This is a genomic window from Ligilactobacillus murinus, from assembly GCF_003288115.1.
Classification (GTDB): domain Bacteria; phylum Bacillota; class Bacilli; order Lactobacillales; family Lactobacillaceae; genus Ligilactobacillus; species Ligilactobacillus murinus.
This window is the reverse complement of the sequence record NZ_CP023565.1, coordinates 1,630,001-1,687,334: the sequence shown is the minus strand read 5'-3', so window position 1 is coordinate 1,687,334 and position 57,334 is coordinate 1,630,001. Positions and strand designations below refer to the sequence as shown.

Below are 57,334 nucleotides of genomic sequence, written 5' to 3'. Positions count from 1 at the left end.
TTATGTGCTAGATAATAAACAGGAAGTTCAACAGTTGGGGATCACTGAATTAGCTACAGCAACTTATACTTCCAAATCAACAGTTTTACGTTTAGTCAGAAAATTAGGTTTTGCAGGTTTCTCGGAATTCAAATACTTTTTAAAGACGAGCACTAAAGAGGTCAAACCAGCCACAGAGATGTTTGCCGATCTACAGGTCTCAGATATCATTAAGACGATCAAAGGCTTAGAACATGTCGAATGGGACGATCTAACATTACGGCTCAAAGAGGCCCAAACGATCTATTGCTACGGCACAGGTTTTTCCCAACGGCGGATCTTAGATGAATTTGCTAAAAATCTGTTACAGCTAGGAAAACGGGCGATCACGATCCCTAATAAGACTGAACTTGATATGGCAATGGAGATGATAACTACACACGATGTTGTTTTATTGGCGTCACTTAGTGGAGAAACTGAAAGCATCAAAGAAAACATCTTCATGTGGACCTTGAAAAATGTCCCTCTTGTGAGTGTGACGCAAGCAAAGGAGAATACGTTTGCGAGTCATTCGGATTATGCTTTGCACTATCATGTGACGCCATTTTCCGTTATCAAAGAAAAAAAGGTCGAGTCATTAGTCACATTATCAGTTGTCGTTGATTATCTTTTTCGAAAGTTGACCGAAAAAATGAGTAAAGATAGGTGAGAAAAATGTTAAAACAAGTACTGGCAAGACCAGCTGTATACAAGAAGATCTTATTAGGCTACTGGATCGGTTCAAGTGTGATCTTATTTGGATATCTATCTTTGGTCGCGCTTGACCTTGGCAAAAGTTTGCCAGCGACTTTACAGACGATGCCTAGCTTAGCCTTAGTAACGATCATTGCAGGCCTCAACTTATTATTAGCAGCAGCCTTATGGAAGATCCAAGCGACAGATAGGCCACTATTTTTAAGTCTAGCTTTGGTACAACAACTCTTGAGTTTAAACTTTGTGGGAGCGTTATTGATCTATTTTTACCAACGTTTCAGTCAACAGAAGTTTCTCCAAAAGCCAACAACAGATCAAGGTGCGTTGCTACTTTCCTTTACGCTGGTCATATTGCTGACACTTTTTGTTCTCTTGATCAGGCTCAGATTGGAGTTTATAAACTAACACAGTGCAAAAATTGCGTTTAGTTGCGTAGAAATAGCGGTGTTCTATCTTTGAGATGAAGGTAGGACACCGCTATTTCCTAAGAGTTGTAATTCGGAACATGACTACAAACATAGTGCTATTTACTGAAAGTTAAGGGAGATTTATTTTAGGAGATTGTTTACACAAAAACGGATGTTGTGCTATAGTTTGCGCTGAAAACTGAAAGGTCACTGAGAGAAGCAGAATAAATGCGATCAGCAAAACAAAATATTAGTTTAAAAAAACTACAATGATCTCAAGCTACAATTGATGCTTGGTCAACCACCACTGACTAAAGTCAGTGGCTTGTGAGCCGAAAATCCTTACAGATTTCGAACCACAATTTGCGTAGATAGGGACAACTTATTTGACCAACCGAAATTGTAATCAAACAGCGGTCGTCTAATTACCAACGCCTTTTATGTCCCCAGGTTGCCATAGGGACAGATAAGCTAAGCTAGTTTAGCTATTCCCTTATCAAGAATATTTTTAGCTGCGTTCCAGTCACGAATATGGTGAATACCACAGTTAGGACAAGTCCATTTTCGGTCATCTAACGTTAGTTTGTCCGTCCCATTAGTGCCCATCACAAAGCCACAATCGCAACATGTTTGGGTGGTGTTTCTTGGATTGATTGTGATAAATTGACGCCCATAAAGCTTTGCTTTATAAGCCAACATGCCAAGAAATGTTCGCCAACCAACGTCAGAAATACTAAGTGCTAAAGCATGATTTTTAAGCATATTCTTGCTACGCAACTCTTCGGCTACTACTAAATCGTGGTTCTTGATTAATGCAGTAGAGATTTGTTGGAGAAAATTATGTCTTTGGTTCATTACTTTGGCATGAAGTTTGGCAACTAGCAAGCGTTGCTTTTGGTAATTTTTACTATCGCGTAAGGAACGATGTTCTTTTTTTGCACGTTGTTGCCGTCTAGATAAAATGCGCTGTTCTTTGGCTAATTTACCTTTAATAGTGCGATAATATCGTGGATTAGGAACTATGTTACCTCCACTGTCGGTTAAGAAGTTATCAGTATTAAGATCAATTCCAACATGCCCATGAGTAGCTTTGGCCACTTTAACAAAAGATTCATCTGAAGCTAACTGCATTGATAAGAAGAAGCGATCCGCTGAATCTTTAGTCAACGTCACAGTACCAATTCTAGTCTCGCATATTCTTTTCAAAAGCCGTGCTTGCGAACCGGCAACACGTAACAGTCCGATTTTAGGGACTTTGACATGGCTATTATCTAGAAAACAGACTGTACCGTTAGTTAGCAACGCAGTCTTTTGCCCTGGGTATTGACAATTGGTTTGATAACGCCAGCGATAATTCTTTCGATGAAACTTAGGAACACCAGCGGTGTGAACCTTCCGAAAAGCATTCCAAGCTTTCCGATAGTTCTGAATGGCATTAGCTTTCGTCAAACTATCAATTCGTTTATCTTCTAAGAATTGATAGTGATTAGACATTTGCTTAGCGTTTTGGCGCATAGTTAGTTGCTTAATACGATCCCGAACTATGTCAATCGGTAGCTTAACTCTGCGAAGCTGCATCAGTTCCTTATTGATTGCAACCATTTCGTTATAGATAAAGCGACTAGCGTCACTGTTGATTTTAATCAACTGCTTTTGTTGGTCACTAGGATAGCAGCGCATTTTTAGGCCATAATGATATTTCATTTTTGCCATTGATTTCATTTGATTTCACCTCCCTTATTGATATAATAACATTATATCATGATGTCAATGTATTAACAAAGGAGACCATATTATGACTAAAGAAAAAATCAAAGAGGCCATTTATACTCGTCGTTATATCTATAATTTCCATTACCATTTGATCTGGGTAACTAAATATCGCAATCAGACTTTTACAACCGAGGCCTTATCTAACGAAATGAAAGCTATCTTGTAGCAAGTTGCAGATAACAATGACATCGTAATCGAAAAGATGGAAGTCATGCCGGATCACATTCATATGCTGATCAGTTTTCCGCCAAGCAAAGCGCCGGCTAGTGCCATTAAGGCGCTCAAAGGACGTAGTGCCTATATTTTTTTACAAAATCATCCAGAAATACGACGTAGCCAATATTGGGGCGGTCATCTTTGGTCGCCAAGTTACTATATGAGTACATTGGGCAATATGAGCAAAGAAGTTGTAGAGAAATATATCAATGACCAAAAATATACAGAAACAAACAAAAAGCCCCATAAAGGGGCTCAATAGTGGCCTATCCATCCCATGACTAAAGTCACGGGATGGATAGGCGTCATTAAAAGTGATTAGGACCACTTTCATTAAATTTACATTGGTTTATTAGTGTGGTAAAATTTGAACAAAGTAGGTTTAATAGTTGTAGTAGTTGTCAGTTGAATTACAAAAAGGAGTTGCATCATGAGAAAAATATTAATTTGTTTGGTGACAGTATTATCTCTCGTTTTTGTATTTGGGCTTCATAACACTGCTTCGGCTAGTGTTTCGGCAAATGTTCCTGTGACTGGAGGAAGTTCTGCTGATCCATATAAATATTATGGTAATGGGCTTTATTGTAATCAATTAGGCTGTAAAGTCGATTGGTCTAGAACATGGTATTGTGGAGTAAATAATGCAGCAGCTGGCTATGCAACTGGTGGGAAAGCGGGTATTGAAAATTGTTAACTGTAAAAAAAGATGATGTACTTTTATTGTTAAAATCTTTCAAATATAGTTTAGAAGCAGATGGATTTTCCAATTCTGATCTTAATTTCATTGATATAGCCAGCGAGAAAATTAAGAATAACTATACTATTCGTACGGAAGTAAATGTTGTATATCAAAACTTTTTTACGTTAAATTTAATTGAAAAAAAGTCTCTATCTAAAGAAACAAAGGAACTTTTATATCAACTAAAAAAAATATCAAATTCAGGTAGTATTTGGACTAAAATCAACGACCTTATGACCACTAACACTTGGCTTGGAAGATAAAAAATCGATCCCCAAAAATTTGAGCATAAAAATTAGAAACTAGGAAAAACTCATACAAAAAAACGGGTTGAAGATCAACGTTTTAAACGCGATTTTCAGCCCGTTTTTTATATTAAAATGAGTATTGTTCGACTGGAGTTTCAAACCAGTCGTAACGTAAAAGTTGTTTGAGTTTTTTATTTACCGGGATCCAGATCCCACTCTTTAAGATGTCTTTCATTGTTTGGATGAAGAGCATATCATGGGCTGCGCTTTTAGGGCGTGCCACTTCGATAACTTCATCGTCTTCAGTTTTTAAAGTGATCTTGTTTGATTTTACGTCTACAACTTGTGCAGAGACAATATTAGTTTGTTTATCCATATAGATGTTCCTTTCTGGACGGGTATCTTAACTTGATACAGTCTCTACTATACGCTAGTTGTTTAAATTTGTTTATAAATATGCCTTAGATTTAGTTTAAGAATCACTTGCTTGAACTTGAGTGATCAATTTTTTGACTAACTGTTGGGTCGCTTGTTTTTGTAACTCTTTGACCAATTTCTCGCGTTCTGAGCTAGACATCGTTGGATTTTGTTGCAATTTCTGAGCTAATTCTTGTTGGATGACCTGGGAGATGTTTTGCTTGAGTTCGGTATCATGTTCTTTAAGTAATTTTTTTAGCTGTTTAGCTTGCTTAGTACTCAAAACAAACCAATTATCGGTCAATTTGAACTCATAAGTTTGATGTTTGAGACGATCATTATTGCCTAAGATACCAAAGAAAAGCTCAGAAAGGCCATTTTGGTAGACATAACGCTCTTTTGTCACGACTAATTGTGGAGTTTTGCCAGTTTGCGAGTATTTGGTAGTCGTATCAGTCGTTTTTGTTTGGCGCAATTTCTTCTCATCAGAAGAATTGTGATAGAGATAGACTCTTTCTGACTTAGTTCCAAGTGGTTGATACAATAAGACATCGAGTTGATCAGGAACCGAAGAAACGAGTTTTTGTTTTTGGGTGATCGTTTGAACTTTCATCCCAAAATTATAGGAATCATTCAAAACGATCGCACCAGTACAAAGCACCATGATCGCAAATGATAGTAAAGCATATAAAACGTGGTGTTTAAGGGTAGGCAGGACTGTAAAACAAAAGAAGCTGATCGTTGCTAAAACTAAAATAATGATACTCATCTACTTAGCCCCCTTTTTACTAGTGAGTGTGACTTTAGGTGCATTATTGCCCTTCTTTAAGAAGAAAGCAAAGCACAATGCGACGACTGCAAAGAGGATCGAGATAAAGAATGCAGCATGATAACCATTCAAAACAGCTCCTGTTGCAAGATCAGCATATTTGATCGGCGTTTGGACCAAAACATTGTGAGCAGGCATTGAGTTTTTGGTAACTGAACTCAAGACGGAGATCAAGATCGCGGTCCCGATCGAGCTTAAGACTTGGCGGAAAGTGTTGTTGACCGCTGTTCCGTGAGAGATCTTGTTGAAGGGCAAGACGTTCATCCCAGAAGTCGTGACCGGCATCATCGTCGCCGAGATCCCAAACATCCGGATCGCATAAAAGACGATGATCAACATGATCGAAGTCTCTTTAGTGATAAAAAGAAAGGGGATCGAGCCTAAAGTCAACATCGTCATCCCAGCAAGCGCCATAAATTTAGCCCCGTAACGGTCAAACAAGCGCCCTGTGATCGGTGACATGATTCCCATGGCCAAGGCACCAGGGAGTAAGATCAAGCCGGAATGGAAGGCGGATTCCCCGCGAATGTTTTGAATGTAAAGTGGGATCACCATTTCAGAACCAACCAAAGCTAAGTTAGCCACCCCACTTAAGATCGCAGCTAAGCTAAATTCACCATATTTAAAGACCGTGATATCTAAGAAAGGTTCGTCCATTTTTAATTGGCGTAAACAAAAGAGAGCAACAAAGACTGCCCCGACAGCTAGATAGACGAGGACATAAAGATCGCCCCAGCCATCATTACCAGCTTTAGAAAAACCATATAATAACGCCCCAAATCCGATCGTTGAGGTGATGATCGAAATAACGTCGATCTTTTGGTGGGTGTTAGGCACAACGCTTTTCATGAAGAAAAAGGCTAAGATGATAACGGCGACCACGATCGGAATGATCATGCCAAATAATTCACGCCAAGTCCAGTTATCGACGATCCAGCCGGAAAGTGTTGGCCCCAAAGCTGGTGCAAGCCCGATCACTAGCCCGACTGTCCCCATGGCAGCGCCCCGTTTTTCTGGAGGAAAGATCGAGAGCATGATCGTTTGAAGTAACGGCATTGAGACGCCGACCCCGATACCTTGGATCAACCGACCTGCGAGAAGGACGCCGAAATTTTGGGCGGTAAAAGAAACGACTGTCCCTAGTAAAAAGGTCAACATAGCCCAGAGATACATCGTTTTTGAGCTGAAACGATTGATCAACCAAGCTGAGATCGGGATCATTACCCCATTGACCATCATAAAACCAGTCGTTAACCATTGAACGGTTGCTGTTGAGATCGAAAAATCTTTCATGATCGCAGGAAAAGCAGTATTCATCAAGGTACTATTCAAAAAAGTACAAAAAGAACCGACCATTAGAACTAAGACCAATAGATCACGATTATAACCATTGCCATTGATGTCGGTCGGACGCGTAGCATTATTCAAGCAAGTTCACTCCTTTAGTATTTTAGATATTATTTTCAATTTATGTGCGTTGCCTACTATAAACCTTATTTACCAAGTTTGTCAAGATAGTTGACAAATCGCCCAAACAATATAAAATCTAAAGTGAGAAACTATTTGCGAGGGGGAAGAACCTTGAAAGAAGCGAAGCATAAGATGCACAAACCCCACTTTATCCATGATATTCGGATCGGGATCGGTGACATGTGCAAGATCACTGGAGTTACAGGGCGCCAATTGCGCTATTGGGAAGAGCGGGGTTATATCAAGTCGCTAGCCGATGAAAAGAATTCCGCGCGTAAGTATAGCTGGGAAATGCTGTATAAAGTTGGTTCGATCAAAGCTTTTATTGATGAGGGCTATACCTTAGCTAAAGCTGTTGAAAAATCTGAATTACGCGAAAAAGAAATGGCGATCATCCGTAAATTTATGGCTACCAATATGCATAGAGTGAAGATCACAGATGAAGAGCTACTCTACGGGCAAATTGACTTAGGAAAATGTGAAGGTAAAAAGATCTACGGTGTTGTTGATGAAGCTGGCAGTCATTTGGAATTTGGTGAAGAGTAATGTTTATCCATCATATTGCGATCATTTGTAGCGATCGTGCACAAGCAGTTGATTTTTATGTTGATAAATTGGGGTTTGAGATCATATCTGAACATGTCCGTCCCAAAAAAGACGATATTTTGTTGAATGTAGCTAAAGATGGGCTAGTCTTGGAGTTGTTCATCAAGCCCAATGCCCGAAAACGTGTCAGTGGTGCTACGGGTGAGGCACGGGGTTTACGGCATTTGGCCTTTAAATGTGACGATGTTGCAGCCAAAAGAGAGCAATTGTTGGCGTTAGGTATCAAATGTGAGCCGTTGCGGCGTGATGACTTCGATGGTAAGTTGATGACCTTTTTCTTTGACCCTGACGGCTTGCCCCTTGAATTACATGAATAGAAGGAGACATAATGGTAGAAAAATTAAAGCAATATCCAGTCACAGCGCTTACTGTAGTAGCAATGGTGCTGATAGCTTTGTTGTTAGGTGAGCTGGCTTGGTTTAGGAAATTAGCGGTGGTCTTATTGACTTGGTGGGTCGGAGTTGGCTTTGAAAGGCCCGTCAATGAGATGATCGCCCAAGAAAAATTAGGAAAGCTCGTAGGCAAGGGCTTTGTTTTGGTAGCGACAGTAGCTTTTGCAGCCGTAGTGACCTATGTTCAAATAAGATTTTAAAGCGTGTGAAACAGCACGGGTAGTTCCGTACAGATAACGAGAGATCCCCCATGATGCGTATTTTGCAACATGGGGGATCTCTCGTTATCAGCTAGGTGTGCTGTAAAACACGTTTCTACTACATAACTATCACATTACGACCTTTTAGACCCGCTTGAGCTAGCTTTTAGACCGTTTGCCTGTCAGTCCTGACCGTTTAGGCGTCTTTAGCGAAATTTAGCCTAAGATTTGCTAGAATTTAGTTAAAGAAAGGGGGATGCCAAAATGAAAAGTAAAGTTGAGATCGATCCGAAATTACCTGAAGAATGGGCCGAATTTCATGTGCATGAATTGACACCTAAGTTACAACAAGTCGTCCAACTACTTGAACACGATGAACAAATTTGGGGCTATGCCGATCAGATCGTTAAGCCGTTAGCTTTAGCTCAGATAATTTCCTTAAATAGCCAAGCTGGTAAGATCTATGCTATGACCGAGCACGGTAGCTATCAGGTAAAGAAGAAATTATATGAAGTGGCTGAACTTTTATCCCCAGATTTTGTTAAGATCAGTCGTAGTGAATTTGTTAACTTGAATTATTTAGATCATTTGGAATTGACCGCGCAAGGAACGATCGCTTTAAAACTAAAAAATGGTACTACGACCTTTGTAGCTAGGCGTTGTGTCAAAAATCTCAAAGAAAGGCTAGGGATATAAAATGAAAATATTTAAAAAGATAATTAGTGCTAGTTGTTCGGGGATCGCGATCGGAGTGATCTTATCTGTCATTTTTTCTAGTATTTTTGGACAAGGAGAGTATATGCCCTCAACACCAACATTTATGGAACTATTTTCGACCCCAGTTAAAGCGATGACAAGCTCGATCATTTTGTGGTCTCTAATGGGAAATGTTTTTTATTTTTCCGAATCGATCTTTGCACAAGAACGCTGGAGTTTGCTCAAGATGTCGCTACTCCATTATCTAGTGACATTGATCTGTTTTTTCCCGTTGGCTTATCTGGCAGGCTGGTTTCCCCATAATATTTTGTGGATCGCTGGCTTTTTACTGATATATACGGGGGTCTATCTTATTATCTATCTTATTACCTATCTTTCTACGTGGTTAGAGATAAAAAAGATCAATCAAAAAATTAAATAAGTGCCTAGTTCTAAGCGGTTTTATGACCGACTTAGGACTTTTTTATATCAAATTTAATTTATTTTACAATATTAGTTGACCTTACATATTATACGTCATATAATATTAGTGAAGTTAAGATATAACAGAGAAAAAAAGAAAGGTGGGAAAAACCGCATGGAAATCAAAGTAACAGCTGATCTATTAGATGGTTTGGTCTTAGCCTTGCTGGAAAGCCAAGATTACTATGGATATGCACTGACACAAGATATGCAACAAGCGATCTCGATCTCAGAGTCAACGATGTATCCGGTCTTACGTCGCTTACAAAAGGCAGAATATGTGACCACATACGACGCACCTTACCAAGGTCGCAATCGTCGCTATTACAAGATCACTGAGAGCGGGGAAAACCATTTACAGCGTATCAAAAAAATGTGGAATGATTATAAGGAAAGTTTAGATGCTGTCTTTGCTGCAGCAGATAAGCGCAAGCAAAATGTATACGATGAGGAGGGGCAACATGAATAGGGAAAAATATCTGGCTGAATTAGAAGAATACTTACAACCTTTAACGCCAGAAGAACGTGCTGATGCCATTATGTTTTATTCAGAATTTATCGATGATGCGGGGTTAGAAACACGCAGTCAGATCGAAGAACGATTAGGCACACCGCGACAATTGAGTCGGAAAGTCTTAGCTGATCATTCGATCAAGACGACCGATGAAGAGATCAAGTATCAACGGACTGCGACCCCACAGTCAAATGTGAAGATGATCTGGTTGATCTTACTAGCTTTATTAGCATCACCATTTCTCTTAGGTTTTGGGGGGATCATGATCGCAGTGTTGATCGGGATCTTGGCCTTGGTGGCAGGTTTAGTCTTTGGCGCTGGTGTGCTCTTATGTGCCGGTGTAGTCGTGATGGGGCTCTTGATCTATATCGGGATCGCAATGCTATTTAGCAGTTGGGCAGTCGGCCTCTTTTATCTAGGCTTAGGACTTTTAGCCTTAGGGGGGCTCTTGGTCGTTATCCCGCTAGCTTATTGGTCGATCCGCTTGATCCTTCAAGGGATCGCCAACTTCTCCAAGTATCTCTACGATAAATTGAGTAAGAAACGCAAAGAAAAAGGAGGCAGTGACCATGAAGAAGACATTTAAATTTGGTTGGTTGATCTTAGCTATCGGTGCCGTGATCGCAATTGTGGGCGCTGTGTTCCACGGTGTTAAAGCAGTCGAGTTCGATGGATTAAAGGTCCAAACCATCAAAAAAGATAGAGATATTCAAAAGACGTATGCTAAAAAAGAATTTGATCAGATCAAGATCGAAAGTGGCTCGGGTTATTTTGCGCCGATCGATCTTGATATCAGACAAGGCTCTGATTATAGCGTATCTTATAGTGGAAGTTCGCGTTATGAACCAAAGATCAGTTATCAAAATGGAACATTGAAGATCATTCGAGGACTTGATACGCATAACACGGTCAGTTTGGATCTTACGGATTATCGTACAAAGATCGATAGTAAATTAGTCATTACGATACCCGAAAATGTAAAATTGAGTACATTAAAAGTTGAAGGTATCTATGATAATATCAACTTGGAAAAACTAAATGTTGCAATGCTAGATCTTGATCTAGATCACACTAAAAAATTTGAATTAAATGAAGTGACGGCAGAAAGAACAGAGGTCGATACTGGTATCGATGCTGGTCAGATCATCAACTCTAAGCTCAACAATGGTGAATTAGAATTTACCGCAGCAGCTGATCTGGATCTAGTAGTTTCAGGCGGTGAATTGAATAACATCAAAGTCAAAACAGAAGGGCAGGGCAGAGTCTACTATAAAGATGGTCTGGTCGTAAATGGTGGTAGTACACAATTAGCTGATATCGAATACGGTTATGAGTATGCCGATGATGAAAGTGAGGTTGACGCTGATTCAAGTTCTGATCTTGATGCTGATACGATCACGGTCAAGGGTAAATATGAGATCAAAAATGTAGCTGGTGCGATCCGTGTTGGCAATGTAACAGTGCAAGGTTACCGTTTGACTAATAAACATGGTAAAAATACATTACACGACCAACAACAGACAAATGGTGGTACACTAGAAGAGAACACAGATCAAGCTGATGTCTTGACTTTAGATAACCAGACCGGTGAAAATACGGTAAAGTAAATCAATTAATGGAAAGGATGAAGTTGCGATGGCAAAAACAAAAAAAGAATTAACAAAATCAAGCGATAAAGTAGTTTCAGGTGTCTTTGGTGGTGTCGCAGAATACTTTGGTTGGGATAAAGCGATCACCCGGATCATTGGGGCGATCTTGATCATTTTCCCGGGAAATATTATCCTTGGTCTATTGATCTATTTTATTGCTGCTTTAGTTATGCCAGATGCACCAAGTAATGGTCGTAAAGGGTCACATCATTCAGAAGATGATAGTGTGATTGAAGGCGAATTTAAAGAAAAATAAAGTTAAGTAACAAAGCTTCGCTGGTCGGCTGGCTATAATGCCCTCTAAGTATACAGATGAAATAGAAAATTCATCTTATACTTGGAGGGTATTTTATATGTCTAGGAAATCAAGATACAGTGCAGAACAAAAATTAGCTATACTAAATGAACTAACCCGTTCTAATATTAGTGAGGTGGCTAAAAAGTATGCAGTGGGCAAGAAAACTATTAGAACTTGGGGGTATCTATATGAATATCAGGGCATTGATGGCTTACGATCTACTCACAATAATCATAGATATTCAAAGGAATTTAAATTATCTTTGGTCCAACAGTATCAAAAATCAGACGCGTCGCTTGAAATATTCGCGATCAAGCATGGGCTAAAGTCCAAAACACAACTATCAGATTGGATTATGCAGTATAATGAATCTAACTTAAAGGCCTATACGCCAAGAAAGCGAGATTCAAAAATGAGTGGACGAAAGACTGACTTTGAAGAACGACTTACTATCATTGAAGAGTTGATTAAGCATGATGTGAACTACAATTGGGCAGTTGAAAAATACCATATTAGTTACCAACAAGTTTATGGCTGGTATCAAAAGTATCGCAAAAGCGGTAATGACCCAGAATCACTTCGTGATCGCCGAGGCAAAGCTAAGCCAGAAGAGAAGTGGACGGAAGTTGACCGACTCAAGGCAGAGAATCGCTTATTAAGGGCTCAGCTAGAAAAGCAAGAGATGGAGATTGCATTCGCAAAAAAATTAACAGAAATACGCAATCGGGAGGTGGAAAAGGACTCCGGTACCAAGCCATCAAAGAACTAAATCAAGAAAATGGATGGTCAATTAGCCAGTTGTGTAAAATAGCTGATTCTTCGCGAGATGGTTATTACAAATGGCTCAATCGAAAGCCAAGTCAATATCATAATGAGCAAGCAGAGTTACTTGAAGCGATTGTAGAGTTAGAAGAAGAACATAATTGGACGCTGGGATATTTAGCGATGACTACACAGTTAAGCTTTGAAAACCGTTTAAGCTTTACCGCTGGATTAAAACGAATAACTAACTGCATGCGTAAGCATGGAATTAGAGCAAATATTAGGAAGAAGAAGCGCAATCGAATTCAACGCCATGAAGAATACATCAATGACAACTTATTGCAGGGACAATTCGACCGTGAAACTAAAAATGAAGTGTGGGTTACCGACACAACGGAAGTAGCCTACGGCGAACACACACTTCATAAAGTACGAGTACACGTTATTTTAGATTTATATGGTCGTTACGCTTTAAGCTACAATATTTCAGACACAGAAACTTCATCAGCAGTAATTGAAACCTTTAATCGTGCTTTTACGGTTGAACCTGATGCGCAACCAATGATCCATACTGACCGCGGGTCAGCTTACTGCTCAAGTATGTTCAACGACTACTTAGCCTCTAAAAATTGTATTCATAGTATGTCGCACCCCGGTCATCCTTGGGAAAACTCACCCATAGAGCGTTGGTGGAATGACTTCAAGCTAATCTGGATTAACAAACACCCTCGTCCTAAGACGCTAGCAGAGCTAGAACAACTCGTCAAAGGAGCCATTGAATACTTTAATACCAAACGCGCTTACACAAGCAAAAACGGCTTGACCGCGGAACAATTCCGCAACCAAGCCGCCTAAAATTTTTATCTATTTGATCTGTATACTTGACGGGACATAGTGCCGCTAGATCGGCGAGGCTTTTTTCTATTTTTGATTTTTTATTCAAAAAAATAGGTATAGTATTTTAGATGATTACTCGGTATCATAAAAAATAAAAAAATGACCGAGGTAATGAAAATGACATTTTATACCTTACAATATCTTCAAAATCAACGTGAAGTAAATCAATTGGTGATCTACAGCTTAGGTGCGCTCGGATTATTGATCTTACTCTTTGCGGTTTTGATGTATTCACGCAATCGTTTTGATACTAAATATCGTGATATAAGTATTATTATGTTGCTGGTGATGTTTTTTCTATTTGGCTTGAGTTACAGTAATTATGAACAGCATCGTACCCAAACATTATCGACTTCACAAGTCCAACCATTTTTACGTTCAGTTGCGCGCGATGAAGGTGTTAGTACAAAAGATGTGGCAGTCAATAGTCGCAGCCTTGTAGATGGGATCATCGTAAAAGTCAAAGATAAGTACTATCGGGTCGAATTAAGTGTCGATCGTAATAGTTATAAGTTGGCCCGGACACATTTGATCAATAAAGATATTACGATCCAATAGGGGGATTTTAACGTGGAATTTTATGGACCGATAATTGGAAAATTTATTTTAGGGATGTTGTGTATCATCTTACAGATAAATATCGTTGGTAAACGCAATTTAGCCCCCGTGACAGCACTTGATCAAGTCCAAAATTACGTGCTTGGTGGGATCATCGGTGGGATCATTTATAACCAAGATATTACGGTATTACAGTTTTTGATGGTGCTCATCATTTGGACTTTAGTCGTGATGGTCTTACAATTTTTAAAAAATCACAATCGGTTTGCCAAGGTGATGATCGATGGACGCCCAGCGATCTTAGTCAAAAACGGTAAGCTTGATGTAGAAACTTGTTTAAAACGCGGGGTGACCGCCGATGAATTGATGTTTAGATTACGGGTCAATGGGATCTATGAGTTAGCACGAGTCAAACGGGCTGTTTTGGAACAAAATGGCCAATTGACGGTGCTTGAATACGGGGATGATGAAAGTATTCGTTATCCATTGATCAGTGATGGGATCATCAATTACGATATTTTAGAGATGATCTCACGAGATGAAGCCTGGCTTGATGAGCAATTACAAAAAAATGGCTTTAAGAGCAGTGCAGAGGTCTTTTTGGGTGAATATATCAGTGGTAAGTTACATTTTGTAGGTTATCCAAAGAAATAATTAGCAGTTTTTAGCTAATAGGTTTAGAATAGTCCTAGTGCTATACTAATAAAGTAAGTCTGTTGAAAGAAGGATGAATTATGTCATTAAATGAAATTAATTTTGCCTTAGGACCAGAAAAAATGTTGACGACGCTCTCAGATCGTTACGCTGATCGGAATTTTTTACTTTATCGTGCATTAGCCAATAAAGATGGTTATTTGCTCGTTGATATCTCTGGTGAACCTACAGTGTTTGAATCTGGTTTGAATTACCGCGTCTTAAAAGAGATCGGTGAAACAAACTGGGATGGTCTACTAGAGTTGCGGTATGTGACTTTAGATACTGATCAACAAAAAGTTTTCAATGCAGTCGTTGATGCTTGGAATAATAAAGAAACACGCCCTCTTGGCTTGAAGGCTTCAAAAGTCTTGATCTCTTTGAAAAAAGATTTCCAATTCCTCTTGCTCAATGTCTGGGAAGATGAACAAGACTATTTAGCTTGGAACAATTCACCTGAAAATAAATTAGCGCAATTTGGACACGACGGGAACCGTGCTCCAGTAGATAAACTCTATGTGCGTGTAAGATAAAATACACTGCGATCAGTGCCGTAGATATGATTAGGGACCCACTATGATACAAAAATATGTATCATAGTGGGTCCCTAATTGCATAGCCTGCATTTTGCGTACTGTGGAATTAGTCTTCGTTGATGTGTTCTTTTACCTGCTTGAAGATCATGATGATGTGGTTGTCGGCTAGCGTGTAGTAGACATGTTGTCCGTCACGTGTGCTAGAGACTAACCCTGTTTGGCGCAAGATCTTTAGTTGATGCGAGACAGCTGATTGTGTCATGCCGATCGCTTTTGTGATCTCATTTACTGTAAGTTGCTTTTCAAATAATAAGTACAAGATCTTATAGCGCGTCTCATTGCCAAATGCTTTAAAGATCTGCACACTGGCTTCTGTTTCCTCTTTTGAGGGGAGATTCAAATCATTATCCATCATAATATTCACCTTGTGTCTTGCTAGAGTTAATAGACTTCTTAACTATTATAGCAAAACTATTTTTAAATTGAGCGGTTGAATAAAAATTAAAATTCCGCTAGACTGGTACATACGAAGCCAAAATAGCTTAATAAATTTATCATTATGGAGGGGACTATGGAGATCTTAAAACCACACTTGAAAAACTATTTAGGTGCGATATTAGGTGCGGTCATTTCGATCATTGTGGCTGCAGGTGCATCTCTATTGCAACCGCGTATCCTACAATTTATCTTAGATAATTTATTAAAAAATGATCGTCAGGCAATGTTTAAAGAAGGGATGTTCTTGATCGCATTAGCAGTGATCGGAGTGATCGCCGGGATCTTGAATGCTTATTTTGCAGCTCGGGTCGCTCAAGGCGTTACTAGTGATCTACGACAACAAACTTATGAAAAGATCCAAACATTTTCTTTGAGTAATATCGAGAAATTTTCGGCTAGTACCTTAGTCGTTCGTTTGATCAACGATATGAATCAAGTGCTAAATGTCGTAATGACGACTTTTATGCAAGTTTTACGGATGCCGATCATGATCATTGGGGCTTTTGTGATGGGGATCGTCACCATTCCACGTTTCTGGTGGTTACAAGTGGCGATGTTTTTAGCGGTCCTGTTAGTGATCGGCTTGACATTTCCGCAGTTAGGTAAGATGTTTGATCGTTATCAAAAGAAATTAGATCGCAGTAATACGATCGCTAAAGAAGCGATGCAAGGGATCAGGGTAATCAAATCCTTTAACCAACAAACAAATGAAGAAAAACGTTTTGGTGAAGTGGCTGATGATATGAATGATCTAAATATCAAGATCGGATATGTATTTTCATGCTTATTGCCAGCCTTTTTCTTAGTCTGCAATGTGGGGATCACAGCCGTCGTTTATCTAGTTGGGATAAACGTGGAAAATAACCCGGGTGAACTGGCGGCGATCACCTCATATATCGGGTATCTAATGCAGATGTTATTCACATTAGCCTTTGGTGGCATGACGATGGCGATGTATGCGCGTGGTTTTGTTTCTTTAGGGCGAATAAAAGAAGTTTTAGATACAAAACCAGATTTAACATTTGATCCAAAGGCACCTGAAGTGGAACTTGATGGGGCTGTTGAATTTGACAATGTTTCATTTGCTTATCCTGGAGCTGAACATGAAACGCTCAAAAATATCAGTTTTAAAGTTGCTCCAGGTGAATCGATCGGGGTCATCGGGGCTACTGGCTCAGGAAAATCGACCTTAGCCCAGTTGATGACTCGTTTGTATGATCCAACTTCTGGAGTCGTTAAAGTTGGTGGGGTCGATCTACGTGAGGTAAATGAAGCTTCATTGCGTAAGGCAGTATCATTAGTCTTACAAAAAGCCTTACTCTTCTCAGGTAAGATCTCGGATAACTTGCGCCAAGGTGATCGTAATGCTACCACTAAAGATTTTAGATGGGCAGCGAAGATCTCTCAGGCAGCTGAGTTTGTGGAGCGCTATGATGATCAATATGAACATCAAGTTGAAGAGCGTTCGGCGAACTTTTCTGGGGGACAAAAGCAACGCCTATCGATCACACGTGGGGTCGTCGGCAAGCCAAAAGTTTTGATCTTGGATGATTCGACTTCGGCGCTAGATGCTAAGTCGGAAAAACGAGTCAAAGAAGCACTAGAAAAGGAATTGACGCAGACCACGACTTTTGTGATCGCCGAAAAGATCTTCTCGGTGATGGATGCTGATAAGATCATGGTCTTAGATCAAGGCCAGATCGTAGCTTGGGGATCGCATCAGGAATTATTAGCGACTTCACAGGTCTATCGTGAGATCTATGAAACACAACGTGCTAAAGATAAGATCGAGGAAGGAGAGCTGTAAAATGAAGGATTTTAAAATTGCCTGTGGCTACTTTTGGAAGTATTTAAAGCAATATTGGATAGCTGTGACAATTATGATCGTTTTGACTTTACTAGCGACTTTTTTCCAAGTGATCGCACCGATCTATATGGGAAATGCGGTCACAGCTTTGACTAAGTATGTTGCTCAATTAGCTGATCCAGCGACACGTGCGAGTGCCTCAATGATTGCTTTTTATACGGCATTGAAATTGATGGCTCTGTATTTCTTATTAAATGTGTTAGCCCAATTCATTGCTTGGATGATCATGTCTAAGTTTAATGCGGATGCAACAAATGGCATGCGCAAAAACTTATTTGCTAAATTACAACGCATGAAGATCCGTTATTTTGATACACATCAAGATGGGAAGATCTTATCGTTATTTACTTCAGATATCGATAATATCTTCAACGCTTTGAATAATGCAGTCTTTGAGATCGTTTCTCAGGGGGCGCTTTACATTGGGACTCTTATTGTGATGTTTTCGATCAATGTTAAATTAGCTTTGATCACGGTAGCCTCAACGCCATTTGTCTTGGTGATCGCTTTAGTTATCATGTCAAAGGCTCGGAAATATTTAGATGCCCAACAAGACGAGATCTCAAACTTAAACGGTTATGTCAATGAGCAGATCAACGGTGAACAGGTCATTTTGAGTAATGGGCTACAACAAGAATCGATCGCTGGTTTTAAAAAATACAACCAGCGTGTTAAAGATACGATGTTTAAAGGGCAATTTTATTCGGGTCTTTTGTTTCCTTTGATGCAAGGTCTGTCATTATTGAACTTAGCGATCGTGATCGTTGGGGGGATCTGGTTGATCGTGGCTGATTCGATGAATACAGCGACTGGTCTGGGCTTGATCGTGATGTTTGTGCAGTATTCGCAAACATATTTCCAACCATTGACACAATTGACTTCGATCTATTCGATGATCCAGTTGGCACTAACCGGTGCGAGACGTTTAGCTAAAGTCGAAGCGCAACCAGAAGAAGATCTAGTTTTAGATGGTAAAAAGCAAGAAGACTTACGTTCAAAAGTGGCTTTAAATGATGTGCATTTTAGCTATGATGAAGGAAAAGAGATCTTGCATGGGATCGATCTTTCAGTGAAAAAGGGTCAAATGCTAGCCTTAGTTGGGCCAACGGGTTCAGGTAAGACGACGACGATGAACCTCTTCAATCGCTTTTATGATGTTGATTCTGGGACGATAACTTTTGATGGGGTCGATGTGCGTGACCTCACACTCAAGTCTTTGCGTTCAAAAGTTGGGATCGTATTGCAAGATTCATTGCTCTTTACGGGGACGATCGCCGAAAACATCAAATATGGTAAGCCAGATGCTAGTGATGAAGAAATGATCTTTGCTGCTAAACAAGCCCAGATCCATGATTTTATCATGAGTCTACCGGAAGGCTATGCGACCAGAGTAAGTGATGAGCAGTCGATCTTTTCAACGGGGCAAAAGCAATTGGTAAGTATTGCGCGGACGTTATTATCTGATCCGGATTTCTTGATCTTAGACGAAGCGACATCTAACGTTGATACCGTGACGGAAGAAAAGATCCAACAAGCGATGGATGCGGTTTTAGCTGGGCGCACGAGCTTTGTGATCGCTCACCGCTTAAAGACGATCATTAATGCCGATAAGATCGCGGTTTTACGTGACGGTAATGTGATCGAGCAGGGCAGTCATGCCGAGTTGATCGCCCAAAAGGGTTTTTATTACGATCTATATACAAACCAAATGGTACTGGATTAACGAAGGGTCCTCTCCATGAGATAAATAAGTTCTCGTGTAGGGGCTCTTTTTATTTCCAAGGAAATATAGTTGCGGGAAGATCTTGAATTTATTGCTATCGTTTCGATCAGCAAGGGCTAAAATATCATCTGATCAATTATTTTTTGGGTGAACTTCAGGTTCTTTGATACGCTAAATTGATATTTTGAGCGTATCGATTGTATTTTGGTTTACTTTCCGTCAGACTAGATGATATAAAATTGCGAGGTGAAAGCGATGATCCATTATCAAGACGTGGGGATGAAATATGGTGAAAACACGATCTTAGAGCATATCGATCTTGAGATAGATGCTGGGGAATTTTTTGTGCTAGTAGGTCCCAGTGGTAGTGGTAAAACAACGCTCTTACGGATGTTAAATCAACTGACGCTCCCCACGCAGGGCGATATTTATTTAAATAACAAAAAGATCAAAGAATATGATAAGCAAAAATTACGGCTAAATACGGGATATGTGTTGCAAGATAGTAGCTTATTTCCAAATTTGACGCTTGAAGATAACATCACGATCCAACTTGAACAACTCGGGGTGACCAAAGAAAAACGTCGTGCTCGAGCAGCTGAATTGTTAAAGGCCGTTGAACTTGACCCAGAAGTCTTTGCCAAACGTAAACCAGCTGAACTTTCGGGAGGTCAAAAGCAACGCGTGGCCATCGTCAGGGCTTTAGCCACTAAGCCAGACCTAGTTTTGATGGATGAATCATTTAGTGCCTTGGATCCCGTGTTAAGACGCCAGTCGCAGGATCTGATCTTAGACTTGCACCAAAAATTAAAGCCGACGATCGTTTTTGTGACTCACGATATGCAAGAAGCCTTACGCTTGGGTGATCGGATCGCTGTTATCCATGCGGGGCATTTACAACAAGTCGGCACACCTATGCAGATCATGCAACATCCCGCAAATGAATTTGTAAAAGATTTCTTTGATCCTGAATGTCCCCACTTTTGGAATTTGGAATATTTATTACAGACAGCGTATCCGACCAAGATCGCAGACACTAAAAATGCAGTCGAGCTCGAGAGTTTTGATGACTTATTGACCCAACTTCAAAAAACACCTGAGCTACGATTCACGTATCAAGCACAGACTTATCAACTCACGTATCAAGGACTCTTAGCTTATTTGGCAGAACAAGGGGGTCGGCGCTAATGGCAAAATTGATTGAAACGCTCAGTGTACAACGGACTGAGATCTTACAGGCACTGGGGCAACATTTGGCGATCTCACTTATTTCGTTAGTGATCGCTATTTTGATCGCGGTCCCTTTGGCGATCAGTTTACGCGATCGACCATTTTTAGGCGAGGCTGGTCTGCAGGTAGCTGGGATCATCCAAACGATCCCTAGTTTAGCGTTATTAGGCCTTTTGATCCCATTAGTCGGTATCGGCACCGTCCCAGCGGTGATCGCGTTGACGTTATATGCGATCATGCCGATCTATCAAAATACGTATGCAGGGTTGAAAAATGTCGATCCTAATTTAAAAGAAGCTGCTCAGGCATTTGGACTTTCACGTTTTAAACAACTACAGCGGCTCGAATTTCCGTTAGCTTTACCGTTGATCTTATCGGGGATCAGGATCGCTTTAGTCATGGTCATCGGTACGGCAACTTTAGCCGCTTTTATCGGTGCTGGTGGTTTAGGAAGTTATATCATGCTTGGGATCCAGCAAAATAACAATGATTATCTGTTGATCGGGGGCATCTTATCAGCGGCTTTGGCTTTCATTTGTAGTGGGCTTTTAAAATTTATCGGCAAAAATTCTCGCCGGATCTATGCAACTTTGGCGTTTTTGGCTCTTTTAGGAGCGGGCGTTGGTGGCGTGAAAGTATACGAGACTTTACAGCCTAAGCCCGTTAAAGTCGTGATCGCTGGTAAACTTGGTAGTGAACCAGAGATCTTGATGAATATGTATAAGGAATTGATCGAGCAAGCTGATCCTAAAGCTGAGGTGACGTTAAAACCTAATTTTGGGGGCACGACATTTTTGTTTAAAGCACTCCAAAAGGGACAAATTGATATCTATCCTGAATTTACTGGTACAGTCTTAGAAGCGTTAGTCGATCACGATAAAAAGACACCTAGTGATCCTAAAGAGACGTATACACTTGCGCAAAAGCAATTATCAAAACAGTATGATCTTCGCTATCTAAAACCGATGGCATATCAAAATGGTTATGATCTAGCGGTGACTAAGGAATTTTCGCAAAAATACAATGTGACTAAATTAAGTGATCTAGCACGGGTCAACGCTAAGGTCCATGCGGGTTTTGATCCCGATTTTTCCAATCAAGAAGATGGTTATCTAGGCTTAAAGCAAATCTATAATTTAGATTTTGGCAAGGTATCGGTCATGGAGCCAGCCTTACGCTACCAAGCGATCGCACAAAAGAAGGTCAATTTAGTCGATGGTTATACGACTGATCCGCAAGTGCGTCAATATGATCTAGTGGTGCTAAAAGACGATAAGAACTTTTTCCCACCGTATCAAGGGGCACCGTTGATGAATGAAAAGTTTGCGCAAGCTAACCCTAAGATCGTTCAGAGCTTAGAAAAATTAGCCGGCAAGATCACGACTGAAGAGATGCAAGAAATGAACTATGAAGTCAGCGTTAAGCATCAAAAAGCAAGTGTGGTCGCTCATAAATATTTAGTCGAACATGGACTGTTAAAATAAACGCAAAGAGGGTCCACCATGATGCCTTACATCGTGGTAGACCCTCTTATTAGTTATTTTTTACGCATAAAATATCCGCCAAGACCGATGATCAGTCCTAACAAACTAAAGCAGACCCAGCCAAATCCGAGGTCAAAGAATGGGAAATAGGTTTGAGCAAACTTGAGCAATGTTTGGACTAGCGCAGTTTCTTTTAGCCCAGCTGGTAAAGCATTCAACATGTCAAAGAAAGCCGGGATCAAGGTCAGCAATGTCGTAGTTTTGTAGACCAAAGCATAATTATGAAACAATGGTGAACAAACACCTAGTAAGATCAAAGTGATCGCTAGTGGATATAAAAACATTAAGACTGGTAATGACCAAGAAATGATCGCATCAAGTCCTAAGTTGGCGATCGCAAATGAGAGCAAGCAGTAGACCAGCAAGATCGCTTTATATGAAAAACGACTAAATAATTGATGGAAAGCTTGCGAACAGGCGATCGCAAGGCCCATTGAAGTCGATAAGCAAGTGACCGTCGTCAAAGTCGCTAACAAAGCATCACCGAAGACCCCCATATAGTGATGAGAGATCTGTGTCAAAGTGATCCCGCCGTTTTCTGCCAGACCAAAAGTCGAGACACTTTGCGCTCCTAACAAGATCAAAGCAATGTAGATGATCCCGATCGACAAGATCCCAAGTGAACCACCTTTAGCAGTTGCCAAAGCGATATCTTTTTTATCTTTTAGACCAAATTGGCGGACGGCGGTAACGACAGTGATCCCAAAAGCGATCGAAGCCAAAGCATCCATCGTGTTGTAGCCTTGGAGAAGCCCTGAAGTCAAGGCGCCTGTCAAATACTCTTTAGTGATCGGAGCACTCGCAGCTGAACTTAACGGGCTGCTAAAAGCCAATAAAAAGATCACAAATAACATTACTAAAAAGACAGGGTTGAGCACCTTACCGATCAAAGCAGTGATCTTACTTTCCCGACTAGACAGAAAGTAGACCAATAAAAAGAAGATCGCTGAATAGATCAGTAACCCTAACGATTGCTGATTTTGCGAGATATGTGGAGCAAAACCGATCGTAAAGGGCACAGTCGCTGTTCTAGGTGTTGCAAAAAATGGTCCGATCGTAGCGTAGATCAAGATCATAAAGAGTAATGCATAGCTGTGGCCGACTGGACGAGCCAGTTCATAGATACCACGTGATTGAGTGACACTGATCGCCAGTAGACCTAAAACTGGTAATAAAACCCCCGAAGCTAAAAAGCCTAGAGCTGCACTTAGCCAGTGGCTCCCAGCCATTTGGCCTAAATGAACTGGAAAGATCAGGTTTCCGGCTCCAAATAACATCCCAAAGATCAAGGAACCGATCATTAGATAATGTTTGAAAGTTAATTTCTTACTTTCCATAAAATCCCCCTATGTTATTTATAAAAAAGTCCTCTCAGGTCAGAGGGCCAGACAGGACACAATTAATATTTAACTTTTAAGCTACATTATTTTTGATTAAATGTCAAAGCAATTAAAATGATTGCATTAGCAAAATGAGCATGTTACACTTTAATTGAAAATATGAGCATATATTCATAAATTTAGAGGTGACAGACGTGGAGACGATTTTAGCAAACAAAAATAAAATTATTCAGATAGTACTCACGAGCGTGCTATTTTTAGTGGCACATTTACCAAACTTAAGTATTGGGCTAGAATTTGTTCTTTATTTAGTAGCTTATTTGATCATCGGTTTTGGTGTGATCAAAGAAGCGATCGAGCATATCTTTCATGGTAAATGGTTTGATGAGAATTTTTTGATGATGATCGCAACGGTGGGGGCTTTTGCTGTCAAACAGTATCCCGAAGCGGTCGCCGTGATGTTATTTTACGCTTTAGGTGAACTTTTTGAAGATATTGCCGTTGAACGTTCACGTGATTCGATCACACAATTATTAGATATTCGCCCCGAATATGCCAATTTAGTCGCTAAAGATGGCACTGTGACTAAAGTTTCACCAACACAAGTTGAGCTTGATGAAGTGATCAAGCTCAAGCCAGGTGAACGTGTCCCTTTAGATGGTAAAGTCATCCAGGGAAATGCCTATTTAGATACGGCCGCTTTGACGGGGGAATCAGAACCGCGCTTAGTCGAAACTGGAGCACAGATCTTGAGTGGTGCGATCGTGTTAGACAGTGTTATCGAAGTTCGTGTGACTAAGCCTTATGGTGAATCGACCGTTGCTAAGATCTTGGAATTAGTTGAAAATGCAAGTCAAAAGAAGGCGCCAACTGAAAAGTTCATCACCAAATTTGCGCAAGTCTACACGCCGATCGTGGTCGGAGCAGCGTTATTACTGGCAATTATCCCACCGCTATTTTTGGGACTCCCCTTTAGCGAATGGTTCTATCGGGCATTGATCTTCTTAGTGATCTCATGTCCATGTGCGTTGGTCATTTCGATTCCTTTAGGCTTTTTTGCCGGGATCGGTGCCTCGTCTAGAGCTGGTGTTTTGGTCAAGGGAAGTAACTATTTAGAATTATTGACGCAGATCCAGACTTTGGTTTTTGATAAGACTGGGACTTTGACAGAAGGTAAATTTCAGGTCGAAAATGTCTATCCTGATGCAGGGGTAAAAGAAGCTGAATTAGTTGAATTAGCAGCAATCGCTGAAATGCATTCTCCCCATCCGATCGCTCGTTCGATCGTGGAATATTTCCCGGGAAAATTACCGACCGAAAAATTAGCAAATGTAAAAGAAGTGGTCGGTCAAGGAATCAAGGCTATTTTTGCAGATAAAGACTTATTGGTCGGTAAAAAAGCCCTGTTAGATGAACAGGGGGTCGCGGTGGCAAAGTTACCACCAACAGCTACTGGAACGCTAGTCTATGTTGCTTATGCTGGTAAATATTTGGGGTGTTTGGAGATCGCTGATACACTCAAACAAACTTCTACAGCAACGCTAAAAGAACTCAAAAAACAAGGGATCCAGACTGTGATGCTGACTGGTGATCGCCAAAAGACAGCTGATGTGATCGCGTCTAAATTAGCGATCGATACGGTCAAAGCAGAACTTTTACCGCAAGATAAGTTGACTGAAGTTGAAAAATTGCAACGAGCTCAAACGGGCAAAGTTGGCTTTGTCGGTGACGGTTTAAATGATACTCCTGTTTTGGCCAGTGCTGACGTTGGGATCGCTATGGGGGCTTTGGGCTCTGATGCAGCGATCGAAGCAGCGGACGTGGTTTTGATGCGTGATGATCCAGAGGCAATCTTGCGTGTCTTAAATATCGCACGTCGGACTAAGCAGATCGTTTGGCAAAATATCTGCTTAGCTTTGGGGATCAAATTTGTCTTTTTGATCTTAGGTGCTTTTGGTGACGTAACGATGTGGGAAGCTGTGTTTGCGGATGTCGGTGTAACTTTGATCGCAGTTTTGAACGCTTTGCGGATCATGCGTAAATAACACACAATACTAAATAAAACGATCTGATCTTGCTGGTCAGATCGTTTTATTTAGCTAAAAACAACTTCAAATTCTTCACAGACGACTTCGAGATCAGGTGTAAAGTCCAGCTTTACTTCGGCTAATTCGGCAGTGAAGAAAGCTTGATGGACTTTACGCCAATAGGCTAGGCTCCGATCGCCTTCACCCTCTAAATAAGCATGGCGCGCGGAAACGTTTTTAAATAATGTGCGATAGACTTTGGTCGTTTTGGTGATGCAGATCGCCTCGTCGTTGCCATCTAAGATGATGTTATATTCACCGACTTGAGGAAGGGGCTCATTTTCTAGAGCATATAAGGGATAAGAAGATGTAGTAGCTGTTTTTTGCCCGCGCAAAACAAGTTTGGCTAAAAAATCAGGTTCACAGCCAAAAGCCCAAGCTTCATGAGGGGCATTGGCAAGCATAGGCTCGTTGGCACAAAATGCGTGCCACATTTCAGTTGCATCCATAGTCTAGTACCTCGATAAATTTTTTCTTAAGTATATCATGTTTTTTTGATGAATGCTTGCATAAAGACATTTTGGCGGTATATACTTAAAGTTATGCAAACGTTTTTATGAAAGGTGGTGCTCAGATGGCAACGATAAAAGATGTTGCTAAAAGAGCTGGTGTTTCGCCGTCAACGGCTTCACGCGCGATGCATGATAGTCCGTTGATCAGTGAAGAGACCAAGGACAAGGTGCGCCAGGCGATGAAAGAGCTGGATTATTCGCCTAATTTTGCTGCTCAAAATTTAGCTAATCAAACCTCAAATACGATCGGGGTCATTTTGCCAGCCCGCGAAGAAGCTGTGGGGGATAATCCGTTTTTTATCCAGATCATTCAAGGCTTAGCCTCGATCTGCAATGCGCACGATCAGTTAGTCTCGGTGGCGTCAGGTCAAACGACTGAAGAATTGATCAAAAATATCGAAACAATGATCAAGCGCGGAAATATCACGCGGTTCGTCTTTGTCTATTCCCAAGCCAACGATCCAGTGCTGGAATTTATCAAGCAACATTCAAAGATCCATTATGTTGTGATCGGTTCACCATATACCGATAAAGAGACCACGTGTTATGTCGATAATGATAATTTCAAAGCGGGATACGATGCGACTAAATTTTTGCTCGCTAAAGGGGCGACTCGGATCGTTTATGCACATACTGATCTTTCTGAAAAGGTTCAAAATGCACGGTATAAAGGCTATCTAGCGGCTTTGAGTGAAGTAAATATTACTGAATCACCATTGTGCTTGAGTACTGAGCGCGATGATGAAATAAAGAATTCCAAAGCTTTGGGCCAGATGTTATCTAAAACTGGCGGTAAAGTTGGTGTAGTAGCTTGTGACGATATATTAGCAATAGAGATCCAGCATCTCTGTGATATTTGTGAGATCGAGCAATCTGAACTTGCTTTGCTGGGCTTTAATAACTCATTACTTGCTAAAACAGCTCAGCCAGCCTTGACCTCAGTCGAGATCTTCCCGCGCTTTTTAGGCTCCGAAGCAGCCGCTTTAGCGATCAATACAAAAGGAAATGATAAGTTAAAGCTGGAGACCGATCACATAGTCGTGCCCCATAAGATCGTAGAACGCGCCTCTACAAAAATCTAAAAATCTCAAAAAAGAGATTTTTTTTGCTTGCAAATGCAACCGATTGCATTTATAATTAATATGTAAAATGAAAACGTTTAAATTATATTTTTAAAAGGTGGTCAGTGTAAATGAAAAGAATTTTTGAGATCGATCCATGGAAAGTAGTCACACATGAATTTAAACCCGAAGAAAAGCGACTCCAAGAAAGTATGACCAGCATTGGAAACGAGTACATGGGTATGCGAGGGATGTTTGAAGAAACATATTCCGGTGATACCCATAAAGGTATCTATCTTGGAGGCGTTTGGTATCCAGATAAGACACGTGTTGGTTGGTGGAAGAACGGTTATCCTGAATACTTTGGTAAGGTCATCAATGCAGTTGATTTCACTAAAGTTGACATCAAGTTGAACGGCTCGTCTGTTGACTTGGCTAAGGATGAATTTTCAGACTTTGAACTTGCACTCGACATGAAAAAAGGGATCTTGAACCGTAGCTTTATCGTTGCAAAAGACGGTCAAAAATTCCGTTTAAACTTTGAACGTTTTGTCAGTGTAGCGCAAAAAGAACTCTACGCTTCCAAGATCACGGTCGAAAACTTAAGTGATACTGAAGCAAGCGTTGAGATCAGATCATACATTGATGCGGATGTTTTTAATGAAGATGCAAACTATGATGAAAAATTCTGGAATGTTTTGGCACAAAATGTAGCTGAAACACATATGTCTTTAACGGCACAAACGATCCCAAATAACTTTGGTACGCCACAATTCACGACTGAAATGTTAGCTGACCACGTAACTGATCTACGACCAATGGCAGCTGAAACGACTGAAAAGAGCGTGATCAATACATTTGCCGGCCAAATTGCTGCTGGTCAAACCGTAACTTTTGAAAAACGCGTGATCGTGGTAACTTCACGTGATCATGAAACACAAGCAGCTTTAACACAAGCTGCGCAAACTTTGAGCCAAAAACAAGCTGAAAGCTCATTTGAAGAGTTGAAAGTAGCTCAAGCAGCTGGTTGGGCTAAGCGGTGGGAAAAAGCGGATGTTGAGATCTCAGGTAACGCTGAATCACAACAAGGTATTCGCTTCAACTTGTTCCAACTCTTCTCAACTTATTACGGTGATGATGCTCGCTTAAACATCGGGCCAAAAGGATTCACCGGTGAAAAATATGGCGGTGCCACCTACTGGGATACAGAAGCTTTTGCAGTGCCGTTGTATTTAGCTTTAGCCGACGAATCGGTGACCAAAAACTTGCTCAAGTATCGGTATGATCAATTAGCAGGAGCTTACCACAATGCACAACAACAAGGTTTGAAAGGTGCATTGTATCCAATGGTGACTTTCAATGGGATCGAATGCCACAACGAATGGGAGATCACATTTGAAGAGATCCATCGTAACGGTACGATCGCCTATGCTATCTACAATTATACTCGTTACACCGGTGATGAAGAATATGCGACCCACAACGGCTTTGATGTTTTAGTCGGGATCGCACGCTTCTGGGCTGATCGAGTGCATTACTCCAAGCGCAAGGGACAATACATGATCCACGGCGTAACTGGACCAAATGAATATGAAAACAACGTCAATAACAACTGGTACACTAACATGTTGGCTAAATGGTGCTTAAACTATGCAAATGAGATCGCTGATAAAGTTTCAGCCCAAAAATTAGCGCAACTCGATCTAGGTGAGACAGAACGTCAAAAATGGCATGAAATTGCGGATAATATGTATTTACCACAAGATCAAGAACTCGGGATCTTCGTTCAACATGATACCTTCTTGGACAAAGATTTGACACCAGTTAAAGATCTTCCAGCAGGACAATTACCATTGAACCAAAACTGGTCATGGGATAAGATCTTGCGTTCACCATATATCAAACAGGCTGATGTTTTACAAGGTATCTATTACTTTGTAGAAGACTTCACTCCAGAACAAAAAGAAAAGAACTTTGATTTTTATGAACCATTGACCGTGCATGAATCAAGTCTTTCGCCATCGATCCACTCTGTTTTAGCTGCTGATCTTCATAAAGAAGATAAAGCTTTTGAAATGTATTCCCGGACAGCCCGGTTAGACTTGGATAACTATAACAACGATACTGAAGATGGCTTGCACATCACATCAATGACGGGTTCATGGTTGGCGATCGTTCAAGGATTTGCTGGTATGCGTGTTATCGATGGTGAACTTGAATTTGCGCCATTCTTACCTAAAGAGTGGGATGATTACAAATTCCGGATCAACTTCCGCGGCCGTTTGTTGAGTATTGAAGTTGATAAGGAAGGTTCTAAGATCGAATTGTTGAAAGGTGAACCTTTGAAGATCAAATTAAATGGTGAAGAGACCAAATTAGCAGCAAAATAGGAGGAAACTGATGAAAGGTGCAATTTTTGATTTAGACGGTGTGATCACCGATACAGCGAAGTTTCACTTTGCAGCTTGGAGCCAACTAGCTAAAGAACAATTAGGATTAGTCTTACCCGCTGAATTTGAGGCAGAATTAAAAGGAATCAGTCGGACCGATTCTTTGATCAAGATCTTGGAATTTGGTGGCTTGCGTGATAACTATACTGAAGCAGAGATCTTGACGATGGCTGAAAAGAAAAATGGCTATTATTTGCAAGCGATCGAAACTTTGACAAAAGAAGATATTTTACCAGGGATCACTCGTTTGATCGGTGAATTAAAAGAGCATGGCGTTAAATTATCAATTGCTTCAGCTTCCAAGAATGCGCCTGCGATCTTAGAAAAGTTAGGTTTAGCAAACGAATTTGATGCGATCGCTGATCCAAGTAAAGTTGCTAACGGCAAACCAGCTCCTGATATCTTCTTAGCTGGTGCCAAAGCAGTCGAACTTGAACCCAAGGATTGCGTTGGAGTCGAAGATGCTGTTTCAGGTGTAGCGGCGATCAAAGCTGCTGGAATGACAGCGGTGGCTGTAGGAGATGCGACTGAATTAGCCCAAGCGGATGTAGTTGTAGAAACAACAGCAGATTTCTCCTATGCACTTTTTGAAAAGGCATGGGAAGATGCTAAATAAGTAAGTAGTTCTAGAAGTCAGGGAAAACTCTCTGGCTTCTTTTTTGTCTTCTTACCTAAAATTTATGTTATGATTCAAATAAGAGTATTTTAGAGAATGAGGAGAGTAATTTGGCTTATTGGCAAGGTTTATTGATCGGATTTGCATTTGTGGCGCCGATCGGGATGCAAAATGTTTATGTGTTCAACAACGGCTTATCTTATAAATTGAGTCGGGCGTGGCTGTATACTTTTTTAGTTTGGGTCTTTGATGCACTCTTTTGTTTAGCGGCTTTTTATGGTATCGGAGCTTTGATCACCCATAATCAGACCTTGAAATTATTTATTATGTTAGCTGGTGGTCTCTTGACTGCTTATATTGGCTGGGGGATCATTCGTGTTGCTAATCAACGGGCTTTGACGAGCGATGACAATAAGATCAGTTTAAAACAAGCGATCACGACTGCTTTTGTAGTCAGTTGGGCCAATCCTCAAGCTTTGATCGATGGGACGATGATGTTGGGGGCTAGTCGTGGGACTTTGACCTTGGCTGAAAGTATCTTTTTTATTATTGGAGTCGTCAGTGCTTCCTTTATTTGGGACATGGGGATGACAACGGCTTTCAATGTCTTTCGTCATAAGATCCCAGATAAGTTGCTGTTATGGATCAATTTGATCAGCGGGATCATCGTTGTGGCTTACGGTATTTTCTTATTTGTCGAAGGTGGCAAACAATTGTTTTAAATAAACTAAAAAAGTGAACGGCATTAGCGCTAGATGAATAACACGGGACTCACCACGTATGTGCTTCGAGGTGAGTCCCGTGTTATTTTTATAAAGTTACCCGCAGCAATTTTACGCACTGTGATCATAGTTGTGCTTAAAATTGCAATGCCTAGCAGATAACAATGCCTTGCACATGATGCTAAGCCCGCATCATGTCCAAGTCACCGTTATCTGTACGGCATTACCCGCACTTCTACGCACTGTTCGTAGTCGTGCTTAAAATTGCAACTCCTAGGAAATAACAATATCCCACTCACGAGGCAAAAACCCGCCTCGTAAATGGGATACCGTTATTTCTACGGAGTTCCCGCAATTCTACGCACTGTGATCAAAATGCGTTTGCGATTTTGGTCAGTTGTTTTTGGCAATGTTTTAATGAAAGGTCGCAACTGGTGCAACAATTTGCTAAACCTTCAATATGTAATGTGGTAAAATTCTTTAACCCGTGGAAGGATAACAGCTTTTGGAGATATTTATTTCCTAGGTTATGTTTGTGTCTATATGTGTCCCAAAAATACTTAAGTGATCGATGATAGGTCCGATTTGTTGCTTGGAGATGCAAGGCTTTTTTGTGGGGTGAAAACTCAGCCAATGAGCTTATGATCAGATCTAAATATTGTTTGAGCTCCGCAGGTAAGAACTGTTGTTGGATCGGAGCAACGAAAAGATATTTATCAGCAAGCATGAAATCATTAAGCCAGTCATCATGCTCACCCAGCAACTTTTGTTCAAACGATGATAATGGTTTTTGATGTTGCTTTTTTCGTAAGGCCATTAACATCTGTGAATTTAATATAGGCGTGTCATCTTTGATAAGGTCATGAGAAATGATCCGATCTTTGGGGTGAGCTTGTTGATAACTTGTAATAAAATGCTGGTTAAGCCGATCCAAATGCGCATTTTTATCTTTAGAGTATGCTTGGATGACTAAAAGTGTTGACATAATAATACCTCTAGTTCTTTATATATAAAAAATTATAATATTCCAACATAGCAGCGATGTCAACCTGTGTTATTCTTTTTCACTATCCAGATCGATAAGCAAAGTTTTGGCTAAAAGAAGTTCTTCGTAGATAAAGTAAGTTTCTTCAAAGATGATCTTGAAGGCGACTTTTTAGTCCAAAAATTAGCTCTTAACGAAATTTTGGACTAAAATAGAGTTAGTAAATATTTTAGGGGGCTTTATAATGACAAAAACAGCAGCAGTGATGATCGCACCTGGTTGTGAGGAAGTTGAAGCACTATCAAGCGTTGATGTTTTACGGCGTGCCGGGATCAAATGTGATATGGTCGGTTTATTCGATAAGATCGTCAATGGTGATCATAATATCGTGTTGACTTGTGATAAGGTCATGGATGAAAGTTTATTGGACTATGATATCGTGATCTTCCCAGGTGGTCTACCTGGTTCAGAAGCCTTGCGTGACAATGAAACATTGCGTCAATTTATGGTCGAACGTAAAAAAGCTGGTAAGTGGAATGCGGCGATGTGTGCTGCTCCGATCGCTTTTGCACGCTATGGCTTACTGGATGATAGCCAATATACGTTATATCCAGGAATGGAAGCTGGGATCGCAGATGAAGTCAAGCATGGTAATTTTGATGAAGCTTTAGTCGTTGTAGATGAAAAGAATCATTTGATCACCAGTCGCGGGCCAGCAACGGCTTGGGCCTATGCCTATGAGATCGCTAAAGTCTTAGGCGCAGATGTAGATAAATTAAAAGATGGCATGCTGTACAACATGTTGATGTTGAGCCGTTAGAGATAAGAGACCAGAAGTTATTTTCTGGTCTTTTTGTTTACGTTATAGTCGTGCTCCAAATTGCAATGCCTAGCACATGATGCTAAGCCCGCATCATGCCCAAGTTACCGTTATTTCTACGGCATTCCCCGCAATTTTATGCACTGTGTTCAAAATTTGGTATCTTTGTCCTAAATAAGGTATCCTTAAAGTAGGAATAATTGAACAAATTAAATATAACGGAGGATCAGATCATGAATAAATTTTCAAAAGTGACCTTGGCATTGCTCTGTACGGTCATTTTGGCAGGCTGTTCTAACGATAATGGCTCAAAGACTAATGCTAAAGAACAAAGCACTTCCCAAACGGCTAAAAGCAGTAGCCAAAAACAAAGCTCGACTAGTCAGGCTAAAGAAAGTCAAAGCTCTGAAAGTAGTAGTCAAGAACAAAGCTCAAACACCGAAAATAGTGCAACCGATGAAAGCCAAGCTGAGGCTAATAAACTTTCTAATAATGAATTGATACAGCAAGGTGCGATCTCGATGCGCCAAAATTTGGGTGATACTGCGCTTGTAGCTACACTGTCCGGTAAAGAAGATAGCCAAAAGAAAGTCAGTGTTTCTTATAGTGGCGATTTAAACAACTATACCGCTAATTATTATCTTGAAAAAGATGCTAAGCCAGTTAATGACGAAAGTTTAAAAGATAGCTCACCATATGCTACTTTAACTAAAAAGACTTACGCTTCGACTGATGAAGCTGTTAGCCAGATCGATTATCAAAACGATGCTTCGCAAGGAAATTTACCTAAGATCAGCTTAGGTTACGGGTTGCAAGCGACCGTCAATAGCGGTGCCGGTCAACGTTACTTGCATTGGAATGAAGGGAATTGGTCCTTTACTATGCACGGTAGCCCAGTTGCTAATGAAGATCCAACAACAGCTGCCCGTAAGGCTGTAACACTGTTAGAACGCTACCGTTTACCTGCACCATCACAGCGGGGGAGTGGTCGCTTGGAAACTTCCGCTAAAGCAGGCTTTTTGACCCAATCGCTTACTTGGAACAAAGATAATGTGGTCTATGAATTTAAGGCAGACGACTTGGAAACTTTAGTCTTAGTGGCAGCCAGTTTGCAGTAAAAAATTTAGTTTTAAAAAATTCTAAAAACCTTTTATTATCCCCAGTATATAAAGGTTGACAAATGTATCGGCTAGACTATACTAAGAGTTGTACCAAAGAAAAATAAAAAGTGAGGCGTTCTTAGATGAATTACATTGGGCAAGAGATTCAAGATTTTTCAGTTAAGGCATATCAACAAGGTGAATTAAAGGATGTTACCAAAAAAGACGTTTTGGGTAAATGGAGCGTGTTCTTCTTTTATCCAGCCGATTTCTCCTTTGTGTGCCCAACTGAATTAGAAGATTTACAAGCTAAATATTCCCAATTCAAGGCAGCAGGAGCAGAGATCTATTCTGTTTCTGAAGATACCGAGTTTGTACATAAGGCATGGGCTGAAGCTTCTGCTGGTATCGGTAAGATCGAGTATCCAATGTTAGCCGATCCAGCTGGTAAATTAGCTAAGGCATTTGATGTGTTAAATGAGGGACTTGGTCAAACATACCGGGCTGCTTTCATCGTTGATCCAGATGGGGTGATCCAATCCTATACGATCAATAACATGGGGATCGGACGGAACGCCTCTGAGATCTTCAGAACGCTTCAAGCAGCCTCCTTTGTACGCGCACATGGCGATAAAGTTTGCCCAGCTAGTTGGCAACCAGGTGATGATGTATTGGAACCAGGCTTAGACCTAGTTGGTAAATTATAATTAAGTTGAAAAAAGACAAAAAATAAGATGATCCGTTGCGACAGATCATCTTATTTTTTGTCTGGAAAACTGCGGTGTTGTCCCGGGTTATTTTTCATGATGCAATAAATAAAGATACCGTAACATCACTACGCTCAAGATAACGGTGATCACCCAGATCGTGTGGATCCCCCAAATTTTTTCCAGTTCAGCGGAACACAGAGCACCTAGTGCAAAAGCGAGGGTGATCGCTAAATACAGTTTAGCCGCATGTTTATCGGCTAAATTGTGGGAGAAGAAAAATCCGTTCCAAGCGAGCATCCCCTTTTTGATATTTCCCGTGGAAAAGGAGTTGTTGTAGGGAATACCTTCGATCTTGCTAAATGAAGTCGTTTGGATCCCGACCCCAAAGGCCAATGGGGGAACGACTAGATAGTCAGGTGCACTGACAGGTAAGAACCCGATCACTAGACAAGCCAAGATGCAGGGGAGCAATGATAAAGGCTTGACGTAGGGAGAGTCTAGTTTTTTAGCAAGAAAGCTGATAGTAAAGATCCCTAAAATAAAAAAGACAAGAGTAAAAAAGCGCGTTTCTGTAACCACAAGCCCTTTACTAGCAATATCGACAGCTAAGAAGACGATATTACCAGTCTGTCCAGCGACTAGCGAATGTTCGCGCAAGACATAGGTGTAAGCGTCGATATAGCCACCACAAAATGCCAAAGTCAGCCCGATCAAAAGCGATTGGGCATATTTTTGTTTAACAAGTTCATAATTATTGATAAGATCACTTCCAGATAAAAAATCAATTATCTCTTATTTTAACACTTGCCATAGTTTTGAGTATGTATTTTGTAGTCTAGTCCGCTATAATTAAAGTTGGGCAAGGAGTCCGTAAACATCAAAAAGGAGTACACATATGTATACAGAACAGATCAAAGCAGTTCAAGGGGCTGCAAGTAAGAAGTTAGCTTTTTTGCACCAAAATCCGCTGGGATATTTTCTATTGTCCATGTTAGCAGGAATGTATATCGGTTTTGGCATCTTGTTAGCTTTTACTGTCAGTGGACAGTTACAAGGTGCTCCGACTACTAAATTGTTGATGGGGACCGTTTTTGGCGTAGCACTTAGCTTAGTTATCATCGCTGGTAGTGAATTATTTACCGGCAATAATTTTGTTTTAGCAGTCGGTGCTTTGACTAAGCAAAATACGTGGCTTCAAGCAAGTTATTTGTGGGTGATCTGCTGGTTAGGCAATGCTTGTGGGGCGATCTTATTGGCAATTCTTTATAATGCTACCGGCTTGCAAGTTGATGGAGTAGCCAAGGCACTCACTGCAACTGCCGTAGTTAAGACGACGGTTGGTCCGCTTTCTTTACTCATGCGGGGGATCTTATGTAACATTTTAGTCTGTTTGGCATTATGGTCTAGCTTTCAGACAAAAAATGATGCGGCTAAATTGATCATGGTCTTTTGGTGTCTATTGGCCTTTTTTACGACGGGATTTGAGCACAGTGTCGCCAATATGACTTTACTGACGGCAGCACTTATAAAACCCGCTGGCGCAGTGCTCACAGTCGGGGCGTGGCTGTATAATCTGTTTTGGGTCTCGTTAGGAAATATGTTGGGGGCGATCTGCTTTTTAGCCGTACCCTATGTGATCGCTGCTAAAAAATAAATCGTGGGACTCATAGTTTTGACTATGGGTCTTTTTAAAAGGGGGAAATGTTTAGTATAATGAATTTTAGTTTCTATTTTGGTAAAGGGGTGGCAAATTATGAAAGAACCAATTATTTCTTTTAAAAATGTCGTTAAAAGCTATGATGACGATGTTCCAGTGTTAAAAAAGGTCAGCTTTGATATCGAAGAGGGCAAATTTTATACACTTTTAGGACCATCTGGATGTGGTAAAACGACGATCTTACGGATGATCGCAGGTTTTTCAGAGCCGACTGCAGGTGATATTTACTTTGAGGGGAAAAGGATCAACGATATTCCTGCAAATAAGCGTCAAGTTAATACTGTTTTTCAAGATTATGCGCTCTTTCCGCATATGAATGTTTTTGATAATATCGCTTTTGGATTAAAGATCAAAAAAACACCAAAAACAGAAATTGAGACTAAAGTCAAAGAAGCCTTGCGCTTAGTGCAGTTAGCCGGTTATGAAAAGCGTGGGATCAGTGAGATGTCTGGGGGACAACGGCAACGAGTTGCAATTGCTCGGGCGATCGTTAATGAGCCTAAGATCTTATTGTTAGATGAACCTTTATCAGCTTTAGACCATAAATTGCGACTAAACATGCAATATGAATTGCGCGAATTACAACAGCGCCTAGGGATCACCTTTATTTTTGTGACCCATGATCAAGAAGAAGCGTTGGCGATGAGTGATGAGATCTTTGTTTTAAATAATGGAAATATCGTGCAAAGTGGCAGTCCGGTCGATATTTACGATGAACCGATCAATCACTATGTAGCTGATTTTATCGGTGAAAGTAACATTGTCGATGGGGTGATGATCCAGGACTGTCTTGTAAAATTTGCTGGTAGAGAATTTGAATGTGTGGATGAAGGAATGCGTCCAAATGAACCGGTCGAAGTTGTTTTACGGCCCGAAGATCTCGAGTTGACCACAGTCAAAGATGGTAAATTAAAGGTCAAAGTCGATACACAATTATTCCGCGGGGTCCATTATGAGATCGTCTGTCATGATGAGATGGGAAATGAATGGATCGTGCATTCGACCAAAAAAGCACAGGTCGACAGTGAGATCGGCTTGTACTTTGATCCTGAAGATATCCATGTTATGCGATTCAATGAAACAGAAGCAGAATTTGATGCACGCTTAGAAAGTTACGACGATTAAGGGGGACAATATGAAAAAGTATAATACTTTATTAGCAGTCCCATATTTTCTCTGGTTGCTCTTTTTTGTCTTAGCACCGGTTGTTTTAGTGGTCGGCTATTCTTTTTTTGATCAAAGTGGACATTTCACACTAGCTAATTACGCAGAGTACTTTGGTTCGGGAAAGTATTTATTGATGACGTTTAATTCGGTCTGGTATGCTCTTTTGATCACCTTGATCACACTTTTGCTCAGTTATCCGACAGCGTATTTTTTGACAAAATTAAAGCATAAAGATTTGTGGTTGTTGCTGATCATTTTACCGACATGGATCAACTTATTATTAAAAGCGTATGCCTTCATTGGGATCTTTGGTGTTCACGGTGGCCTAAACAGCTTTTTAGGTTTTTTTGGGATCTTACCTAAGCAATTATTGTTCACTGATTTTAGTTTTTTGATCGTGGCAGTCTATATTCAGTTGCCCTTTATGATCATCCCGCTTTTCAATGCGCTTGAGGAATTGCCCCCTTCATTTATTGCTGCTAGCAAAGATCTTGGCGCCAGTTCGACTCAGACATTTTTTAAAGTGATCTTTCCCTTATCGTTAAATGGGGTTAAAAGTGGGATCCAAGCGGTCTTTATCCCGTCCCTTTCGCTCTTTATGTTGACCCGTTTGATCGGGGGCAATCGTGTGATCACATTGGGGACTGCGATCGAAGAGCACTTCATGGTAACGCAAAACTGGGGCAAAGGGGCAACGATCGGGGTCGTTTTGATCATTGCAATGGTGGTCGTGATGCTCTTTACCGGTGAAAAGAAAGCAGGTGGCAAATGATGCAACAAACTAGATCTAAGTGGGCAGAGCTGTATTTGATCTTAGTCTTTATCTTTTTATATCTGCCGATCTTTTATTTGGTCTGGTATTCCTTTAATGCCGGCGATACGATGAATAGCTTTACCGGTTTTTCGTTGCGCCATTTTAGCGAGTTATTTTCCGATACACGGTTGGTGATCATCTTGCTAAATACCTTCTTATTGGCATTTTTGTCGGCTTTGATCGCAACGGTGATCGGTACTTTTGGGGCGTTATTTATCTATTATTTGAGAAAGCGACGTCACCGTAATACATTGTTATCGTTGAATAATATCTTGATCGTTTCGCCAGACGTAACGATCGGGGCTAGTTTTTTGATTTTATTTATCACGTTAGGTTCGATCTTTAGTGGCTTTTCACTGGGCTTTTGGACGGTCCTTTTGGCACATGTTAGCTTTAGTATCCCGATCGTAGTCTTGATGATCTTACCAAAACTCCAAGAGATGAATGATTCAATGATCACAGCTGGCTATGATCTTGGCGCAAATAACCGCCAGATCCTAAAAGATATCATCTTGCCTTATCTTTCACCGGGGATCATCGCTGGGTATTTTATGGCATTTACCTATTCACTCGATGATTTTGCAGTCACCTTTTTTGTGACAGGAAATGGTTTTACCACCCTTTCAGTTGAGATCTATTCGCGGGCGCGGCGTGGTGTTAGTTTAGAGATCAATGCCTTGAGTACGCTAGTCTTTTTATTTGCACTTGTATTAGTAGTCGGTTATTACTACATCAGTAAGGATAATCAACCACGCTCCAAGAAAAAGAAACGGGGGCTCTTGCGATGAAAAAATTACGTTCACTTTTGATCGGGATCTGTTTGATCATTGGGTTGCTCTTTTTAGGGACAGTTTGGCTCGAACGCTCGACTGGGATGTCAGATGCCAAAGTTTTAAACATTTATAACTGGGGCGATTACATCGATCCTAAATTGATCACCAAATTTGAAAAGCAAACAGGGTATAAGGTCAACTATGAGACGTTTGATTCAAACGAAGCGATGTTGACTAAGATCAAACAAGGCGGGACTTCGTATGATATCGCGGTCCCAAGTGACTATATGATCCAAAAGATGAAAAAAGAGCATCTGTTGTTAAAACTCGATCATAGTAAGTTACCGAATTTAAAAAATATCGATCCGCAGTTTATGGACCTTGCCTTTGATCGCCATAATGAGTATTCAGTACCGTATTTTTGGGGAACATTGGGGATCATTTACAATGATAAATTCTATCAGGCTTCACAATTCAAGACATGGAATGATCTTTGGGATCCGCAATTGAAAAACAAGATCATGTTCATTGATGGCGCGCGCGAATTTATGGGGATCGGTCTGGCTAGCATGCAAAGATCGCTCAACAGCAAAAGTGATGCTGAGCTTGATCAAGCCTATAATAAGCTCAAAGCTTTGACTCACAATGCCAAAGCGATCGTTTCAGACGAGATCAAGACATATATGGCAAATGAGGAGAGCAGTGTAGCGGTGACCTTTTCAGGGGAAGCGGCTGATATGATGGAAAAAAATAGTCATTTGCATTATGTGCTCCCAAATGGTGGGACTAATTTGTGGTTTGATAATTTAGTGATCCCTAAGACCGCTAAAAATAAGCAAGGCGCATATGAATTTATCAATTTCATGTTAGATCCAAAAAATGCGGCGCAAAATACGGAATATATCGGTTATTCCACCCCCAATAAAGCGGCTTTGAAATATTTGCCAAAAGCGATCACCTCCAATAAGGAATTTTATCCAAGTGCTGCTCGGATCAAGCAGATGGAGATCTACGAAGACCTAGGACCTAAGTATTTGGAAAAATATAACGACCTATTTTTGGAGCTAAAAATGTATCGAAATTAGAAAGGGCAAATCATTTTTAATCACGGTTTAAACTAGGGTATAATGTGCAGTGAGGAGTAGAACTCCTTTAAGTATGCTACACGTAGTAAGTTTTAAAAATGCATTGTGTGATGTAGAGATTTCGCTCTTTATATTACGATGTATATCCTCAAATAAGCCAAGTGCGAGTGATGGCGCACTTGGCTTTTTTAGATCACAGTGCAGAGCAAAGCGAAAAATGCCGTACGAATAATGAGGCCTTGGGCATGATGCGTATTTTGCATCAGGTCCAAGGTATTATTATTTTCTAGGCATTACTTTTAGGAACGACTATGTTACAGTACACAAAAAAAGAGCTAGGAGGTATCTCCCAGCTCTTTTAATGATATTTACCTTCCACAGTAAATATCGCACCGTATAATAGAAACTTCAGGATAACATGGTTTTGCGGTATTGTCAATTGTATTCAAAAAAATTAATTTTATCATAAATGTTAGCGCTTGCTAAAAATTTAGTTTTATGTTATAAAATAAGTGAGGGGTCAAAAGATTCTCACAATTAGGGCGTCCAAACTGTTAGTCACTGTTCCTATAATTAGGTTGGAGGGTGATGGAACCAACAAGTTGAGTTTAAAACAAAAATGTTGTAGTCTCTTTAGGCAAACGCCACTAATTGCAATTAGTAAAGAGGATCTTGTTGAGTGCTTCTGGAAAGCGAACAAGATCAAAACCAGATAAAGGATGTGGGGACGATTACTCCTTATAGTAATTTAACAGCCACCTACTCAGTTTCTTGATGATATCTTAGGAGCAACAGGTGAACCTCCAAGATGATGTTTCCGAGTATTATTTACTGAGTATGGGCTGTTTTTTTGTGCCTACATTCGAACTTATATTTGTGAGGGATGGGTAGATGTGTGCTAAAAAAGTGACGATCCGTGAAGTTGCTAAACGCGCTGGTGTCTCGATCGCAACGGTTTCACAGATCTTAAATGGTAAGGCTATGAACTTTAATCCACTGACAGTTCAAAAAGTTCAAGCCGCTCGAGATGAATTAGGCTATAAAGCCGACCATTTGGCACGCCAAATGGTCGGTAAACAAAGTAAAACGATCGGGATCCTCGTACCGGAGATAACTAACTCTTTTTTCAGTACTTTAGTCAAAGGGATCGAAGAAGAACTGTTGCGCTCGGGTTATATTTCAATGCTGTGCAATGGGGGCTTTAACGGAGCTAAGGAAGAAAAAGCCTTACTCGAATTAGCTAAAAGAGGGGTCGATGGCTTTATCATTGCTAGCCCTTCGATCTCAGATGAAGTATTAAAGGAAGTTTTACAGATCAAAAAGCGTCCGGTCATTGTGTTAGATCAAAAAACATTCAGCGAACGCAGTGATGAGGTAACTACAGATGACTTCAATGGTGGGTTATTGGCTGCACGGTATCTAAAAAAGATGGGCCATACGAAAGTTGCAGTTATTGTCCCTGATTTGGCGACGGTAAATATCATGTATCGGTTACAGGGCTTTTTAGTTGAATTTCCGCAAGCACTTCAGATCAAAACAGAGCTTTCCAAAAGTGGAGGTCAAGCAGTTGTTGCTGAGTTACTAGAGCAAAATATCGAGGCGGTTTTTGCACTTAGTGATGAATTAGCGTTTGGGATCTATCTTGGGATGAGACAAAAAAATAAAAGTATTCCAAATGATCTTAGTGTGATCGGTTACGATGATGTTGAGATGTGTCGCTATGTTACGCCTGCTTTGACGACGGTCGCACAACCGATCTATGAATTGGGCAAACAAGCAGCCGATCTAATGATAAAACGGCTAGCCAGCCCTAATAGTCCGTACGTTAAGCGGGTCTTACCGGTCAAATTAGTGATTCGTAGCTCAGTTGAAGTTAAAATTTGAAGCGTTTTCAAAAGTGTGTTATAGTCTAGTTGCAGCAATTAAAACGTTTTAATAAGTGCTACAAGTTACCAAAATTAATTTGCTAGAAAGACACGAGGTGGGTACAATGAATAAAGTGACAGTGATCGGAAGTATCAATTTAGACAGGACGATCAGAGTAAAAGAGATGGCTAAACCAGGTGAGACGATCCATGCCTCCGAAGTATTTTCAGCTGGTGGCGGTAAAGGTGCAAATCAAGCTGTAGCCGCTAAACGTTCTGGCGCTAAGACAGCGTTTATCGGTGCTGTTGGTAACGATGATGCTGGCAAGATGATGCGTGAGCTTTTGGGTTATGAAGAGATAAATCTAGCTGGGATTGCTGAATTGGACAAGGTCGCAACTGGGCAAGCCTATATCGTTGTGGATGAAAAAGGCGAAAACAGTATTATGATCCATGCTGGTGCAAATGGTAAGATCACACCAGAGCATGTAGTCAAACATGCCGACTTGATCAAGGAAAGTGATTTTGTGATCGCACAATTTGAAAGCGACTTGGCAAGTACGATCAAAGCCTTTGAAGTAGCGCATCAAGCTGGTGTAAAGACGATCTTGAATCCGGCGCCTGCGATGCGAACAGTTCCTGAAGAATTGCTCAAGACGACAGATGTGATCGCACCTAATGAAACCGAGACCGAGATCTTGACTGGGATCAAAGTGGTCGATGAAGAAAGCATGCAAAAAGCAGCTGCTAAACTTCATGCATTAGGGATCAAAGTGGTCTTGATCACGATCGGTAGCCAAGGTTCATTTTACAGCATGGACGGTCAAAGTGGGATCGTTCCAGCCTTTAAAGTTAACGCAGTAGATACAACGGCAGCCGGTGATACCTTTATCGGTGCTTTGAGTACGGTTTTAAAACCTGACTTTAGCAATCTCGTTGAAGCGATCACATACGGTAATAAAGCTTCCTCACTGACTGTACAACGTTTTGGCGCTCAACCGTCAATTCCATACAAGCATGAATTAAATTAAAAAGAAGAAGGCGTGATCATGAAAAAGACACAAGTTATTAATTCAGATATTTCCCGGGTGATTTCACAAATGGGTCACTTTGACACATTGAGTATTGGTGATGCTGGAATGCCAGTACCACGTGAAACAGAAAAGATCGATCTAGCAGTTTCCAAAGGTATTCCTAGTTTTCTCCAAGTTTTAGATAATGTGTTGACTGAATTAGAAGTTCAACGGGTGTACTTAGCAGAAGAGATCAAGACTCAAAACCCAACCCAGCTAAAAGCGATCAAAGAACGTTTCCCCAAAACAGAGCTCGTCTTTATCCCACATGCTGAAATGAAACAAGATCTACGCAAGTGTCATGCATTTATCCGTACTGGTGAAATGACACCATATTCCAACATTATTTTAGAGAGTGGCGTTACGTTTTAACGATTAGGGGGAAATTGAATTGAATACAACGGCAATTTTAGTTGGTTTAGGACCATTATTAGGTTGGGGGCTTTACCCCACGATCGCATCTAAGATCGGCGGTAAACCGGTCAATCAGATCTTAGGTTCGACTTTAGGGACATTGATTTTTGCTTTAGTACTAGCGATGATCAAAGGTTTAGCACTTCCAAGTGGTGCAGCGCTCTTTTTCTCAGTTCTTTCTGGGATCGGTTGGGGGACGGCACAGATCATCACGTTTCACTCCTTTACTTTGATCGGTTCTTCCAAAGCAATGCCGATCACGACTGCCTTTCAATTATTAGGTGCTTCACTTTGGGGCGTATTTTACTTAGGTGATTGGCCAACAGCAACGGCTAAAATGATCGGCTTTACCGCACTTGCAGTTATCATTTTAGGCGCTTGGATGACGGTCTGGAGTGAACATAAGACACCCGAAAACAAGAGCGCTTTGACCAAGGCGGTGGTTTTATTAGCAGTTGGTGAAATTGGCTATTGGCTATATTCTGCTGCCCCACAACAAGCTAAGATCGATGGGATGCATGCGTTCTTACCTCAAGCGATCGGGATGGTTTTAGCAGCTGTAGTCTATGCGATCATGATGACAGTCAAGGGTAAGGAAAGATCACCATTTGTTGAGGCTGTTTCTTACAAACAGGTCTTTTCAGGTTTCTTCTTTGCCTTTGCAGCGTTGACATATTTGATCTCGGCCCAACCAGATATGAATGGTCTAGCAACTGGCTTTATTTTGTCGCAAACATCAGTTGTGCTAGCAACGTTAACGGGTATTTGGTTCTTAGGTCAAAAGAAGACTTCAAAAGAAATGGTAGTTACGGTATGTGGCCTAGTTTTGATCTTAGGCGCAGCTGCAGTGACTGTGATGTTATAAGCACAGTGTCTTTTTGATCATCACTTTGCTAGGGACACTTGCAATTATATTTTCAGAAAGTAGGCCATTAATTTCAACCCTTCTGATTGTTGTTATTATTACTGTAGCGTTTGTAAATATGTTATATCTTCAACAATTGAGTAATGATAAAAAACAGGGAAAGAAAAGTGAATTGCAGAAGGGGAAAAAATAATAGGTTGAGGCTGTGACATAAGTAAAAAGCCATCTTCAAAATTCCAACATGCGGAATTTGAAGATGGCTTTCTTTATCCTGAAAATTCTAGTTTAATGTTTTTACAAATAATACGAATTATTCGAAGATCTTGAAGCGAACATCATCGGGTAAAAATTCTTTTTCGCCAGCAGGTGCTTCGATCGAACCAAATGGCATTTGGGCTCGTAATTCCCAACTTTCAGGGATATCAAAGGCTTCTTTGATCTTTTCATCGATCAACGGATTATAGTGTTGCAAGGAAGCACCGATATTTTCAGTAGCTAATGCGGTCCAAACCGCTTGTTGAGCCCCGCCAAGTCCTTGTTCAGCCCAGTTGGCAAAGTTAGCAGCGTAGAGTGGGAAATCTGCTTCTAATTTGTGCACCGTCTGGGTTTCGGTGAAGTATAAGATCGTACCAAAACCAGCTCTAAATGAGGCGATCTTTTCTTGAGTCGCAGGAAAACGATCAGCTGGAGTAACTTTTTTCAATTCAGCTTCAACGATATCCCAAACACGATCGGAATTTTCACCAAAAGTGATAACAGCGCGGACTGTTTGGGAGTTGAAAGCCGTTGGGGATTGGCGGATCGCTTCTTCGATCGTTTCACTGATTTGAGCTGGCGTTTGGGAGACATTTTTGCCCAAGGCATAGATCGAGCGACGTTGCTTGAGTTCTTGATTTACTGGATTTGTCATCGTAAATTCCTCTTTTCGTTAGTTTATATCTAAATTATAACACGTACTTTTTGTAAGTAAAGTGCATTTTGCAAAATCTTAAAAGTTAAATCCTTGCATTCTAAAATAAAAGAACTACAATGAAGGTGAAGAAATGAAAGGAAGTCTTATTTATGGCAAATGAATTATCGAATCGTTTCTCTGATCTAATGGAGGGTAGCGATGCATTTTTCAATAATTTAGGACGTTCATTTTTCAACTTTGACGACTCAGAGCTAAAGATGCGTTCTGACGTGGAGGAGACCCCCAAGAGTTATCGGTTGCTGATCGATCTGCCTGGGGTCGATAAGAAAGATATGCAACTAGATTATCGCAATGATATTTTGACAGTTGCAGCTAAGCGGGATAGCTTTAGTGACCAAAGCGATGCTGCTGGCAATTTGCTTGCAAGCGAGCGTTCATATGGTCGGGTCAGTCGGCAATACCGGTTCCCTGATGTTGAACGTGATAAGATCACTGCTAAATATGAAGCTGGTGTCTTGACAGTGACCCTTCCTAAGAAAAAGGATGCTGTTGCGACTGCTAATAAGATCGAGATCGAATAACAATGATAAAAACAGGCTTGGGTGCTGTGCCTAAGCCTGTTTTTTGTAGTCTATTTTTTGAAATGTCGATGTAATTCACTGATGATCAAAATGATAACAACGATCGCTGCTAAGAGATAACCTAAGACCCCAATATTATAAATGGCGGGATGGGCAGCACTTCCTTGGACTAAGAGCGAGGAACTCATGATCAAAGCGGCTAAAATAATAGCCAAGATCACGCGGTTGACGATCTTTTCGAGGCGATCTAGTAATTTATCTTGATCTTTAAGTTTAAAGGCGATCTTTCCTTGTCCCTGCGTCAAAACGTCAAGAAGCTGTTCAAATTTAAGTGGGATCTTCGGAGCTACTTTTGAAGCTTGGTAGAGTTCAAAGCCTAACTCTTCCAAGCTCTTTTTGACGTTGAACTGCTTTTTGAAATACTCACGGGCAAACGGACGCGCGACCTCCATCAAAGATAATTCGGGATCTAAGGTAGCGACTATGCCTTCTAAAGAAGCAAAGGCTTTGATCAATAAAGTTACTTCTGATTTTAATTGCAAGTTATTTTTGCGACAGAGATTTACAATCCTGAACAATAAACTTGCAAGGTCGATCTGGCCCAAGCCTAAGTTGAGATATGGGGTCAAAAAGACACCGAGTTCATTATAAAAATCTTCTTCATCGACGGGGCCAGTCCGGTTACAAACAGCCAGCACAGCTTTACCGATCTGGCGTGTATCTTTAGTGTTTAAGGCAATGACGATCTGGGCGATCCCATCGGCGAGATTTTTGGTCAAACGGCCCATCATTCCAAAATCCAAGTAGACCAAGCGATATGGTGGTAATGTCGTGGCAGAAGTAGCTTCAATACTTGTATTTTTGAGTTGTTTTTTGAATTGGTGTGTAGGCTGGAGTTCGTTATATTCAGGATCATCAAGCTGAAGTTGGTAAAATAATATATTTCCCGGATGAGGATCAGCGTGGAAGTAATTATCGACAAAGACTTGTTTGATGAAATTTTTGACTAAAGTTTTAGCTAAGACCGTACGTAAAGGTTTATCCGCTTTGGTGGCTTTGGTAGCTGTTAGTTTTTTGATACTTTGTCCAGGCATGGCTTGATTGACTAAGATCTTACTAGCGGAGTATTTAGGGTAAACTTTAGGCACTCTAATGATCCCGTCATTGTTGTTTAGACGGTAAAATTCGAGTCCATTTTTGAGCTCGATCTGAGTATCGATCTCAGTTAAAAGGGATGTTTGGATCTCAGTGAAGATCTCTTTAGGATCGATCACACTTAGATCAGGGACGAATTTTAAGATCCGTAAAGCTTCTTTGAATAAAGAAAGATCCGTTTCAACGAGTTCGGAAACATTGGGATGTTGGACTTTGACGACGACTGGAGTGTGATCGTGAAGTAAAGCATGGTGTGTCTGCCCGATCGAACCAGAGGCGAAAGGCCGTTCATCAAATTGAAGAAAAATATCGGTCAATGGACAGTTATATTCAGCTTCAAGCGTTTTTTTGACAGTGGTAAAAGGATCGATCTGAACATTATCTTGGAGCTTGCGAAATTCTTTGATAAAAGCAGGTGAGATCAGATCGGGGCGCGTTGAGAGCAATTGTCCCGCTTTGATGAAAGTGGGACCTAGTTTTTCGAGTGCGAGGCGAACTTCTTTAGGATCTTTTTGTTTTAAAAAGTTACGTAAGACTTCATGCTGACGCAATACTTTGATGATAAAAAGTAGGCGGTCACGTTTTTCTTTGCTAGTAATATTTGGCATCACAAGACCTTCTTATCTTATAGTAGATTTATCTCAATTTTAACCAAAAAATAGCTTAAGGGCTAGCAGTTGCAATTCTTTGCTTCGCTTGATACAGAAGTGATACACTAATAGCATAATGATCAAAAGGAATGGGATTTTATGACACGAAAAGAGAAGATCTTAGCTTATGTCCAAACTAAAAATAAAGCGGTTACGACAAAAGAGATCGCAGATGATCTAGGGATCTTGCGCAATAATGTCAGTAAAGAGCTCAATGTATTGGTCCGGGCAGGAAAATTGAGCAAGCTCGCTGGCCGACCGGTAAAGTATCAAAGTCTGGCAGCTGAAACTGATACACTGATCCCCCAAACTGGCTCAAAAATGCCTGATCCTGCTGAACCGGTACTTAGACCAAGTATTTTTGATACAATGATCGGACAAAAGGATAGCTTAAAAACACAGATCGAGCAAGCTAAGGCCGCGATCTTATATCCGCCTCATGGATTAAATGTTTTGATCACTGGGCCTACGGGATCGGGGAAGACCTATTTTGCTAATGCAATGCATCAATTTGCGGTCAATCAGGCGATGATCGAAAATAAAAATTTTGTGACGTTCAACTGTGCTGACTATGCGCATAATCCGCAATTACTGATGTCACATTTATTTGGCTATGTCAAAGGAGCCTTTACCGGTGCCCAAGAAGATCGTGAGGGGCTGATCCAAAAGGCAAACGGTGGGATCTTATTTTTAGATGAAGTCCATCGTTTACCCCCAGAAGGCCAAGAGATGATCTTTTATTTCATGGATCACGGGACGTACAGTAAGCTCGGGGAGATCACGAAGGTCCATCATGCTGATGTTCGTTTGATCTGTGCTACAACAGAAGATCCTGAAAGTTCGCTTCTAAAGACCTTTGTGCGCCGGATCCCGATCACGATCCAGATGCCCCAATTTGAAGCGCGCAGTGTAAGAGAGCAACTTGCGCTATTGAAACGTTTGTTGACGTTAGAGGCTAACCGGACACAAAAAAATATCACAGTGACCGAAGATGTTGTGAAAGCTTTGTTAGGGAGCGTCACATTTGGTAATGTGGGTCAATTGAAATCAAATATCCAGCTGGTTTGTGCACAAGGATTTTTGAATAGTGTCGATCAAGCCGAACAGATCAATTTAAAATTTGAACAACTTCCCCAAAACATTAAAGATGGGATGTCACGTTTGGCAAGTGATCGTGTTCGCCTAGGCAAATTATCGCAATTACTAGAGCCAGTCTTATTGATCCAACCCGATGGAGCAGCTGAAAGCATCAATGAAAGTGATCGCTATGAGCTACCTTATAATCTCTATGAGATCATCGGCAATAAAGCTGCTTTGTTAAAGGAAGAGGGTCTAGAACAAGGTGCGATCAATAACTTCATCATGACAGATATCAATGTCCACTTGAAGTCATTTTACCGCGATAACAAGATCTTGCGGACCGAAAAGAATTTAAATGAATTAGTCGATCAAGATACACTACAGTTGACTAAAGATATCATGCAGATGCTGAAAAATGATTGTGGCTACCATGTTGGTGAGAACTTTATCTATGCGATGAGTTTACATCTGAGTTCATTTATCAAACGTGTCCAATCGGGGCGTCCGATGCGTGCAGTCTCAGATGATCTGGTGGCAATGGTCAAAGACTATCCTGCTGACTTAAAGCTAGCTGAGAAGATCAAAGCAATGCTAGAAGACCACTATGATTTTCTCGTGCCAGCTTCAGAAGTCTACTATCTAGCGGTGCTGTTGATCTCGTTGAATTCTGTGCCTAAACATGGAAAAGTCGGGGTCGTCGTTGCCGCACATGGAAATCATACGGCTTCCTCGATGGTCCAGGTAGTGACTGAGTTGTTGAATGTCGATAATTTAGCGGCGTTTGATATGTCGCTTGAGATGAGTCCAACGGTAGCATTAAATGAGATCATCACTAAAGTCAAACAAGTCGATCGTGGTAATGGGGTCTTGTTACTAGTCGACATGGGGTCGCTCAGTACGTTTAGCGCTAAGATCACAGATAAAACCGATATCAAAGTCAAAACGATCGATATGGTGACTACCGCTATGGTCTTAGAAGCCGCTCGGAAAACAGCTTTGATCGATAGTGATCTTGAGTTGGTCTATCACGAGTTAAATGAATTTAATGGATATTCTCGCAAAGCCGAAGAGCCTACGCAAGGTAAGCTAGAAGATGTTAGGCAACGGGCGATCTTGGCACTGTGTTCGACAGGGAAAGGGACGGCTGAAAAGATCAAACAAATGCTGGATGAGATCTTGGCTGATCAACTTATTGACGATGTTTCGGTCTTAACGATGTCAGTTGTCGGGATGAACGATAAGATAAATGAACTAAATAAAGAGTATCGCATCATTGCCACGACGGGGATCGCTGACCCTAACCTAGGGGTACCGTATATCTCATTAGAAGAGCTCTTTCAAGGTGACCGTGGTAAACGCCAATTGATCGAGCATTTAGAAAATAGTCAGACTTGGTATGTTGAATCTAAAACGCCGACACCTAAAGTCGATCAAGCTACTGCTGCTAATTATTTGGAACAATATTATACCTTTATCAATCCTAAAAAAGTTATCGGTGTGCTTTGGCAGTACTGTGATCTGTTAGCTAAAGAACGGCAACTAAAATTAACGGATGCTAGGCGCTTGGCGTTGATCATGCATCTTGGAGGTGCGATCGAGCGGGTCTTGTTATCGGCACCAGTAACGCTGAGCGCCGAGCAAACTATTGAATTTGAACAAAGCGACTGGCCAAAGACACTGAAATTAGCCGATGAATATTTAGAAGCTAAACTTAATTTAAAATTTCCGCCAGCTGAAGCGTATTATATTGCCAAATTAGTCGATACAGAAATGGTCGAAAGCTAATACACAAAATAGTGATACACAAAATAAAGTGTATCGCTATTTTTATATGAAATTTTTTTGCTTTATTTATTAGGGGGTCTAGCGTGATACACAAAAGTTGGCACGGTATTTGCTATATATAAAGTGTAAGGAATTATTTTTCAAAGGAGATGAGGATGATGTTAGGTTTGATCGTTGCCAGTCATGGTGATCTAGCGCAAGAACTTATCAAATCTTCTTATTTAATTTTAGGGCGCCAAGAAAAAGTCATTGCGGTGACCTTTGAGCCAGTGGAAGACTTAGCTACTTTGGAAGATAAATATGAAACTAGCTTACAGCAATTTGCTACAACTGATCGAGTCTTGTTTTTATGTGACCTATATGGTGGCAATCCCTTATTAGCAACGCGTCGCTTTGTTAAGCGCGATCCGAAGCGTTTTGCGGCAGTTGGCGGAGTCAATTTGGCGATGCTTTTGGAAGCTTGCACCTTGCGGACTGAAGCGCTCAGTTTAGCCGAATTAGTCGAAAAACTAATAAGTGTTGGTCGTCAAGGTATCGGTTCAGTCAAGGATCTGAAGGTGATGCCATGGATGTAAAGTTATTGCGGATCGATTCGCGTTTGCTCCATGGACAGGTCGCAACCGATTGGGCTAAAAATACTGCAATCGAGCGGATCTTAGTGGTTTGTGATCAAGCGGCTGGCGATAATATCAGAAAGACGCTTTTGATGCAAGCCGCACCACCGGGGATCAAAGTTCATGTGCTTACCGTTTCTAAGATGTTACGGTTGTGCAGAGATGAGCGCTTTGAGCATTATAAAGTTTTGGTGCTCGTCGAAACTCCAGTAGATGCGATGCGTTTGATCGCTGGTGGGTTGAATACAACAAGTGTCAATCTAGGATCACTTAGTTTTGATGCGACCCGCAAGATGATCACCGAAACGATCGCTGTCAATGAGCAAGATGTTTTAGCCTTAGCTTGGATCAGACGGCGTGGGATCGAGCTTGATTATCGCAAGGTCTCAAGTGATCCTAAACGTGATCTGTGGAAGTTACTTTGTGACAAAGGTCTAGTCAAAGATAAGCTAGATCACGATCAGTAAATGTTTTGAGTTAAGTTTTGAAAATATTATAGGAGGCGTAATAATGGTTGGTATTATTTTAGCAAGTCATGGTAGTTTTGCAGACGGCATTTTCCAATCTGGTGAAATGATCTTTGGCCAACAAGAAAATGTAGCTCATGTTACCTTAATGCCAAGCGAAGGTCCTGATGATATCAGAGCTAAGATGGAAGAAGCCATCAAATCATTTGATGACCCAGAAGAAGTATTATTCTTAGTCGATCTTTGGGGCGGTACACCTTTCAACCAAGCTAATAATTTGGTTGAACAACACAAAGACAAATGGGCGATCGTGGCTGGGATGAACTTGCCAATGGTGATCGAAGCTTATGCATCGCGATTCTCCATGGAAAAAGCCCAAGAGATCGCAGCTCATTTAGTCAATGCGGGCAAAGATGGTGTCAGAGTAAAACCAGAATCTCTTGAACCTAAAAAAGAAGCTAGTGCTACTAACACAGCGAAGGCTCAACCGACAGGGGCGATCCCACCAGGTACAGTTTTAGGTGATGGCAAGATCAAATATGTTTTGGCTCGGATCGATTCACGTTTGTTACACGGTCAGGTGGCAACATCATGGACCAAAGCAACAAATCCAGATCGGATCATCGTTGTTTCCGACAACGTTGCGCATGATAAATTGCGTAAGAACATGATCGTTGAGGCAGCTCCTCCTGGAGTACATGCAAATGTTGTGCCGATCGAAAAGATGATCGAAGTTGCAAAAGATCCTCGTTTCGGCGATACAAAGGCATTGATCTTGTTTGAAACTCCACAAGATGCGCTTAAGGCGATCGAAGGTGGTGTTGCCATCGATACCTTAAATGTTGGTTCGATGGCCCACTCAGTCGGCAAAGTTGCCGTTAATAAAGTTTTGTCTTTGGATAAAGATGACGTTGAAACATTCGAAAAATTGAAGAAAGACGGCGTTAAATTTGACGTCCGTAAAGTTCCAAGTGATTCACCAGAAAACATGGATTCGATCTTAAACAAAGCACGTCAAGAATTGAAGATGTAGATAACTTGGAAATACAATACGAATTAGGAGGATTATGACATGTCTGCTATATCAATGATTTTAGTAGTTCTTGTTGCCTTTCTTGCTGGTATGGGTGGTATCTTGGATGAATTCCAATTCCACCAACCATTGGTAGCATGTACTTTGATCGGTTTAGTGACCGGTAATTTAGAAGCCGGAATTATTTTAGGCGGTTCATTACAAATGATCGCTTTAGGTTGGGCTAATATCGGGGCTGCGGTCGCACCTGATGCTGCTTTGGCTGCTGTTGCCTCAGCTATTATTTTGGTCCAAGGTGGCCAAGGTGTTAAAGGTGTGGGTCCTGCGATCGCGATCGCTATCCCATTAGCTGTTGCTGGTTTGTTCTTAACAATGTTAGCACGTACGATCGCTGTTCCGATCGTGCACTTTATGGATGCTGCCGCTGAAGAAGGTAACTTCCGTAAGATCGAAATGTGGCAGATCGTCGGGATCGCTATGCAAGGCCTACGTATCGCTATCCCTGCTGCTGCTTTGTTAGTTATTCCTTCATCTGCAGTGCGTGGTTTCTTGGAATCAATGCCTGCTTGGTTGAATGAAGGTATGACGATCGGTGGTGGGATGGTCGTTGCCGTTGGTTATGCAATGGTCATCAACATGATGGCGACCCGCGAAGTTTGGCCATTCTTTGCGATCGGTTTTGTGATCGCTGCTGTTTCTGATTTAACCTTGATCGCTTTAGGTGCTTTAGGTGTATCCTTTGGTCTTATCTATCTTGAACTTAAGAAGAACGCTGGTAACGGCGGTAATAACGGCGGTTCAAGCAATACAGGTGACCCGCTTGGCGATATTTTAAATGATTACGAATAGGAGGAAAGATACCATGGCTGAAAGCAGAGTTAAATTAAGTAAAAAAGATCGTTTAGCTGTCGCATGGCGTTCGACTTTCCTTCAAGGTTCTTGGAACTACGAACGTATGCAAAATGGTGGTTGGTGCTTCTCAATGATCCCAGCTATCAAGAAATTATATAAAACTAAAGAAGACCGCGCTGCCGCTTTGAAGCGTCACTTGGAATTCTTTAACACACACCCATATGTTGCTTCACCTATTTTAGGGGTGACGCTTGCTTTGGAAGAAGACCGTGCTAACGGGACCGAAGTTGATGATGCAGCGATCCAAGGTGTGAAAGTTGGTATGATGGGACCTTTAGCTGGTGTTGGTGACCCAGTCTTTTGGTTTACCTTACGTCCAATGTTAGGTGCTTTGGGTGCTTCCCTTGCATTAGGTGGTAACATCTTAGGCCCGATCATCTTCTTTGTTGCTTGGAACCTCATCCGTTGGGCATTTATGTGGTATACACAAGAATTTGGCTATAAGGCTGGTTCTAAGATCACAGATGATATGTCTGGTGGTATGTTGCAATATGTTACAAGTCTTGCTTCTATTATGGGTATGTTCGTTTTAGGTGGTTTGATCGAACGGTGGGTAAATATTACCTTTACCCCGAAAGTTTCGACTGTCAAACTCCAACAAGGTGCTTATATCGAATGGGATAAATTGCCTAAAGGGGCAGAAGGTATCAAACAAGCTTTGATCGAATACAAAAATGGTAAAGGTCTATCCTTGACGCCAGAAAAGGTAACGACTTTGCAAGATAACTTGAATTCCTTGATCCCAGGCTTAGCAGCCCTCTTGTTGACATTCCTATGTATGTGGCTTTTGAAGAAGAAAGTTTCTCCGATCATTATTATCATTGCGATCTTTATCGTCGGTATTTTAGGCCACGTGGTCGGTTTACTTTAAGCGACTGCTAAGACGGTCTTGTTTCATGTAAATGAAATAAGGCCGTTTTGTGCTATACTGAGACTAAATTTGATAAGTAATCGAGGGAAATATAAATGGTGCAATCAATTAATTCTAAAGTCGATCTAGTGATGGCTGGGACTTCCTATATGGGGTTGACTGATTATGGTAAGATCATGATCGGAAATAAGGGTTTTGAATTCTTTAATGAACGCGATGTGAACAAGTATATCCAAATACCTTGGGATGAAGTCGATAAAGTGATCGCCTCAGTTATGTTTAGGGGACGTTTTATCCCCCGATTTGCGATCCAAACGAAAAAAGATGGGACTTTTTCGTTTGCAGCCAAAGATTCAAAGAAGTTATTACGAGCGATGCAAAAGTATGTTGCGCCCCAGAACATGGTCCGCTCGTTGACCTTTTTCCAAGTTTTACGGCGCAATTTGAGCCACTTATTTAAGAGAAATAATAAATAAGTTATAGAAAAGGCGATCTAATGTAATGGATCGTCTTTTTGTTTGCGGTTGAAAAGCGTATATTTTTGCATGAGTAGTTATAAAAATTCGGATAGGTAAAAAACTTAATTTTTTTTGCAAAAGGTGTTGACGATAGCTAGAAATACCTGTATAGTTAATATCGTTGCTTGAGCGGATAATTAATTCGTTTGAGTGATCGAAAAAAATAAAATTTGTCTGTTGACATCGAATCTTGATTTTGATAAGATATAAAAGTCGTCGCTTGATTGTTTGTTTTGAATTTTTATTCAAAATCAATTCAAAAAAGTGGTTGACAGATAAAAATGATTTTGCTACAATATAGTAGTTGCGATTGATAAGTTATTTATTATCGATCAGCAGTAGATCTTTGAAAACTGAACAAAGTTTCGATAAGCAAATGTGTAGGGTCTCTTATCTAAGTGATAAGAGCAATAAACATTTTGCGAAGTCAATTCGCTAGTAAAAATAAAGAGTCACAAACTTTAAATTGAGAGTTTGATCCTGGCTCAGGATGAACGCTGGCGGCGTGCCTAATACATGCAAGTCGAACGAAACTTCTTTATCACCGAGTGCTTGCACTCACCGATAAAGAGTTGAGTGGCGAACGGGTGAGTAACACGTGGGCAACCTGCCCAAAAGAGGGGGATAACACTTGGAAACAGGTGCTAATACCGCATAACCATAGTTACCGCATGGTAACTATGTAAAAGGTGGCTATGCTACCGCTTTTGGATGGGCCCGCGGCGCATTAGCTAGTTGGTGGGGTAAAGGCTTACCAAGGCAATGATGCGTAGCCGAACTGAGAGGTTGATCGGCCGCATTGGGACTGAGACACGGCCCAAACTCCTACGGGAGGCAGCAGTAGGGAATCTTCCACAATGGGCGAAAGCCTGATGGAGCAACGCCGCGTGGGTGAAGAAGGTCTTCGGATCGTAAAACCCTGTTGTTAGAGAAGAAAGTGCGTGAGAGTAACTGTTCACGTTTCGACGGTATCTAACCAGAAAGCCACGGCTAACTACGTGCCAGCAGCCGCGGTAATACGTAGGTGGCAAGCGTTATCCGGATTTATTGGGCGTAAAGGGAACGCAGGCGGTCTTTTAAGTCTGATGTGAAAGCCTTCGGCTTAACCGGAGTAGTGCATTGGAAACTGGGAGACTTGAGTGCAGAAGAGGAGAGTGGAACTCCATGTGTAGCGGTGAAATGCGTAGATATATGGAAGAACACCAGTGGCGAAAGCGGCTCTCTGGTCTGTAACTGACGCTGAGGTTCGAAAGCGTGGGTAGCAAACAGGATTAGATACCCTGGTAGTCCACGCCGTAAACGATGAATGCTAAGTGTTGGAGGGTTTCCGCCCTTCAGTGCTGCAGCTAACGCAATAAGCATTCCGCCTGGGGAGTACGACCGCAAGGTTGAAACTCAAAGGAATTGACGGGGGCCCGCACAAGCGGTGGAGCATGTGGTTTAATTCGAAGCAACGCGAAGAACCTTACCAGGTCTTGACATCTTTTGCCAATCCTAGAGATAGGACTTTCCCTTCGGGGACAAAATGACAGGTGGTGCATGGTTGTCGTCAGCTCGTGTCGTGAGATGTTGGGTTAAGTCCCGCAACGAGCGCAACCCTTATTGTTAGTTGCCAGCATTAAGTTGGGCACTCTAGCAAGACTGCCGGTGACAAACCGGAGGAAGGTGGGGATGACGTCAAATCATCATGCCCCTTATGACCTGGGCTACACACGTGCTACAATGGACGGTACAACGAGTCGCAAGACCGCGAGGTTTAGCAAATCTCTTAAAGCCGTTCTCAGTTCGGATTGTAGGCTGCAACTCGCCTACATGAAGTCGGAATCGCTAGTAATCGCGGATCAGCATGCCGCGGTGAATACGTTCCCGGGCCTTGTACACACCGCCCGTCACACCATGAGAGTTTGTAACACCCAAAGCCGGTGGGGTAACCTTTTGGAGCCAGCCGTCTAAGGTGGGACAGATGATTAGGGTGAAGTCGTAACAAGGTAGCCGTAGGAGAACCTGCGGCTGGATCACCTCCTTTCTAAGGATAATTTCGGAAACCTGCACTTTTATCGTAAACTTTGTTTAGTTTTGAGAGGTCTACTCTCAAACTTGTTCTTTGAAAACTAGATAATATCTTTTATTTCTTTGTTAATTAAAATAACCGAGAACACCGCGTTTTAAAGAGTTTAAAACATTTAATGTTTGATCGCTAAACTCATAACCATTATCGTAAGATAATATAGGTTAAGTTATTAAGGGCGCATGGTGGATGCCTTGGCACTAGGAGCCGATGAAGGACGTGACTAACTGCGATAAGCTTCGGGGAGTTGTAAGTAAACTTTGATCCGGAGATTTCCGAATGGGGAAACCCAGCAGGAGTAAAGACCTGTTATCACTGAGTGAATACATAGCTCAGTTGAAGGTAGACGTGGGGAACTGAAACATCTAAGTACCCATAGGAAGAGAAAGAAAATTCGATTCCCTGAGTAGCGGCGAGCGAAAAGGGAACAGCCCAAACCAGAGAGCTTGCTCTCTGGGGTTGTAGGACTGGACATTTGAGTTACCAAGAAACGAAGTAGTTGAATGATTTGGGAAGATCAGCCAGAGAAGGTGA

Annotated in this window: 58 protein-coding genes, 2 rRNA genes and 1 pseudogene (2 of these 61 cut by a window edge); 50 read left to right on the top strand and 11 right to left on the bottom strand. The window is 41.1% G+C overall.

Annotation, left to right across the window (positions count from 1 at the left end; genetic code table 11):
* Together CPS94_RS08385 and CPS94_RS08380 are read left to right on the top strand one after the other, a co-directional pair.
* Positions 1–688: the 3' portion of a MurR/RpiR family transcriptional regulator gene (locus CPS94_RS08385; protein WP_112193668.1), read on the top strand. The gene continues 68 nt to the left of window position 1, outside the view; the window shows 688 of its 756 coding nt (coding positions 69–756); its start codon lies off the left edge, out of view; its stop codon occupies positions 686–688.
* Positions 689–693: 5 nt separating this feature from the next.
* On the top strand, positions 694–1,137 hold the full coding sequence (locus CPS94_RS08380; RefSeq protein ID WP_004049841.1) for a hypothetical protein: 444 nt from the start codon (positions 694–696) through the stop codon (positions 1,135–1,137).
* 473 nt (positions 1,138–1,610) lie between these two features.
* Here CPS94_RS08380 and CPS94_RS08375 read toward each other — a convergent pair whose 3' ends face one another.
* Positions 1,611–2,861, bottom strand: coding sequence for an RNA-guided endonuclease InsQ/TnpB family protein (locus tag CPS94_RS08375; protein ID WP_004050805.1), 1,251 nt, complete (start codon positions 2,859–2,861; stop codon positions 1,611–1,613).
* 73 nt (positions 2,862–2,934) lie between these two features.
* On the opposite strand from CPS94_RS08375, the pseudogene tnpA reads away from it, so the two are divergent.
* From tnpA to CPS94_RS08360, 3 genes and pseudogenes are all read left to right on the top strand, one after another.
* A pseudogene (tnpA, locus tag CPS94_RS08370) lies at positions 2,935–3,390 on the top strand (IS200/IS605 family transposase).
* Between the two features lie 168 nt (positions 3,391–3,558).
* Complete coding sequence (locus CPS94_RS11810; protein ID WP_112193666.1) at positions 3,559–3,822, top strand: leucocin A/sakacin P family class II bacteriocin; 264 nt, start codon at positions 3,559–3,561, stop codon at positions 3,820–3,822.
* Entirely contained in the window at positions 3,816–4,130 is a 315-nt protein-coding gene (locus tag CPS94_RS08360) for a hypothetical protein (RefSeq protein ID WP_039936185.1), read from the top strand. Before CPS94_RS11810 ends, CPS94_RS08360 begins: the two co-directional genes overlap by 7 nt.
* A gap of 112 nt (positions 4,131–4,242) precedes the next feature.
* Here CPS94_RS08360 and CPS94_RS08355 read toward each other — a convergent pair whose 3' ends face one another.
* The 3 genes from CPS94_RS08355 to CPS94_RS08345 form a co-directional block, all read right to left on the bottom strand.
* Positions 4,243–4,491, bottom strand: coding sequence for a hypothetical protein (locus CPS94_RS08355; protein WP_112193664.1), 249 nt, complete (start codon positions 4,489–4,491; stop codon positions 4,243–4,245).
* Positions 4,492–4,587: 96 nt separating this feature from the next.
* The gene (locus tag CPS94_RS08350) at positions 4,588–5,301 is read right to left on the bottom strand and encodes a DUF4811 domain-containing protein (protein ID WP_112286466.1); all 714 of its coding nucleotides are present in this window, start codon (positions 5,299–5,301) and stop codon (positions 4,588–4,590) included.
* Positions 5,302–6,789 carry an MDR family MFS transporter gene (locus CPS94_RS08345; RefSeq protein ID WP_112193659.1) on the bottom strand — a complete coding sequence of 496 codons (1,488 nt, stop codon included), beginning with the start codon at positions 6,787–6,789 and terminating at the stop codon, positions 5,302–5,304.
* Between the two features lie 153 nt (positions 6,790–6,942).
* Between CPS94_RS08345 and CPS94_RS08340 the strand changes: the two genes are divergently transcribed.
* The 14 genes from CPS94_RS08340 (at position 6,943) to CPS94_RS08275 (ending at position 15,112) form a co-directional block, all read left to right on the top strand.
* Entirely contained in the window at positions 6,943–7,377 is a 435-nt protein-coding gene (locus tag CPS94_RS08340) for a MerR family transcriptional regulator (protein ID WP_112193657.1), read from the top strand.
* Positions 7,377–7,754 (top strand): SMU1112c/YaeR family gloxylase I-like metalloprotein, encoded by a 378-nt coding sequence (gloA2, locus tag CPS94_RS08335; RefSeq protein ID WP_112193655.1) that lies wholly within the window; start codon positions 7,377–7,379, stop codon positions 7,752–7,754. Before CPS94_RS08340 ends, gloA2 begins: the two co-directional genes overlap by 1 nt.
* A gap of 11 nt (positions 7,755–7,765) precedes the next feature.
* Entirely contained in the window at positions 7,766–8,029 is a 264-nt protein-coding gene (locus tag CPS94_RS08330) for a hypothetical protein (RefSeq protein ID WP_112193653.1), read from the top strand.
* A gap of 264 nt (positions 8,030–8,293) precedes the next feature.
* The gene (locus CPS94_RS08325; RefSeq protein ID WP_112193651.1) at positions 8,294–8,725 is read left to right on the top strand and encodes a LytTR family DNA-binding domain-containing protein; all 432 of its coding nucleotides are present in this window, start codon (positions 8,294–8,296) and stop codon (positions 8,723–8,725) included.
* Between the two features lies 1 nt (position 8,726).
* The gene (locus tag CPS94_RS08320; RefSeq protein ID WP_112193649.1) at positions 8,727–9,167 is read left to right on the top strand and encodes a DUF3021 domain-containing protein; all 441 of its coding nucleotides are present in this window, start codon (positions 8,727–8,729) and stop codon (positions 9,165–9,167) included.
* A gap of 156 nt (positions 9,168–9,323) precedes the next feature.
* The gene (locus tag CPS94_RS08315; RefSeq protein ID WP_004049863.1) at positions 9,324–9,677 is read left to right on the top strand and encodes a PadR family transcriptional regulator; all 354 of its coding nucleotides are present in this window, start codon (positions 9,324–9,326) and stop codon (positions 9,675–9,677) included.
* Entirely contained in the window at positions 9,670–10,308 is a 639-nt protein-coding gene (locus CPS94_RS08310; RefSeq protein ID WP_112193647.1) for a DUF1700 domain-containing protein, read from the top strand. Before CPS94_RS08315 ends, CPS94_RS08310 begins: the two co-directional genes overlap by 8 nt.
* Positions 10,292–11,329 carry a DUF4097 family beta strand repeat-containing protein gene (locus CPS94_RS08305; RefSeq protein WP_112193646.1) on the top strand — a complete coding sequence of 346 codons (1,038 nt, stop codon included), beginning with the start codon at positions 10,292–10,294 and terminating at the stop codon, positions 11,327–11,329. The genes CPS94_RS08310 and CPS94_RS08305 overlap by 17 nt, the downstream gene beginning before the upstream one ends.
* A gap of 28 nt (positions 11,330–11,357) precedes the next feature.
* Positions 11,358–11,627 carry a PspC domain-containing protein gene (locus tag CPS94_RS08300; protein ID WP_112193644.1) on the top strand — a complete coding sequence of 90 codons (270 nt, stop codon included), beginning with the start codon at positions 11,358–11,360 and terminating at the stop codon, positions 11,625–11,627.
* A 97-nt stretch (positions 11,628–11,724) separates the two neighbouring features.
* Complete coding sequence (locus CPS94_RS08295; protein WP_191981800.1) at positions 11,725–12,438, top strand: helix-turn-helix domain-containing protein; 714 nt, start codon at positions 11,725–11,727, stop codon at positions 12,436–12,438.
* The gene (locus CPS94_RS08290) at positions 12,324–13,286 is read left to right on the top strand and encodes an IS3 family transposase (RefSeq protein ID WP_309299713.1); all 963 of its coding nucleotides are present in this window, start codon (positions 12,324–12,326) and stop codon (positions 13,284–13,286) included. The genes CPS94_RS08295 and CPS94_RS08290 overlap by 115 nt, the downstream gene beginning before the upstream one ends.
* Before the next feature lie 159 nt (positions 13,287–13,445).
* Positions 13,446–13,886: a DUF3290 domain-containing protein gene (locus CPS94_RS08285; RefSeq protein WP_112193642.1), complete on the top strand. Its 441-nt coding sequence runs from the start codon at positions 13,446–13,448 to the stop codon at positions 13,884–13,886.
* A 12-nt stretch (positions 13,887–13,898) separates the two neighbouring features.
* Entirely contained in the window at positions 13,899–14,540 is a 642-nt protein-coding gene (locus tag CPS94_RS08280; protein WP_112193640.1) for a DUF421 domain-containing protein, read from the top strand.
* An 80-nt stretch (positions 14,541–14,620) separates the two neighbouring features.
* On the top strand, positions 14,621–15,112 hold the full coding sequence (locus CPS94_RS08275) for an antibiotic biosynthesis monooxygenase (protein WP_112193638.1): 492 nt from the start codon (positions 14,621–14,623) through the stop codon (positions 15,110–15,112).
* 109 nt (positions 15,113–15,221) lie between these two features.
* Here CPS94_RS08275 and CPS94_RS08270 read toward each other — a convergent pair whose 3' ends face one another.
* Positions 15,222–15,530, bottom strand: a complete 309-nt coding sequence (locus CPS94_RS08270; protein ID WP_112193636.1) for an ArsR/SmtB family transcription factor — start codon at positions 15,528–15,530, stop codon at positions 15,222–15,224.
* A gap of 156 nt (positions 15,531–15,686) precedes the next feature.
* On the opposite strand from CPS94_RS08270, the gene CPS94_RS08265 reads away from it, so the two are divergent.
* From CPS94_RS08265 to CPS94_RS08250, 4 genes are all read left to right on the top strand, one after another.
* A complete protein-coding gene (locus CPS94_RS08265; protein WP_112193634.1) occupies positions 15,687–17,420 on the top strand; it encodes an ABC transporter ATP-binding protein in 1,734 nt (577 codons plus the stop codon).
* A 1-nt stretch (position 17,421) separates the two neighbouring features.
* On the top strand, positions 17,422–19,203 hold the full coding sequence (locus CPS94_RS08260; protein WP_112193632.1) for an ABC transporter ATP-binding protein: 1,782 nt from the start codon (positions 17,422–17,424) through the stop codon (positions 19,201–19,203).
* Between the two features lie 255 nt (positions 19,204–19,458).
* Positions 19,459–20,391, top strand: coding sequence for an ATP-binding cassette domain-containing protein (locus CPS94_RS08255; RefSeq protein WP_112193630.1), 933 nt, complete (start codon positions 19,459–19,461; stop codon positions 20,389–20,391).
* Positions 20,391–21,917 (top strand): ABC transporter permease/substrate-binding protein, encoded by a 1,527-nt coding sequence (locus CPS94_RS08250; protein WP_112193629.1) that lies wholly within the window; start codon positions 20,391–20,393, stop codon positions 21,915–21,917. The genes CPS94_RS08255 and CPS94_RS08250 overlap by 1 nt, the downstream gene beginning before the upstream one ends.
* 53 nt (positions 21,918–21,970) lie before the next feature.
* On the opposite strand, the gene brnQ is transcribed toward CPS94_RS08250, so the two are convergent.
* A complete protein-coding gene (gene brnQ, locus CPS94_RS08245) occupies positions 21,971–23,314 on the bottom strand; it encodes a branched-chain amino acid transport system II carrier protein (protein ID WP_112193626.1) in 1,344 nt (447 codons plus the stop codon).
* A 197-nt stretch (positions 23,315–23,511) separates the two neighbouring features.
* On the opposite strand from brnQ, the gene CPS94_RS08240 reads away from it, so the two are divergent.
* Positions 23,512–25,362 carry a heavy metal translocating P-type ATPase gene (locus CPS94_RS08240; protein ID WP_112193624.1) on the top strand — a complete coding sequence of 617 codons (1,851 nt, stop codon included), beginning with the start codon at positions 23,512–23,514 and terminating at the stop codon, positions 25,360–25,362.
* A 50-nt stretch (positions 25,363–25,412) separates the two neighbouring features.
* Here CPS94_RS08240 and CPS94_RS08235 read toward each other — a convergent pair whose 3' ends face one another.
* Positions 25,413–25,853 carry an ASCH domain-containing protein gene (locus CPS94_RS08235; RefSeq protein WP_112193622.1) on the bottom strand — a complete coding sequence of 147 codons (441 nt, stop codon included), beginning with the start codon at positions 25,851–25,853 and terminating at the stop codon, positions 25,413–25,415.
* Between the two features lie 125 nt (positions 25,854–25,978).
* Between CPS94_RS08235 and CPS94_RS08230 the strand changes: the two genes are divergently transcribed.
* From CPS94_RS08230 to CPS94_RS08215, 4 genes are all read left to right on the top strand, one after another.
* Positions 25,979–26,998, top strand: coding sequence for a LacI family DNA-binding transcriptional regulator (locus tag CPS94_RS08230; RefSeq protein WP_112193620.1), 1,020 nt, complete (start codon positions 25,979–25,981; stop codon positions 26,996–26,998).
* Positions 26,999–27,108: 110 nt separating this feature from the next.
* Positions 27,109–29,367 (top strand): glycoside hydrolase family 65 protein, encoded by a 2,259-nt coding sequence (locus CPS94_RS08225; protein WP_112193618.1) that lies wholly within the window; start codon positions 27,109–27,111, stop codon positions 29,365–29,367.
* A gap of 10 nt (positions 29,368–29,377) precedes the next feature.
* Positions 29,378–30,043, top strand: coding sequence for a beta-phosphoglucomutase (gene pgmB / locus CPS94_RS08220; protein ID WP_112193616.1), 666 nt, complete (start codon positions 29,378–29,380; stop codon positions 30,041–30,043).
* A 110-nt stretch (positions 30,044–30,153) separates the two neighbouring features.
* Positions 30,154–30,765, top strand: a complete 612-nt coding sequence (locus tag CPS94_RS08215) for a LysE/ArgO family amino acid transporter (RefSeq protein WP_004049894.1) — start codon at positions 30,154–30,156, stop codon at positions 30,763–30,765.
* A 370-nt stretch (positions 30,766–31,135) separates the two neighbouring features.
* Here the strand turns inward: CPS94_RS08215 and CPS94_RS08210 are convergent, their stop codons facing one another.
* Positions 31,136–31,750, bottom strand: coding sequence for an NAD(P)H-dependent oxidoreductase (locus tag CPS94_RS08210; RefSeq protein ID WP_112193614.1), 615 nt, complete (start codon positions 31,748–31,750; stop codon positions 31,136–31,138).
* Between the two features lie 244 nt (positions 31,751–31,994).
* Between CPS94_RS08210 and CPS94_RS08205 the strand changes: the two genes are divergently transcribed.
* The 3 genes from CPS94_RS08205 to CPS94_RS08195 all read left to right on the top strand — a co-directional run bounded on the left by CPS94_RS08205 (position 31,995) and on the right by CPS94_RS08195 (position 34,377).
* Positions 31,995–32,570: a DJ-1 family glyoxalase III gene (locus tag CPS94_RS08205; protein ID WP_076150086.1), complete on the top strand. Its 576-nt coding sequence runs from the start codon at positions 31,995–31,997 to the stop codon at positions 32,568–32,570.
* Positions 32,571–32,803: 233 nt separating this feature from the next.
* On the top strand, positions 32,804–33,688 hold the full coding sequence (locus CPS94_RS08200; RefSeq protein WP_112193612.1) for a hypothetical protein: 885 nt from the start codon (positions 32,804–32,806) through the stop codon (positions 33,686–33,688).
* Between the two features lie 125 nt (positions 33,689–33,813).
* Positions 33,814–34,377, top strand: coding sequence for a redoxin domain-containing protein (locus tag CPS94_RS08195; RefSeq protein WP_112193610.1), 564 nt, complete (start codon positions 33,814–33,816; stop codon positions 34,375–34,377).
* An 87-nt stretch (positions 34,378–34,464) separates the two neighbouring features.
* Here the strand turns inward: CPS94_RS08195 and CPS94_RS08190 are convergent, their stop codons facing one another.
* Positions 34,465–35,079, bottom strand: coding sequence for a YoaK family protein (locus CPS94_RS08190; protein WP_238145341.1), 615 nt, complete (start codon positions 35,077–35,079; stop codon positions 34,465–34,467).
* A gap of 196 nt (positions 35,080–35,275) precedes the next feature.
* Here CPS94_RS08190 and CPS94_RS08185 point away from each other — a divergent pair, with 196 nt between their 5' ends.
* The 9 genes from CPS94_RS08185 (at position 35,276) to rbsU (ending at position 44,153) form a co-directional block, all read left to right on the top strand.
* Complete coding sequence (locus CPS94_RS08185; protein WP_112193606.1) at positions 35,276–36,034, top strand: formate/nitrite transporter family protein; 759 nt, start codon at positions 35,276–35,278, stop codon at positions 36,032–36,034.
* Between the two features lie 99 nt (positions 36,035–36,133).
* A complete protein-coding gene (locus CPS94_RS08180) occupies positions 36,134–37,222 on the top strand; it encodes an ABC transporter ATP-binding protein (protein ID WP_112193604.1) in 1,089 nt (362 codons plus the stop codon).
* A 10-nt stretch (positions 37,223–37,232) separates the two neighbouring features.
* Positions 37,233–38,036, top strand: coding sequence for an ABC transporter permease (locus CPS94_RS08175; RefSeq protein ID WP_112193602.1), 804 nt, complete (start codon positions 37,233–37,235; stop codon positions 38,034–38,036).
* Complete coding sequence (locus CPS94_RS08170) at positions 38,036–38,866, top strand: ABC transporter permease (protein ID WP_112193600.1); 831 nt, start codon at positions 38,036–38,038, stop codon at positions 38,864–38,866. Before CPS94_RS08175 ends, CPS94_RS08170 begins: the two co-directional genes overlap by 1 nt.
* On the top strand, positions 38,863–39,936 hold the full coding sequence (locus CPS94_RS08165; RefSeq protein WP_112193597.1) for an ABC transporter substrate-binding protein: 1,074 nt from the start codon (positions 38,863–38,865) through the stop codon (positions 39,934–39,936). The genes CPS94_RS08170 and CPS94_RS08165 overlap by 4 nt, the downstream gene beginning before the upstream one ends.
* An 891-nt stretch (positions 39,937–40,827) precedes the next feature.
* Positions 40,828–41,820 (top strand): ribose utilization transcriptional repressor RbsR, encoded by a 993-nt coding sequence (rbsR, locus tag CPS94_RS08160; protein WP_112193595.1) that lies wholly within the window; start codon positions 40,828–40,830, stop codon positions 41,818–41,820.
* A gap of 106 nt (positions 41,821–41,926) precedes the next feature.
* Entirely contained in the window at positions 41,927–42,832 is a 906-nt protein-coding gene (gene rbsK / locus CPS94_RS08155; protein WP_004049918.1) for a ribokinase, read from the top strand.
* A gap of 18 nt (positions 42,833–42,850) precedes the next feature.
* Positions 42,851–43,246: a D-ribose pyranase gene (rbsD, locus tag CPS94_RS08150; RefSeq protein WP_056959126.1), complete on the top strand. Its 396-nt coding sequence runs from the start codon at positions 42,851–42,853 to the stop codon at positions 43,244–43,246.
* 19 nt (positions 43,247–43,265) lie between these two features.
* A complete protein-coding gene (rbsU, locus tag CPS94_RS08145) occupies positions 43,266–44,153 on the top strand; it encodes a ribose/proton symporter RbsU (RefSeq protein ID WP_112193593.1) in 888 nt (295 codons plus the stop codon).
* 310 nt (positions 44,154–44,463) lie between these two features.
* Here rbsU and CPS94_RS08135 read toward each other — a convergent pair whose 3' ends face one another.
* The gene (locus CPS94_RS08135; protein ID WP_112193588.1) at positions 44,464–45,063 is read right to left on the bottom strand and encodes a nitroreductase family protein; all 600 of its coding nucleotides are present in this window, start codon (positions 45,061–45,063) and stop codon (positions 44,464–44,466) included.
* 152 nt (positions 45,064–45,215) lie between these two features.
* On the opposite strand from CPS94_RS08135, the gene CPS94_RS08130 reads away from it, so the two are divergent.
* Positions 45,216–45,647 (top strand): Hsp20/alpha crystallin family protein, encoded by a 432-nt coding sequence (locus tag CPS94_RS08130; protein WP_112193586.1) that lies wholly within the window; start codon positions 45,216–45,218, stop codon positions 45,645–45,647.
* Positions 45,648–45,697: 50 nt separating this feature from the next.
* Here the strand turns inward: CPS94_RS08130 and CPS94_RS08125 are convergent, their stop codons facing one another.
* Positions 45,698–47,410 (bottom strand): ABC1 kinase family protein, encoded by a 1,713-nt coding sequence (locus tag CPS94_RS08125; RefSeq protein ID WP_112193584.1) that lies wholly within the window; start codon positions 47,408–47,410, stop codon positions 45,698–45,700.
* Positions 47,411–47,551: 141 nt separating this feature from the next.
* Here CPS94_RS08125 and CPS94_RS08120 point away from each other — a divergent pair, with 141 nt between their 5' ends.
* The 9 genes from CPS94_RS08120 to CPS94_RS08080 form a co-directional block, all read left to right on the top strand.
* Positions 47,552–50,317, top strand: coding sequence for a sigma-54-dependent transcriptional regulator (locus CPS94_RS08120; RefSeq protein ID WP_112193582.1), 2,766 nt, complete (start codon positions 47,552–47,554; stop codon positions 50,315–50,317).
* 155 nt (positions 50,318–50,472) lie between these two features.
* Complete coding sequence (locus CPS94_RS08115) at positions 50,473–50,892, top strand: PTS sugar transporter subunit IIA (RefSeq protein WP_238145339.1); 420 nt, start codon at positions 50,473–50,475, stop codon at positions 50,890–50,892.
* Entirely contained in the window at positions 50,883–51,398 is a 516-nt protein-coding gene (locus tag CPS94_RS08110) for a PTS system mannose/fructose/N-acetylgalactosamine-transporter subunit IIB (RefSeq protein WP_004049957.1), read from the top strand. Before CPS94_RS08115 ends, CPS94_RS08110 begins: the two co-directional genes overlap by 10 nt.
* Positions 51,399–51,441: 43 nt before the next feature.
* Positions 51,442–52,431: a mannose/fructose/sorbose PTS transporter subunit IIA gene (locus CPS94_RS08105; protein WP_004049959.1), complete on the top strand. Its 990-nt coding sequence runs from the start codon at positions 51,442–51,444 to the stop codon at positions 52,429–52,431.
* Between the two features lie 39 nt (positions 52,432–52,470).
* The gene (locus tag CPS94_RS08100; RefSeq protein WP_004049961.1) at positions 52,471–53,280 is read left to right on the top strand and encodes a PTS mannose/fructose/sorbose transporter subunit IIC; all 810 of its coding nucleotides are present in this window, start codon (positions 52,471–52,473) and stop codon (positions 53,278–53,280) included.
* 13 nt (positions 53,281–53,293) lie between these two features.
* Positions 53,294–54,214 carry a PTS system mannose/fructose/sorbose family transporter subunit IID gene (locus CPS94_RS08095; RefSeq protein WP_004049963.1) on the top strand — a complete coding sequence of 307 codons (921 nt, stop codon included), beginning with the start codon at positions 53,294–53,296 and terminating at the stop codon, positions 54,212–54,214.
* A 95-nt stretch (positions 54,215–54,309) separates the two neighbouring features.
* Positions 54,310–54,690 carry a DUF956 family protein gene (locus tag CPS94_RS08090; RefSeq protein WP_056959147.1) on the top strand — a complete coding sequence of 127 codons (381 nt, stop codon included), beginning with the start codon at positions 54,310–54,312 and terminating at the stop codon, positions 54,688–54,690.
* A gap of 504 nt (positions 54,691–55,194) precedes the next feature.
* A 16S ribosomal RNA gene (locus tag CPS94_RS08085) occupies positions 55,195–56,758 on the top strand.
* Between the two features lie 204 nt (positions 56,759–56,962).
* Positions 56,963–57,334, top strand: a 23S ribosomal RNA gene (locus tag CPS94_RS08080) (it continues 2,545 nt past the right edge of the window).
* The 16S and 23S rRNA genes sit together here, the layout of an rRNA operon.

What these genes read in the sequence shown, in the direction of transcription:
- CPS94_RS08380 (WP_004049841.1), top strand. Translation starts at nt 694, where the DNA reads ATGTTAAAACAAGTACTGGCAAGACCAGCTGTATACAAGAAGATCTTA.
- CPS94_RS08375 (WP_004050805.1), bottom strand. Translation starts at nt 2,861, where the DNA reads ATGAAATCAATGGCAAAAATGAAATATCATTATGGCCTAAAAATGCGC.
- CPS94_RS11810 (WP_112193666.1), top strand. Translation starts at nt 3,559, where the DNA reads ATGAGAAAAATATTAATTTGTTTGGTGACAGTATTATCTCTCGTTTTT.
- CPS94_RS08355 (WP_112193664.1), bottom strand. Translation starts at nt 4,491, where the DNA reads ATGGATAAACAAACTAATATTGTCTCTGCACAAGTTGTAGACGTAAAA.
- CPS94_RS08350 (WP_112286466.1), bottom strand. Translation starts at nt 5,301, where the DNA reads ATGAGTATCATTATTTTAGTTTTAGCAACGATCAGCTTCTTTTGTTTT.
- gloA2 (WP_112193655.1), top strand. Translation starts at nt 7,377, where the DNA reads ATGTTTATCCATCATATTGCGATCATTTGTAGCGATCGTGCACAAGCA.
- CPS94_RS08330 (WP_112193653.1), top strand. Translation starts at nt 7,766, where the DNA reads ATGGTAGAAAAATTAAAGCAATATCCAGTCACAGCGCTTACTGTAGTA.
- CPS94_RS08325 (WP_112193651.1), top strand. Translation starts at nt 8,294, where the DNA reads ATGAAAAGTAAAGTTGAGATCGATCCGAAATTACCTGAAGAATGGGCC.
- CPS94_RS08320 (WP_112193649.1), top strand. Translation starts at nt 8,727, where the DNA reads ATGAAAATATTTAAAAAGATAATTAGTGCTAGTTGTTCGGGGATCGCG.
- CPS94_RS08315 (WP_004049863.1), top strand. Translation starts at nt 9,324, where the DNA reads ATGGAAATCAAAGTAACAGCTGATCTATTAGATGGTTTGGTCTTAGCC.
- CPS94_RS08310 (WP_112193647.1), top strand. Translation starts at nt 9,670, where the DNA reads ATGAATAGGGAAAAATATCTGGCTGAATTAGAAGAATACTTACAACCT.
- CPS94_RS08305 (WP_112193646.1), top strand. Translation starts at nt 10,292, where the DNA reads ATGAAGAAGACATTTAAATTTGGTTGGTTGATCTTAGCTATCGGTGCC.
- CPS94_RS08300 (WP_112193644.1), top strand. Translation starts at nt 11,358, where the DNA reads ATGGCAAAAACAAAAAAAGAATTAACAAAATCAAGCGATAAAGTAGTT.
- CPS94_RS08295 (WP_191981800.1), top strand. Translation starts at nt 11,725, where the DNA reads ATGTCTAGGAAATCAAGATACAGTGCAGAACAAAAATTAGCTATACTA.
- CPS94_RS08285 (WP_112193642.1), top strand. Translation starts at nt 13,446, where the DNA reads ATGACATTTTATACCTTACAATATCTTCAAAATCAACGTGAAGTAAAT.
- CPS94_RS08275 (WP_112193638.1), top strand. Translation starts at nt 14,621, where the DNA reads ATGTCATTAAATGAAATTAATTTTGCCTTAGGACCAGAAAAAATGTTG.
- CPS94_RS08270 (WP_112193636.1), bottom strand. Translation starts at nt 15,530, where the DNA reads ATGATGGATAATGATTTGAATCTCCCCTCAAAAGAGGAAACAGAAGCC.
- CPS94_RS08265 (WP_112193634.1), top strand. Translation starts at nt 15,687, where the DNA reads ATGGAGATCTTAAAACCACACTTGAAAAACTATTTAGGTGCGATATTA.
- CPS94_RS08260 (WP_112193632.1), top strand. Translation starts at nt 17,422, where the DNA reads ATGAAGGATTTTAAAATTGCCTGTGGCTACTTTTGGAAGTATTTAAAG.
- CPS94_RS08255 (WP_112193630.1), top strand. Translation starts at nt 19,459, where the DNA reads ATGATCCATTATCAAGACGTGGGGATGAAATATGGTGAAAACACGATC.
- CPS94_RS08250 (WP_112193629.1), top strand. Translation starts at nt 20,391, where the DNA reads ATGGCAAAATTGATTGAAACGCTCAGTGTACAACGGACTGAGATCTTA.
- brnQ (WP_112193626.1), bottom strand. Translation starts at nt 23,314, where the DNA reads ATGGAAAGTAAGAAATTAACTTTCAAACATTATCTAATGATCGGTTCC.
- CPS94_RS08235 (WP_112193622.1), bottom strand. Translation starts at nt 25,853, where the DNA reads ATGGATGCAACTGAAATGTGGCACGCATTTTGTGCCAACGAGCCTATG.
- CPS94_RS08230 (WP_112193620.1), top strand. Translation starts at nt 25,979, where the DNA reads ATGGCAACGATAAAAGATGTTGCTAAAAGAGCTGGTGTTTCGCCGTCA.
- CPS94_RS08225 (WP_112193618.1), top strand. Translation starts at nt 27,109, where the DNA reads ATGAAAAGAATTTTTGAGATCGATCCATGGAAAGTAGTCACACATGAA.
- pgmB (WP_112193616.1), top strand. Translation starts at nt 29,378, where the DNA reads ATGAAAGGTGCAATTTTTGATTTAGACGGTGTGATCACCGATACAGCG.
- CPS94_RS08210 (WP_112193614.1), bottom strand. Translation starts at nt 31,750, where the DNA reads ATGTCAACACTTTTAGTCATCCAAGCATACTCTAAAGATAAAAATGCG.
- CPS94_RS08205 (WP_076150086.1), top strand. Translation starts at nt 31,995, where the DNA reads ATGACAAAAACAGCAGCAGTGATGATCGCACCTGGTTGTGAGGAAGTT.
- CPS94_RS08200 (WP_112193612.1), top strand. Translation starts at nt 32,804, where the DNA reads ATGAATAAATTTTCAAAAGTGACCTTGGCATTGCTCTGTACGGTCATT.
- CPS94_RS08195 (WP_112193610.1), top strand. Translation starts at nt 33,814, where the DNA reads ATGAATTACATTGGGCAAGAGATTCAAGATTTTTCAGTTAAGGCATAT.
- CPS94_RS08185 (WP_112193606.1), top strand. Translation starts at nt 35,276, where the DNA reads ATGTATACAGAACAGATCAAAGCAGTTCAAGGGGCTGCAAGTAAGAAG.
- CPS94_RS08180 (WP_112193604.1), top strand. Translation starts at nt 36,134, where the DNA reads ATGAAAGAACCAATTATTTCTTTTAAAAATGTCGTTAAAAGCTATGAT.
- CPS94_RS08175 (WP_112193602.1), top strand. Translation starts at nt 37,233, where the DNA reads ATGAAAAAGTATAATACTTTATTAGCAGTCCCATATTTTCTCTGGTTG.
- CPS94_RS08170 (WP_112193600.1), top strand. Translation starts at nt 38,036, where the DNA reads ATGCAACAAACTAGATCTAAGTGGGCAGAGCTGTATTTGATCTTAGTC.
- CPS94_RS08165 (WP_112193597.1), top strand. Translation starts at nt 38,863, where the DNA reads ATGAAAAAATTACGTTCACTTTTGATCGGGATCTGTTTGATCATTGGG.
- rbsR (WP_112193595.1), top strand. Translation starts at nt 40,828, where the DNA reads ATGTGTGCTAAAAAAGTGACGATCCGTGAAGTTGCTAAACGCGCTGGT.
- rbsK (WP_004049918.1), top strand. Translation starts at nt 41,927, where the DNA reads ATGAATAAAGTGACAGTGATCGGAAGTATCAATTTAGACAGGACGATC.
- rbsD (WP_056959126.1), top strand. Translation starts at nt 42,851, where the DNA reads ATGAAAAAGACACAAGTTATTAATTCAGATATTTCCCGGGTGATTTCA.
- CPS94_RS08135 (WP_112193588.1), bottom strand. Translation starts at nt 45,063, where the DNA reads ATGACAAATCCAGTAAATCAAGAACTCAAGCAACGTCGCTCGATCTAT.
- CPS94_RS08130 (WP_112193586.1), top strand. Translation starts at nt 45,216, where the DNA reads ATGGCAAATGAATTATCGAATCGTTTCTCTGATCTAATGGAGGGTAGC.
- CPS94_RS08125 (WP_112193584.1), bottom strand. Translation starts at nt 47,410, where the DNA reads ATGCCAAATATTACTAGCAAAGAAAAACGTGACCGCCTACTTTTTATC.
- CPS94_RS08120 (WP_112193582.1), top strand. Translation starts at nt 47,552, where the DNA reads ATGACACGAAAAGAGAAGATCTTAGCTTATGTCCAAACTAAAAATAAA.
- CPS94_RS08115 (WP_238145339.1), top strand. Translation starts at nt 50,473, where the DNA reads ATGATGTTAGGTTTGATCGTTGCCAGTCATGGTGATCTAGCGCAAGAA.
- CPS94_RS08110 (WP_004049957.1), top strand. Translation starts at nt 50,883, where the DNA reads ATGGATGTAAAGTTATTGCGGATCGATTCGCGTTTGCTCCATGGACAG.
- CPS94_RS08105 (WP_004049959.1), top strand. Translation starts at nt 51,442, where the DNA reads ATGGTTGGTATTATTTTAGCAAGTCATGGTAGTTTTGCAGACGGCATT.
- CPS94_RS08100 (WP_004049961.1), top strand. Translation starts at nt 52,471, where the DNA reads ATGTCTGCTATATCAATGATTTTAGTAGTTCTTGTTGCCTTTCTTGCT.
- CPS94_RS08095 (WP_004049963.1), top strand. Translation starts at nt 53,294, where the DNA reads ATGGCTGAAAGCAGAGTTAAATTAAGTAAAAAAGATCGTTTAGCTGTC.
- CPS94_RS08090 (WP_056959147.1), top strand. Translation starts at nt 54,310, where the DNA reads ATGGTGCAATCAATTAATTCTAAAGTCGATCTAGTGATGGCTGGGACT.